At 67.9% G+C, this 40,890-nt stretch carries 38 protein-coding genes and 1 pseudogene; 19 read left to right on the forward strand and 20 right to left on the reverse strand.

Features of this window, described 5'->3' with window-relative positions; translation table 11 throughout:
- Nucleotides 1-119: 119 nt before the first annotated feature.
- From bcp to aceB, 3 genes are all read right to left on the reverse strand, one after another.
- Complete coding sequence (gene bcp / locus M3C25_RS08150; protein ID WP_259800191.1) at nucleotides 120-587, reverse strand: thioredoxin-dependent thiol peroxidase; 468 nt, start codon at nucleotides 585-587, stop codon at nucleotides 120-122.
- Nucleotides 588-661: 74 nt separating this feature from the next.
- A complete protein-coding gene (locus M3C25_RS08155) occupies nucleotides 662-1,840 on the reverse strand; it encodes a glycerate kinase (RefSeq protein WP_420909191.1) in 1,179 nt (392 codons plus the stop codon).
- A 21-nt stretch (nucleotides 1,841-1,861) separates the two neighbouring features.
- Nucleotides 1,862-3,472 (reverse strand): malate synthase A, encoded by a 1,611-nt coding sequence (gene aceB / locus M3C25_RS08160; RefSeq protein WP_259846810.1) that lies wholly within the window; start codon nucleotides 3,470-3,472, stop codon nucleotides 1,862-1,864.
- A gap of 226 nt (nucleotides 3,473-3,698) precedes the next feature.
- Here aceB and M3C25_RS08165 point away from each other — a divergent pair.
- A pseudogene (locus M3C25_RS08165) lies at nucleotides 3,699-3,968 on the forward strand (factor-independent urate hydroxylase); the annotation flags it as partial.
- Between the two features lie 13 nt (nucleotides 3,969-3,981).
- Here M3C25_RS08165 and M3C25_RS08170 read toward each other — a convergent pair.
- Complete coding sequence (locus M3C25_RS08170; RefSeq protein WP_259800194.1) at nucleotides 3,982-4,764, reverse strand: IclR family transcriptional regulator; 783 nt, start codon at nucleotides 4,762-4,764, stop codon at nucleotides 3,982-3,984.
- Between the two features lie 514 nt (nucleotides 4,765-5,278).
- On the opposite strand from M3C25_RS08170, the gene M3C25_RS08175 reads away from it, so the two are divergent.
- Nucleotides 5,279-6,916, forward strand: coding sequence for an FAD/NAD(P)-binding protein (locus tag M3C25_RS08175; protein ID WP_259800195.1), 1,638 nt, complete (start codon nucleotides 5,279-5,281; stop codon nucleotides 6,914-6,916).
- A gap of 105 nt (nucleotides 6,917-7,021) precedes the next feature.
- A complete protein-coding gene (cls, locus tag M3C25_RS08180) occupies nucleotides 7,022-8,509 on the forward strand; it encodes a cardiolipin synthase (protein WP_259800196.1) in 1,488 nt (495 codons plus the stop codon).
- 365 nt (nucleotides 8,510-8,874) lie between these two features.
- Here the strand turns inward: cls and M3C25_RS08185 are convergent, their stop codons facing one another.
- Nucleotides 8,875-9,336, reverse strand: coding sequence for a YtxH domain-containing protein (locus tag M3C25_RS08185; protein ID WP_170273676.1), 462 nt, complete (start codon nucleotides 9,334-9,336; stop codon nucleotides 8,875-8,877).
- A gap of 156 nt (nucleotides 9,337-9,492) precedes the next feature.
- Nucleotides 9,493-10,515, reverse strand: a complete 1,023-nt coding sequence (locus tag M3C25_RS08190) for a YihY/virulence factor BrkB family protein (RefSeq protein ID WP_170273675.1) — start codon at nucleotides 10,513-10,515, stop codon at nucleotides 9,493-9,495.
- A 54-nt stretch (nucleotides 10,516-10,569) separates the two neighbouring features.
- On the opposite strand from M3C25_RS08190, the gene M3C25_RS08195 reads away from it, so the two are divergent.
- Entirely contained in the window at nucleotides 10,570-11,994 is a 1,425-nt protein-coding gene (locus M3C25_RS08195) for an FGGY family carbohydrate kinase (RefSeq protein WP_259845303.1), read from the forward strand.
- A 92-nt stretch (nucleotides 11,995-12,086) separates the two neighbouring features.
- Here M3C25_RS08195 and M3C25_RS08200 read toward each other — a convergent pair whose 3' ends face one another.
- The 4 genes from M3C25_RS08200 to M3C25_RS08215 all read right to left on the reverse strand — a co-directional run bounded on the left by M3C25_RS08200 (nucleotide 12,087) and on the right by M3C25_RS08215 (nucleotide 16,022).
- The gene (locus tag M3C25_RS08200; RefSeq protein ID WP_170273673.1) at nucleotides 12,087-13,037 is read right to left on the reverse strand and encodes an electron transfer flavoprotein subunit alpha/FixB family protein; all 951 of its coding nucleotides are present in this window, start codon (nucleotides 13,035-13,037) and stop codon (nucleotides 12,087-12,089) included.
- A gap of 37 nt (nucleotides 13,038-13,074) precedes the next feature.
- On the reverse strand, nucleotides 13,075-13,869 hold the full coding sequence (locus tag M3C25_RS08205; RefSeq protein ID WP_102163073.1) for an electron transfer flavoprotein subunit beta/FixA family protein: 795 nt from the start codon (nucleotides 13,867-13,869) through the stop codon (nucleotides 13,075-13,077).
- 431 nt (nucleotides 13,870-14,300) lie between these two features.
- Nucleotides 14,301-15,524, reverse strand: a complete 1,224-nt coding sequence (locus M3C25_RS08210; protein ID WP_259845302.1) for an acetyl-CoA C-acetyltransferase — start codon at nucleotides 15,522-15,524, stop codon at nucleotides 14,301-14,303.
- A 72-nt stretch (nucleotides 15,525-15,596) separates the two neighbouring features.
- Nucleotides 15,597-16,022 carry a hypothetical protein gene (locus tag M3C25_RS08215; RefSeq protein ID WP_259800199.1) on the reverse strand — a complete coding sequence of 142 codons (426 nt, stop codon included), beginning with the start codon at nucleotides 16,020-16,022 and terminating at the stop codon, nucleotides 15,597-15,599.
- Nucleotides 16,023-16,191: 169 nt separating this feature from the next.
- Here M3C25_RS08215 and M3C25_RS08220 point away from each other — a divergent pair, with 169 nt between their 5' ends.
- Nucleotides 16,192-17,403 carry a CaiB/BaiF CoA transferase family protein gene (locus tag M3C25_RS08220; protein ID WP_259845301.1) on the forward strand — a complete coding sequence of 404 codons (1,212 nt, stop codon included), beginning with the start codon at nucleotides 16,192-16,194 and terminating at the stop codon, nucleotides 17,401-17,403.
- Nucleotides 17,404-17,660: 257 nt separating this feature from the next.
- On the opposite strand, the gene M3C25_RS08225 is transcribed toward M3C25_RS08220, so the two are convergent.
- The gene (locus M3C25_RS08225; RefSeq protein WP_102163077.1) at nucleotides 17,661-18,653 is read right to left on the reverse strand and encodes a PRC and DUF2382 domain-containing protein; all 993 of its coding nucleotides are present in this window, start codon (nucleotides 18,651-18,653) and stop codon (nucleotides 17,661-17,663) included.
- Nucleotides 18,654-18,884: 231 nt separating this feature from the next.
- On the opposite strand from M3C25_RS08225, the gene M3C25_RS08230 reads away from it, so the two are divergent.
- Complete coding sequence (locus M3C25_RS08230) at nucleotides 18,885-19,739, forward strand: phosphatase PAP2 family protein (protein WP_259855764.1); 855 nt, start codon at nucleotides 18,885-18,887, stop codon at nucleotides 19,737-19,739.
- Nucleotides 19,740-19,803: 64 nt separating this feature from the next.
- Nucleotides 19,804-20,829 carry a DUF5316 domain-containing protein gene (locus M3C25_RS08235; protein ID WP_259855766.1) on the forward strand — a complete coding sequence of 342 codons (1,026 nt, stop codon included), beginning with the start codon at nucleotides 19,804-19,806 and terminating at the stop codon, nucleotides 20,827-20,829.
- Here the strand turns inward: M3C25_RS08235 and M3C25_RS08240 are convergent.
- The 5 genes from M3C25_RS08240 to M3C25_RS08260 all read right to left on the reverse strand — a co-directional run bounded on the left by M3C25_RS08240 (nucleotide 20,789) and on the right by M3C25_RS08260 (nucleotide 26,022).
- Complete coding sequence (locus M3C25_RS08240; RefSeq protein WP_259855768.1) at nucleotides 20,789-21,544, reverse strand: iron ABC transporter ATP-binding protein; 756 nt, start codon at nucleotides 21,542-21,544, stop codon at nucleotides 20,789-20,791. The two genes, M3C25_RS08235 and M3C25_RS08240, sit on opposite strands and share 41 nt — an antisense overlap.
- Nucleotides 21,541-22,791 carry an iron chelate uptake ABC transporter family permease subunit gene (locus M3C25_RS08245; RefSeq protein WP_259855777.1) on the reverse strand — a complete coding sequence of 417 codons (1,251 nt, stop codon included), beginning with the start codon at nucleotides 22,789-22,791 and terminating at the stop codon, nucleotides 21,541-21,543. The genes M3C25_RS08240 and M3C25_RS08245 overlap by 4 nt, the downstream gene beginning before the upstream one ends.
- Complete coding sequence (locus M3C25_RS08250; protein ID WP_259855779.1) at nucleotides 22,784-23,884, reverse strand: ABC transporter permease; 1,101 nt, start codon at nucleotides 23,882-23,884, stop codon at nucleotides 22,784-22,786. Before M3C25_RS08250 ends, M3C25_RS08245 begins: the two co-directional genes overlap by 8 nt.
- A 68-nt stretch (nucleotides 23,885-23,952) precedes the next feature.
- Nucleotides 23,953-24,939: a siderophore ABC transporter substrate-binding protein gene (locus tag M3C25_RS08255; protein ID WP_170273663.1), complete on the reverse strand. Its 987-nt coding sequence runs from the start codon at nucleotides 24,937-24,939 to the stop codon at nucleotides 23,953-23,955.
- A gap of 327 nt (nucleotides 24,940-25,266) precedes the next feature.
- A complete protein-coding gene (locus M3C25_RS08260) occupies nucleotides 25,267-26,022 on the reverse strand; it encodes an SDR family oxidoreductase (RefSeq protein WP_259835308.1) in 756 nt (251 codons plus the stop codon).
- Nucleotides 26,023-26,296: 274 nt separating this feature from the next.
- Here M3C25_RS08260 and M3C25_RS08265 point away from each other — a divergent pair, with 274 nt between their 5' ends.
- The 8 genes from M3C25_RS08265 to M3C25_RS08300 all read left to right on the forward strand — a co-directional run bounded on the left by M3C25_RS08265 (nucleotide 26,297) and on the right by M3C25_RS08300 (nucleotide 34,677).
- Nucleotides 26,297-27,400 carry a TetR family transcriptional regulator gene (locus tag M3C25_RS08265; RefSeq protein WP_259855782.1) on the forward strand — a complete coding sequence of 368 codons (1,104 nt, stop codon included), beginning with the start codon at nucleotides 26,297-26,299 and terminating at the stop codon, nucleotides 27,398-27,400.
- Nucleotides 27,397-28,983 carry an ABC transporter substrate-binding protein gene (locus M3C25_RS08270; protein WP_259855784.1) on the forward strand — a complete coding sequence of 529 codons (1,587 nt, stop codon included), beginning with the start codon at nucleotides 27,397-27,399 and terminating at the stop codon, nucleotides 28,981-28,983. The genes M3C25_RS08265 and M3C25_RS08270 overlap by 4 nt, the downstream gene beginning before the upstream one ends.
- Nucleotides 28,980-29,939 carry an ABC transporter permease gene (locus M3C25_RS08275; RefSeq protein ID WP_204514222.1) on the forward strand — a complete coding sequence of 320 codons (960 nt, stop codon included), beginning with the start codon at nucleotides 28,980-28,982 and terminating at the stop codon, nucleotides 29,937-29,939. The genes M3C25_RS08270 and M3C25_RS08275 overlap by 4 nt, the downstream gene beginning before the upstream one ends.
- The gene (locus M3C25_RS08280) at nucleotides 29,939-30,913 is read left to right on the forward strand and encodes an ABC transporter permease (protein WP_259855786.1); all 975 of its coding nucleotides are present in this window, start codon (nucleotides 29,939-29,941) and stop codon (nucleotides 30,911-30,913) included. Before M3C25_RS08275 ends, M3C25_RS08280 begins: the two co-directional genes overlap by 1 nt.
- The gene (locus M3C25_RS08285; RefSeq protein ID WP_259855788.1) at nucleotides 30,910-32,850 is read left to right on the forward strand and encodes an ABC transporter ATP-binding protein; all 1,941 of its coding nucleotides are present in this window, start codon (nucleotides 30,910-30,912) and stop codon (nucleotides 32,848-32,850) included. The genes M3C25_RS08280 and M3C25_RS08285 overlap by 4 nt, the downstream gene beginning before the upstream one ends.
- Nucleotides 32,834-33,961 carry a serine hydrolase domain-containing protein gene (locus M3C25_RS08290; protein WP_259855790.1) on the forward strand — a complete coding sequence of 376 codons (1,128 nt, stop codon included), beginning with the start codon at nucleotides 32,834-32,836 and terminating at the stop codon, nucleotides 33,959-33,961. Before M3C25_RS08285 ends, M3C25_RS08290 begins: the two co-directional genes overlap by 17 nt.
- Nucleotides 33,962-34,048: 87 nt before the next feature.
- A complete protein-coding gene (gene vapB, locus M3C25_RS08295) occupies nucleotides 34,049-34,267 on the forward strand; it encodes a type II toxin-antitoxin system VapB family antitoxin (RefSeq protein WP_219722646.1) in 219 nt (72 codons plus the stop codon).
- On the forward strand, nucleotides 34,258-34,677 hold the full coding sequence (locus tag M3C25_RS08300; RefSeq protein ID WP_259855791.1) for a PIN domain nuclease: 420 nt from the start codon (nucleotides 34,258-34,260) through the stop codon (nucleotides 34,675-34,677). The genes vapB and M3C25_RS08300 overlap by 10 nt, the downstream gene beginning before the upstream one ends.
- A 105-nt stretch (nucleotides 34,678-34,782) precedes the next feature.
- Here the strand turns inward: M3C25_RS08300 and M3C25_RS08305 are convergent, their stop codons facing one another.
- The 4 genes from M3C25_RS08305 to M3C25_RS08320 all read right to left on the reverse strand — a co-directional run bounded on the left by M3C25_RS08305 (nucleotide 34,783) and on the right by M3C25_RS08320 (nucleotide 37,980).
- A complete protein-coding gene (locus tag M3C25_RS08305; RefSeq protein ID WP_259855792.1) occupies nucleotides 34,783-36,036 on the reverse strand; it encodes an MFS transporter in 1,254 nt (417 codons plus the stop codon).
- A gap of 123 nt (nucleotides 36,037-36,159) precedes the next feature.
- Complete coding sequence (locus tag M3C25_RS08310; protein ID WP_259855793.1) at nucleotides 36,160-36,465, reverse strand: excisionase family DNA-binding protein; 306 nt, start codon at nucleotides 36,463-36,465, stop codon at nucleotides 36,160-36,162.
- A gap of 67 nt (nucleotides 36,466-36,532) precedes the next feature.
- Nucleotides 36,533-37,345 (reverse strand): MerR family transcriptional regulator, encoded by an 813-nt coding sequence (locus M3C25_RS08315; RefSeq protein ID WP_259855794.1) that lies wholly within the window; start codon nucleotides 37,343-37,345, stop codon nucleotides 36,533-36,535.
- Nucleotides 37,346-37,422: 77 nt separating this feature from the next.
- Entirely contained in the window at nucleotides 37,423-37,980 is a 558-nt protein-coding gene (locus M3C25_RS08320; protein WP_259855795.1) for a GNAT family N-acetyltransferase, read from the reverse strand.
- A gap of 46 nt (nucleotides 37,981-38,026) precedes the next feature.
- Here M3C25_RS08320 and M3C25_RS08325 point away from each other — a divergent pair, with 46 nt between their 5' ends.
- The 4 genes from M3C25_RS08325 to M3C25_RS08340 all read left to right on the forward strand — a co-directional run.
- Nucleotides 38,027-38,908: a DUF5926 family protein gene (locus tag M3C25_RS08325; RefSeq protein ID WP_165883813.1), complete on the forward strand. Its 882-nt coding sequence runs from the start codon at nucleotides 38,027-38,029 to the stop codon at nucleotides 38,906-38,908.
- A 35-nt stretch (nucleotides 38,909-38,943) separates the two neighbouring features.
- Nucleotides 38,944-39,699 carry a glycosyltransferase family 2 protein gene (locus tag M3C25_RS08330; RefSeq protein ID WP_259855796.1) on the forward strand — a complete coding sequence of 252 codons (756 nt, stop codon included), beginning with the start codon at nucleotides 38,944-38,946 and terminating at the stop codon, nucleotides 39,697-39,699.
- 31 nt (nucleotides 39,700-39,730) lie between these two features.
- Nucleotides 39,731-40,654, forward strand: a complete 924-nt coding sequence (pheA, locus tag M3C25_RS08335) for a prephenate dehydratase (protein WP_259855798.1) — start codon at nucleotides 39,731-39,733, stop codon at nucleotides 40,652-40,654.
- 1 nt (nucleotide 40,655) lies between these two features.
- The coding region (locus M3C25_RS08340) for an arginine deiminase family protein (RefSeq protein ID WP_259855797.1) at nucleotides 40,656-40,890 on the forward strand (235 nt) is incomplete at its 3' end.

Consider the following 40,890-nt stretch of genomic DNA (forward strand, 5'->3'; position numbering starts at 1 on the left):
AGGCGGCTGCGTCAGTGCATGCTGAAGGCCCGGAATCACGAGGGGTGGATTCCGGGCCTTCGGTCGTGGGTGCCGAGATTCAACTTCAGACGCTGCCCCGGCTCAGGTGGTACGGCGTGTCAGCCCGTCAGCTGCTCGCGGAGGCGACCGACGTGGCCCTCGGCGTCGACGTCGTACTCGGCGTAGGTGAGTTTGCCGTCGGCATCGACGGCGAAGGTCGAACGCAGCGTGCCCTCCACCGTGCGGCCCTGGAGAGTCTTCTCACCGAAGGCGCCGTAGGCTTTGGCGGTGGCGTTCTCCGGGTCCGACAGCAGCGGGAAGGACAGGCTTTCGGCTGCGGCGAAGTCGCGGATGGCGTCCTGGTCATCGGGGGAGATGCCCAGCACCTGGTAACCCGCCGACTGCAGCGAGGCCAGGTTGTCGCGGAAGTCGCAGGCTTCGGTCGTGCAGCCAGGGGTGGCCGCCTTGGGGTAGAAGTACACGATCACGTTCTTGCCGGAGTAGTCGGCGAGCGAGACGCTGCGGCCCTCGGCGTCGCTGAGGGTGAAGTCAGGTGCGGTGTCGCCTGCGGTGAGGTGGCGGGTCATGGTCCATCCTTCCTGAGAACGGGGGGCGCGAAGGTGCGGCCGCCGAATATCCACTAGTTGGAAACTTACTTCTATTATACGGATTCTGTTGAGGTGTGTCCGAGAGCGGCGAGAGCGCAGGCGTGGGCGGCGGTGTCTTCGATGAGCGACTCCGCCTCAGCTAACAGGGTCTCCAGCGACGCGGCTCCGGGTGCGATGGAGAACGCCGCGGCCAATCCTGCCTCGCGGCACTCGGCAGGGGAGAGCTTGACGGTTCCGGCCAGCGCGATGACCGGGACCCCCTGCGGGGTGTGGTCCAGCACGGCGTCGACGACCTTGCCGGCCAGCGACTGCGAATCCAGCGATCCCTCACCAGTGAGCACCAGGTCTGCCGGTGCCAGCGCCTCGGCCAGGCCGACCGCCTCGGCGACCAGCTGCGAACCGGGCACTGTCTCCGCGCCCAGCAGGGTGGTCATCGTGACGGGGATGCCCCCGGCGGCACCGAATCCCTCGCGGGTGCACAGCTGCTCGACAGCATCTTCACTGGAGCCGTCGCCGAGGTGGGTGCTGAGCACCTGGGCGAGCTGAGTGAGTCCGGCGTCCAGCGTTTCGATGTCGTCGCTGGTGGCGCCCTTCTGCGGTCCGAAGACAGCGGCGGCGCCGCGCGGCCCGGTGAGCGGATTGTCGACGTCGACGGCGATCCGCCAGCGGACCTGCGAGGCGCGCGGGTGCAGGCCGGATGTGTCGATCTCAGCGATGTTGGCCAGCCCTTGGCCGCCTGCTTCGACCTCCTGTCCGGTCGCGTTGAGGAATCGTGCGCCGAGGGCGCGCAGCAGGCCGGTGCCGCCATCGGTGCTCGCTGAGCCGCCGATGCACAGCAGGATCTCGTCGACCTCGTCGAGCACGCCGGCGGCGATGAGCCCGACACCATAGGTATCTGCGCGCAGCGGCTGCAGGTCGACGTCGGAGACCTGGGGCAGGCCGTTGGCCTGGGCTGCCTCGATGACGGCCGTGCGGCCGTCGGCTGAACGGCCGAAGTGCGCGGTGGCCGGGCGCCCGATGGCGTCGACGACGCTGACCTCCTCGGGTTCGGTGCCCCATGCGGCCAGCAGCGCCTCCAGCGTTCCCTCACCCCCATCGGCGAAGGGCAGCTCGACCACCTCGGCGCCGGAGAAGACCTGCCGGGCGCCGCGGGCCAGGGCCGCGGCGGCCTCAGCGGCCGAAGCGGAGCCCTTGAAGGAATCCGGAACGCAGACGATGTGCGGGTTGGGCATGGTCATCACTGAATCCTTGGCTCAGGGGAGCAGTTCGTAGGCCGGCAGGGTGAGGAAATCACTGTACTCGTCACTGAAGATGAGCCGCTGGATGAGTTCAGCAGCCGGCGCGAAGTGCGCGGCGAAGGCCTGCTCATCGGCGACCTCGCCGCGCAGCTGGTCGACCACCTCGGCGAGCAGGCGCTCGATCATCGCAGCGTCGATCTGCTGACCGGAATCAGCCGCGCTCACCTTGTTGGCGATCTGCTGCCACACCTGGGAGCGGGAGATCTCGGCAGTGGCGGCGTCCTCCATGAGGTTGTGGATGGCCACGGCACCGTTGCCCGAAAGCCAGATCGCGGTGTAGTAGATCGCCACGTACAGGTTGGCGCGCACACCCGCCTCGGCGACGTCACTGGAGGCGCCGGCGATGTTGAGCAGCTGTGCGGCGGTGACATCGACGTCCTCGCGCGTGCGCTCGAGCTGGTTGGGCTTGTCACCGAGCACCGCGTCGAACTCTTCGCGGCAGACGCTGACGAGATCCGGGTGGGCGACCCAGGAGCCGTCGAAGCCGTCGAAGCCGTCGCGGGCCTCCCGGGCCTTGTACTCCCGCACCTTGGCGATCCCCTGTTCGGTGATCTCGGGATGCGTGAGGTTCGGGATGAACGCCGCCATCCCGCCCATCGCGAAGGCGCTAAGGCGGTGGCAGACTTGGACGAGGCGCTCGCTGTAGGCGCGCATGAACGGCTGGGTCATCGACACCTCGGCGCGGTCGGGCATCACGAAGCCCTCACCGGCGTCGCGGAAGTGCTTGATGATCGAGAACAGATAGTCCCAGCGCCCGGCGTTGAGGCCGGAGGCGTGGTCGCGCAGCTCATAGAGGATCTCGTCCATGTGGAAGGCTGCAGGGATCGTCTCGATGAGCACAGTGGCGCGGACGGTGCCATGCGGCAGTCCGAGGCGATTCTCGCTGAAGGTGAAGACGTCGTCCCACAGGCGCGCTTCGAGATAGCGCTCGAGTTTGGGCAGGTAGTAGAACGGGCCGGTGCTGTTCGCGTGGCCGAGGGCTGCGTTGTGGAAGAAGTGCAGTCCGAAGTCGACAAGCGCTGCGATCGCCGGGCGGCCGTCGATCTCGATGTGCTTCTCGTCCAGGTGCCAGCCGCGCGGTCGCACGACGATCGTCGGCAGCTCGGCGTCCTTGCGCAGGCGGTGCTCCCTGCCGTCCGGGGAGGTGAAGCTCAGGGTGCCGCGGGCGGCATCGAAGAGATTGAGCTGGCCTTCGATGACATTGCGCCACTGCGGGGACAGCGCGTCCTCCACGCAGGCCAGCCACACCGAGGCGCCGGAATTGAGGGCGTCGATGGCCATCGTGGCCGGGACCGGGGGACCGACGATCTCCGCGCGGCGGTCGCGGAGTGCGGCTGGGTGCTCTGCAACGGTCCATGCGCTTTCGCGCACCTCGAGGGTTTCGGGAGGGAACTCCATGGCACCTGCTGCCGAAGCTTCCTGCTGGGCGCGGTGCCGAGCATCCAGGCGCTTCTGCCGGGTGCCGGCGAACCGGCGATGCAGCTCAGCGACGAACTCCAGTGCCTCGTCGGTGAGGATCCGCTGCGCGCCGGGCACCTCGCAGGGCTGTGTGATCTCGATGCTCATGGTCTGCGCTCCTCAGGGTGGGGTTCTCATGGGGCTTCCATGCACACTGATAGAGCAGGTATTCGAGATGCGGAAATAAAAGTCCAATGTACGGATAAATGTGAGCGTCGGGTATGTGGCCGTCTGCGGCTTCGCCTACACGACTTACCGCGGCAGCTGATCGCCGCCGCCTCCCCAACCGAACCCCTTTTCAACCCAATCAATTTTTTCCTGACAGGAGACCACTGTGAGCGCAGTACGCCTCGGCAAGAACCAGTTCGGCAGGGCAGAGAATCGCGTCGTTCGCGTCTACCGCGACACCGACCGCCACGAGATCCGCGATCCCAACGTCACCTCCCAGCTGTGGGGCGACTTCACCACCGCCCACACCGAGGGCAACAACGAACACGTCGTGCCGACCGATATGCAGAAGAACACCATCTTCGCCAAGGCGAAGGAAGAGGGCATCACCTCCCCGGAGGACTTCCTCAAGGTGCTCGCCGACAACTTCACCTCGGAGAGTCAAGGGGTCAACCGGCGCGAAGCTCCTCAGCGATCTGGGCGGCAGCGGCCTGCAGTAGCGGAACCGCCCTGTCAGCGAACTTCTGATCCACCCTGCTCGTCGGCCCGGAGACCGAGATCGCCATCGGCGTCGGCGCCTCGGGTACGGCGACCGCGAAGCAGCGCACCCCGAGCTCCTGCTCCTGCTCATCGACGGCATAACCCTGCTGACGAATCCGCTCCAGCTCGGCTTCGAGCGCCTCGACCGTGCCGATGCTGTGCGACGTCGGCGTCGGCATGCCGGCGGCCGCGACGATGCGGCGGACCTGCTCGGCGGGAAGTTCGGCGAGGATCGCCTTGCCCACTCCGGTGTCGTGGGTGTGCGTCCGGCGCCCGACTTCGGTGAACATCCGCATCTGCTGCTGCGAGGGCACCTGGTCTGCATAGACGACCATGTCGCCATCGAGCACCGCGACATTCGCGCTTTCGCTTAGGTTCTGGACGAGGGTGCGCAGGTAGGGGCGGGCGATAGCGCCCAGCTGCTCGCCGGCCAGGTTCCCGAGGCGGATGAGGCCAGGGCCCAGGGCGTAGCCCCGGTCGGGGAGCTGGCGGACGGCGCCGAGGCCGACGAGCGTCTTGAGCAGGCGGTGGATCGTGGGCATGGGCAGGTCGACGGTCGCTCCCAGTCCGCTGAGCGTGGTGTGGCCACCGGCGTCTGCGATGAGGTTCAGCAGGTCAAAGGCGCGCTCGACGGACTGGACGCCGCTCCTGGCGGGGCGGCTGGGCGATGTTTCGTCTGCGTTGCGCGACATGGTGCGAGGTCCCTCCTGGGGAGAAGTGGGCCGAGGTCCCGGTGAGCTGCACGGCGGGGCGGGCCCAGCGTGCCTGGGAAACAGATTGTGAGATAAGTCTATCGGCTGGCCGATTTTTTGAATAGCAGAAGGCGTTGATCGGCATACGGAAACTCATTGATCGACATACGAAGACCCGAACCCTATGGGAGGACCCCCATGGCTGCACCGAGCCCTGGATACTCGATCACACTGCGAGTGTCCGCACCTTCTTCCTGCGCCTCGGCAAAAAGCTCGAAGCAGTGGCAAAGGCGCCGCTGTGCAACCGCGACGACCATGCCGTTGTGCAGGTGCGACGGACCCCGCATACTTCCGCTGTGGAGCATTGCCCTCGTCGCCGCTCGTTCGTCTCACGCTCATGTCTTTGTCAGCCGACGCCTGTAGCCTGAGGAGTGTAGCAGCTCGTTCACCAGCTGACACTTGAGCGCCCGGTCTGCGCCGGCCGGAGCGCCGCAACGCAGATTGCGAGAGACCCGTGAACTCCACAGCACTGAGAGTCGCGATCGTCGGCGGAGGCCCCAAGGGTCTTTTCGCCCTGGAAAGCCTGTCGGCAGCTGTGCGCGATCACCCGGTTGCCGACCGGCCGCACCTCCACGTCGACATCTACGAACAGGACACCCCAGGTGCCGGGCGCATCTGGCGCACCGACCAGCCCAGCTGCTTCGTCCTCAACGTCACCTCGGCGATCGTCAGCGTCTGGCCAGCCTCCCGCAGCGCCGCCAGCAAGGCCCGCAAGTCCTTCTCCGCCTGGGCTGAGGTCCACGCCCCCGAACACCGCCTCGACCCGTTCCCGCCGCGCGCGGCCGTCGGCGCCTACCTTGCCTGGGCGTTCGAGACCGTCATCGCCGAGCTGCCCGAAACGATGACCGTCACCGTCGTGCCCGCACGGGTGCGCCGCCTGTGCCGTGCCGGTGACGGCTGGCAGGTCCACGCCGGGCCCGAGGTACGGGAACCGTATGACGAGGTGCTGCTGGCCACCGGCCACGCCCGCCGCCACAGCCGGGCGCTGACCACCCGCGAGGTCCACGATGAGACCCGCACGCTCAGCCACGACGACTACTCGACCGTCGCCCGCATCTCACCCGGTCAGCGGGTGCTCACCAGCGGGGCGGCGCTGACGTTCATCGACTTCGCGCTCATGGTCACCGAGAACCGCTGCGGGCACTTCGAGCGCAACGTCGTCACCGGCGACCTCATCTACCGCGCCTGCGGAGCAGAGCCGGTGCTGCTGCCGACCTGCCTGTCCGGCCGCTTCTACAACGCCAAACCGCCGAGCATCTACATCCCCGCCGACGGCGGCCAGCAGCAGGCCGACCTCGACGAGCTCACCGGCCACCACGCCGCCGCACTCGCCGAGGACGCGAGCCCCCGCGATGTCGCTGCCGCGCTGCGCCACCTGGCTGCCGACATCCTCATCGGCCGGGCCGGTGCCTGGCAGGAGCCTGCCAGCGCCGAGGTGGTCGCTGCGGTCGACGAGACCGCCGAGTCCGGCTGGGGTCGGGGTCTGGCGACCTCGGCGAAGGCCGCCTTGGAGCGTTCGGTGCTCATCGCCCGCGGGCTGCAGGCCCCCGATGCCGAGTGCGCTCTCGGCCAGGCCTGGACGGGCCTGCTGCCCCGCATCCGCCAGGTGCTGTCCTTCCGCGCCCACGATCCACAGCAGTGGGAGGAGTTCCTGGCGCTGAGCACGAAGCTCATGCGCTTTGCCGAGGGCCCGCCGCTGGTGAACGCCGAGAAGCTGCTCGCCCTCATCCGCGCCGGGGTCATCGACCTGGAGATGATGAGCCCGGGCCCGGGGGAGAAGGACGCGCACATGTTCGGCCACCCGGACCTGCATGTGCTCGCCGTGCTCGCCCCGCCGGGTGCCGTGCATGCCCGCACCGAGGTCATCGACTCGCTCATCGCCGAGGGGATCGTCGCCAAGCCGGCCGTCCAGCGCGGCATCCAGGTCACCGGTTCCCTCCAGCTTGTCGGCCCCGACGGCCAGCCGGTGCCCGGCCTCTCGGCGATCGGCCGGGCGACAGAGGACTGGACGATCGGCAACGACTCCCTCAACCGGGCCGCCCTGCCCGAACCCGAGGTGTGGGCCGCCCGGATCGCCGGCCATCGGCACTGAGACGACCACCGCCTCGGGAACGGGACCACCGCCTCGGGGCTGGGGCCACCACCTCGGGAGCGGATGCGCCAGCGCGGCCGCAGCGGCGGCCAGTAGGATGGAGCGGTGAACTTCTTCACCTTCATCCCCGTCGAACCTGGATGGCCGTTGTGGGTGATCATCGCGCTCATCACCGTCGACTTCGTCATCCGCGTCGTTGCGTTGGGTGCAGTCCCCTACCGCCGCAAACCGTCGGTGGCCCTCGGCTGGCTGCTGGCGATCTTCCTCATCCCCTATATCGGGCTGCTGGCGTTCTGGATGTTCGGATCCTCGAAGCTGCCGCGCAAGCGCCGGGAGATGCAGACGGAGATCAACCGGCTCATCAAGCATGAGACCGGCGGCCAGTCGATCCTCGGCCGCGACGACCACCTGCCCGAGCCGCTGGCCACGGCCGCGCAGCTGAACTACTCGCTCGGTGCCCTGCCGATGGTCCACGGCAATGAGTTCACCCTCGAAGGCGACAACCACCAGTGCATGCTCGATATGGCCCGCGGGGTCGACCAGGCCCAGAAATACGTGCACTTCGAGTTCTACATCGTCGCTATCGACGATGCCTCCCGGCCGCTGCTTGATGCGCTGCTGCGCGCTCACGCCCGCGGGGTGACGGTGCGCATCCTCATCGACCACGTCGGCTCGCTCGGCTACCCCGGCTACTCCGATCTCGTCAAGGAGCTCGACGCCTCGGGAGTGCCGTGGCGGCGCAGCCTGCCGCTGCGGCCGTGGAAGGGCGAATACCAACGCCCGGACCTGCGCAACCACCGCAAGATCCTCGTCATCGACGGTGAGATCGCCTACACCGGCAGCCAGAACGTCATCCACCGCTCGTACAACAAGCGCACGAACCTGCGCAAGGGCTTCGAGTGGAAGGACCTGTCAGTGCGCTGCACCGGCCCGATCGTCGCCGAGCTCAACGCCGTGTTCGCCTCCGACTGGTACTCCGAGACTGAGGTCATCCTGTTCGAGGAGTTCGACACCGAACTCGACCCAGTCCACGAGGGCGGGGCGATGGCTCAGGTGGTGCCCAGCGGCCCGGGCTTCGACCTGGAGAACAACCTGCGGCTGTTCAACCACCTCATCTACAACGCCAATGAGCAGATCGTCATCTGCTCGCCGTACTTCGTACCCGATGAGTCGCTCATGCACGCGCTCGTCACCGAGGCCCACTCCGGGGTCGACGTGCGCATCTACGTCGGGGCCACCAGCGATCACTGGGTGGCGCAGAAGGCACAGGAGTCCTACTACGCCGACCTGCTCGACGCCGGCGTGCAGATCTTCCAGTACCACGAGCCGACCGTGCTGCACTCGAAGTTCCTGCTCATCGACGACGAGGTCACGATCATCGGTTCGTCGAACATGGACGCCAGGTCCTTTGCGATGAATCTCGAGGTCTCGATGTTCATCGTCGACCGCGACTTCACGCAGGCGATGTACGACCTCGAGGCTGCCGACTACCGAACCAACAGCGTCAAGGTCGACCGGCGGGAGTGGATGGAGCGCTCGTTGGGACAGAAGTACTTGGAAAACGTCTGCCGGCTGACGAGCTCGCTGCTGTAAGGGGCGGGTGCGAGCTGGGGCTGGGGGCAGGGCCGGCTCTAGACGCCAGCTTTCCGGCAGTGTGTGCGTTCAGTGCAATATCGAGACGTCTGATTTTTGCAGTCAGCGACTATCAAACCCCCGATTCATAGTCGTTGAGTGCAATATCGACGAGCGCGGATTTTGCACTGAACGCGCTCGGCGCGTGAGGCCAGCTTCTGCCGGGCCCAGCCGCCCGCCATTGGGCCGGCCCCAGAGAGTAGCCGACTCGGGCAACGACCGGCCCTTGTCGGCAGCCACCCAGCCAGCGCCCACCCCAGGCAACGCAAATGCGCGCCGGCATCTGCCGGCGCGCATTCACTACAGCTGGAGTGTCGAGTCAGGAATTAGCGCTTCGGGTTGCCGCCCTCAGACAGCGGATCCTGCGACGGATCGGCGACAGCGTCGTTGAGAACGACCGGATCCTCGACAGCGCCGGCGTTCTTCGCATCCTTCTCAGCCTGCGACGAAGCCTTGTCGGCTGCTTTCTGGGCATCCTTCTCAGCCTTCTTCTGCTGCACATTCGACTTCACGTCGTCGGCCTTGGCCTGTGCGGCACCCGCAGCCGAGGTGGCGGCGGACTGGACCTTGCCGGCAACCTCAGGAGCCTTGTCCTTGACCATCTCGGCGACCTCGGGGGCCTTCTCCTTGACGGTGTCGGTTGCCTGCTGGACGCCCTCCTGGACGCGTGGGTTCTGCCAGAATTCTTCGACCTGGGTCTTGAGGCGCTCGTAGCTCTGGCGGCCGGCGCGCGAACCGAGAACGAAACCGATGCCAATTCCAACGAGCAGAGTCAGACGCTTCTTCATAATCCCCTCCTGTGGGAGTCGATTCCAGCAAGCCACATTGTCTCCCGCGCGGGCGGGTATGACTGGCTGAGGCTGTTACCCACATCATATACCGGCAGGCCGTGCTGTCACGATGCGATTTCCCAGGTGGGATGAGCTGTCCTCACCTGCGGGCGGTCACGGCAGGGGCCGCGGCGCCTCGGGATCGGCTACCGGCTCGTCATCGGTCTCTCCGCGACTGCGCCACAGGGCATGGGCCTTGCGGCGCATGCGGGCCTGGATCCGGGCATCGGAGACGATCCGGCGGGTGTCACGCGGGGGCACCTGGAGGACGTCATCGGCGCGGATCCCGTCGCGCAGCTGGCGGGCGCGTTCGACCTCGGCGTCGAAGTGCACGCCGAACAGCAGCGCCATATTCGACAGCCACACCCAGAACAGCGCGATGAGCACGCCGGCCAGCGAACCGTAGGTCGACTCGAACCCGCCGAACACGACCGCGTAGAGGTAGATGCCAACGCTCAAGAGCACCCAGGCGACCAGCGCGATGAGCGCACCGAGGGACGACAGTGTGACGTGCGCGCGCTTGACGTTGCTCGTGGCGATGTAGAGCAGCGTGGTGATGAGCAGGATGAAGATCGCCGCGAGCGGGAACCGCACCCAAGCCCACACAGCGACGAACTGCTCACCGAGGCCGAAGGGCAGGATGATGCTCGGCGAGCTCACCAGGCTGAGCACCGCAGCGACGGTGAGCAGGATGACGACGATGGTGACGAGATAGGTCTGCAGGCGCTGCTTCCAGGCCGGCCGGCCCTCGGTCATCGCGTAGATCTCGTTGACGGCATGGCCGAAGGCGTTGACGAACTTCGAGGCCGACCACATCGCCACGAGGATGCCGACGACGAAGAACGGCCCACCGGCCGGTGACTTCGCCAGATCCTGCAGCGGCTCCTCCAGCTGCGTAACGTTCTCACCGGCCCCGGCCTGCTGCGCCCAGTTCAGCACCTTCGACACGGTGTCCGGGCCTTCGCCGAAGACGTTGAGGATCGACAGGATCGCGGTGAGTGCCGGCAGCAGGGCGAGCAGGAAGTAGAACGACAGCGTCGCCGCCGTATCGGTGCGCCGGCTGCGGGCGAACGACATGATCGTCCGCTCCCACACATAGCGCCACGCCGCTGGAGACAGGTTCTTCTTCCGGGTCACACTCCGAGTCTACGGCAGGGCACCCTGACCTGCGCAGCAGCTACAGTGACGACCATGCACGTCCTCTGCCTCGACCTCGGCACCAGCACCCTCAAGGCCGCGCTCATCGACACGACCGGCCGCACGCGCGCCTCCGCGCAGACTGCGATCGACACCCGCCACTGCGGTGAGGACGGGCAGCTGACCGGGGCGATCGAGCAGTCGCCGGCCCAGTGGTGGCAGGCCGTCGCCGAGGCGGTGGGCGCCTTGCGCACGGATGGTCACCTGGATGCAGACGGGAGCCTACCGGCTGCCATTGCGCTCACCGGCCAGATGCAGGGCCTCGTGCCCATCACCTCCAGCCCGGCAGGGGCGGAGGGGCTTCCGGTCATCCTCTACTCCGACACCCGCGCCACCGCTGAACTCGCCGAGCTGCGCGCAGCCGATTCCGACTGGGAAGCCAGGCTGCTGACCACACCGGGCCCGGACTGCCTGCCGGCCAAGATCGCCTGGCTCACCGGCCACCACCCAGAAGCTCACATCGACGCGCTGGCTCTCAGCGCGGCCGGGTTCCTCGGATGGAAGCTCACCGGGCGCCTCACCTGCGACCGGCTGAGCGCCTCGACCACCTCGCTCTACGACGCGGCAGCCGATGCCTGGATGCTGCCGCGCCCAATAACCGAATCCCCCGCAGCGGCCTGGCGCCTGCCCGAGCTCGTCGACCCAGGCACCATCGGCACGCTGACCCCGGCAGCCGCCGGACACCTCGGGTTCGGCCCGGAGGCCGCAGGCATCCCGGTCGTCACCGGTCTCGGCGATGCCGGGGCTGCAACCGACGGGATCATCGGCAGCACACCCGGTGCCGCCTACGCCTACCTCGGCACCTCCGGCTGGATCGCCCACATCGACCCGCAGACCCCGCGCCCGCTTGCAGGCTCCACCTCGGACTTCCACCGGCTCGTCCACCCGGCCGGGACGCTGGCGATCGCCGCGATGGTCAACGCCGGCTCCACCCTGACCTGGGGCAGGCGCGTGCTGCTCGGCATCAGCGCCGGAGACGAGCACGCGCCTGCTGCCCACGCCGCTGCCGAGGCGGCGCTGACCGAGGCGCTCGCAGCCGGCCGGTGGCAGGGTCTCACCTGCGATCCCGCGCTCGCCGGTGAGCGCACCCCGGCACTCGGGACCGCGGTCTCGACCGGGGCGCTGACCGGCATCCAGCCGGCCACCACCGCAGCCGACCTCTACGCCGGCCTGGCCGCCGGCATCGCCGCCAACCTCGGACGGCTCTGCGCTGCCCTCGGCACCGACCCTCACGCTCCGCTGCCAGTCACCGGCGGACTGACCGTTTCACCCGGGATCCGGCAGATCCTCGCAACCGTCCTCGACCGGCCGATCGTGCCGGTCGCCGATGCCGATGCCGGGCTGCGCTCGTGTGCGCGGGTGGCATGGGAGGCGCTTGGCATCGAGCACACGATTACCCCGTTCGGTACCACTGCCTGACTGGCCAAGGGCATGCCAAAGGGCAGGTGCCGCGCGGCACCTGCCCTTTCGCATGTGAGCCTGCAGCCAGCCGAGGCCGGCGGCAGGTCACATCACTTGCGTGCGTTGATCGCGTCGGTGGCCTGCGGCAGCACCGAGAAGAGGTCGCCGACCACGCCGAAGTCGGCGAGTTCGAAGATCGGAGCCTCTTCGTCCTTGTTGATCGCGACGATGTTCTTCGAGGTTTGCATGCCGGCCCGGTGCTGGATCGCACCAGAGATGCCGCAGGCGACGTAGAGCTGCGGCGAGACCGTCTTACCGGTCTGGCCGACCTGCGCCGAGTGCGGGTACCAATCGGCATCGACGGCGGCACGCGAGGCGCCGACGGCAGCGCCGAGAGCATCGGCCAGGGCTTCGACCGGGGCGAAGTCGCCGCCGGTGCCGCGACCACCGGAGACCACCGTGGCGGCCTCGGTCAGCTGCGGACGGCCGGAGGCCGGCTTCTCCTCAGTGGCGGTGATGCGGGCGGTCTTGGCGGCATCGCTCGGGGCGAAGCTGACCGACTCGACAGCAGCCGCGCCCTGGGAAGGCTCAGCGGCAACCGAGTTCGGCTTGATCGCGACGATCGGGGTGCCGCGAGTGACCTTCGACTCGACGGTGTAGCCGCCGGCGAACACCGACTGGGTGGCGACAAAGCCCTCAGCCACGCCGACGGCGTCGGTCAGGATGCCTGAACCGGTCTTGATGGCTGCCAGGCCTGCGATCTCCTTGCCCTCAGCACTGGCCGGGACGAGGACACCAGCCGGCTGACGGGTGGAGATGAGCTCGGCGAGCAGCTCGGCCTTCGGGCCGACGAGGAACTCATCGTATGCCGGGTCCGAGGCGACGAGCACCTTCTCGGCGCCGTATTCGCCGAGCTTGGCGGCAGCGGCCTCGCCCTTGGCGGCATCGCCGATGAACAGTGCAGTCGGCTCACCGAGTGCCTTGGCGGCGGTGAGGAGTTCGAAGGTGGACTTGCGCACGTCGCCGTCCACATGGTCTACGAGAACGAGAACTTCAGACATAAGTGTGTATTCGCTTCCTCTGCGTTCAGATAGTGGATCAGACGAGCTTCTTCGAGGCTAGCCACTCGACGAGCTGGTTGCCGCCCTCGCCTTCGTCGGTGATGACCTCACCGGCGGTGCGCGGCGGACGCTCGGTCAGCGTGACGACTTCAGTGGTGGCACCAGCAGTGCCGACCTCGCCGGCGTCGAGGCCGAGCTCTTCGATGTCGTACTCGTCCAGCGGCTTGCGCTTGGCGGCCATGATGCCCTTGAACGACGGGTAGCGTGGCTCGTTGATCTGGTCGGTCACCGACACGAGAGCCGGCAGCGGCACCTCGACGTACTGCGAGGCGGTGTCGCCGTCGCGGCGGATCTTGGCGACTCCGCCGGAGACCTCCAGGTGCGAGGCCTGGGTGGCAGCCGGGCGGCCGAGCAGCTCGGCGACCATGACCGGCACGACCGACATCGCGCCGTCAGTCGAGGACAGGCCGGTGATGATGAGGTCGACCGGGCCCTCTTCCTCCTCGACGACCTTGACGGCGGCGGCCAGAGTCTTGGCGGTGCCGACAGCGCAGGAGGCTTCCAGGCTGTCGTCGCAGATGTGGACGCCCTTGTTCGCGCCCATCTGGAGGGACTTGCGCACAGCGTCGACGGCGTCGTCGGGTCCGACGGTCAGGGCGATGACCTCCGTGCCCTTCTTGTCACCGTCAGCGATCTTGAGAGCTTCTTCAACAGCGTATTCGTCGAGCTCCGACAGCAGGCCGTCGACCGAGCGGTCGACGGTGTTGTCCGACTCGAAGGTACGGTCACCGGCAGCATCCGGGACGTACTTGACAAAAGTGACAATCCGCATGTGGGTAGTTCATCCTTCCTGAGAACCGAGGATCACCCTCGAAACAGGGCGTCGTTTCTCTAACGTTACCAAGTGGCGTCCGTCTCACTTCACAGCGGTGGGGCCGTTCGCCGGGGCCTGGTCCGACTTCCCTGGCCGGTGACGGGCGCCACTGCTGAGGGTGAGCATATCCGACAGTGGGAAGTCCGGTTCGAACGCGGCGACTTATCGATCGTTCAGTGCCAGTATCTCATGTCACATACGTGGTGCCCAAACCTGCCCCTGCCGGCTCGCCCGGCGGATCGGTCACCTGCTGTGATGGCTGTTCATCTGTGATGGCTGGTCATCGGCCTCGAGCAGCAGTCACCGGCCCCGAGGAGGTGGTCACCGGCTGCGCGGAGCCGGTCACGCCGTCTGCCGGGCCCAGGCGGGCGGCCTGCAGCGCCCCAGGCTCAGCCTCCGACCCGCTGGACGATCATTGCCAGGCCCTGTCCGCCGCCGATGCACATCGTCTCCAGCCCGTAGCGTGCCTGCCGGCGGTCCATCTCCCGCAGCAGGGTCGCCAGGATCCGCGCCCCGGTCGCCCCAACGGGGTGGCCGAGTGAGATCCCGGAGCCGTTGACGTTGAGCCGGTCGAAGTCGCCAGTGCCGAAGCCCCATTCGCGGGTGCAGGCCAGCGCCTGGGCGGCGAAGGCCTCATTCAGCTCGATGAGATCAATATCGGCAAGTGTCAGCCCGGCCCGCTCGAGAGCCTGCGCGGTCGCCGGCACCGGGCCGATGCCCATCGTAGCCGGATCCACCCCGGCCACTGCCCACGACACGATCTTGGCCAGCGGTTTGAGCCCGAGCTGCTCGGCCTTCGAGGCGGTGGTGACAAGACAGGCAGCGGCGCCGTCGTTCTGTCCGGAGGCGTTGCCGGCAGTCACGGTCGCGGCCTCATCGAGCTTCGCGCGGATCGGGGTGAGCTTCGCGAGCTTCTCGACACTGGCGTCCGGGCGGATGTGCTCATCGGTGGTGACCTCGTAGGCTGCGGTCTTGCGGGTCGCCGGCATCTGGATCGGCACGATCTCATCGGCAAACCGTCCGGCCTCGGTCGCCGCGGCTGCCCGCCGGTGGGATTCGACGGCGAACGCGTCCTGCTCCTCACGGCTGATCTCATATATGCGGCGCAGATTCTCCGCCGTTTCGATCATCCCGCCGGGCACCGGGTGGTCCTTGCCGCCTGCGGTCACGCGCCCACGGGCGAGGCTGTCCTTGAGATCGATGCCGGGCCCGCGCACACCCCACCGGATCTCCTCGTTGAAGTACGGCGCGCGGCTCATCGACTCGGCCCCGCCGGCGATGACGACCTCAGCACCACCAGTGGCGATCATGCCCATCGCGTCGATGACGGCCTGCAGGCCGGAACCGCAGCGCCGGTCGAGCTGCCGTCCCGGCACGCTCGTCGGCAGTCCGGCATCGAGCGCGACGACGCGGCCGAGGGCGGGCGCTTCCATATGCGGGAAGCACTGGCCGAACACGACATCGTCGATGACGCTCGGGTCGATGCCGGTGCGCTCGACGAGCGCGACGACGACCTGCCGGCCGAGCTCCTGCGGAGGGGTGGTCTTGAACTGGCCGCCGTAGCCTCCGACGGGGGAGCGCAGCGGTTCGCAGATGGCGATGGGCTCGGACACAGGTTCTCCTTCGACGGTGACATGGCTCATAGTAGTCCCCGCCGCGGACACCGGCCCGAGGCGGTTGATGCCTCAGTCGGTCTCGGCGCTTTCCGGAGTGTCTGGGGGAGTGTAGAACCAGCGCTTGAGCAGGAACAGCACGAGCAGCCCGAGGATGACGGCGAGGATGCCGGTGAGGGCTGCATCGAGCGGATCGAATCCGGCCACGGTCATGCCGGGCAGCCCATAGCCGATGACGATGAGACACACGAGGCCGAAACCCAGACTCTGACTGCCGATGAACGGCAGGGCCGCCAGCCTGTCACCTCGGGACCGGAACACAACCGCCACGACGACCGCCGCCACAGCAGCGCCGGCCAGCCACAGCCACCAGGAGGCAGTAACGTCGTCGCCGCGCAATAGGCGTTTGACCACCTCGGCGCCGGCCCCGCACGCGGCGGCGATGCAGACGCTGAGCAGCACCGTCATGAGCTTCGACGGCTGGACGGCAGAGGGCATGCGGGTCGCTCGCTTCCGATCAGGCAGGCGGGGTGTGCTCGGCAGGCTGACAGCCGCAGCCGTGAACCGCCTGCCGGGCGCCAGCACAGACTTGCTACCGTGGCTGTGAGCAACAGCACGGCGAGGGCCGCACCGGCAGGCACGCCGCAGCGGCAGGAGGGCGAGGGGCATGAGCGCACCGCATGAGGACAACCGCACCATCGACCAGGCGTTCGCACGTACCGGCACAGGTCCGCTGGCCGGCATCGTCGTCGCCGACTTCTCCCGCGTGCTCGCCGGCCCCTATGCCACGATGATGCTCGCCGATCTCGGCGCGACCGTCATCAAGGTCGAAAGCCCCGGCGGGGACGACACGCGTGCCTGGAAGCCTCCGGTCCGCGACGACGAGGCCACCTACTACCTGTCGGCCAATCGCAACAAGTTCGACGTCGTCCTCGACTTCAAGGACCCTGACGACCTTGCGCTCGCCCACGAACTCGCCCGCCGCGCCGATGTGCTCGTCGAGAACTTCAAGCCCGGCGGGCTTGCGAAGTACGGCCTCGACTACGACGCCGTCGTGCGGACCAACCCGGCGGTCATCTACGCCTCGGTCACCGGCTTCGGCCCGCAGAACCCGCAGCCCGGCTACGACCTTCTCGTCCAGGGGCTCTCGGGCTTCATGAGCCTCACCGGCGAAGCCGACGGCAAGCCGTATCGAGCCGGGGTGGCGATCTTTGACGTCATCACCGGCCTGCACACCACCATCGGCATCCTCGCCGCGCTGCGCCATCGCAGCCAGACCGGTGAGGGCCAGAAGGTCGACACAAACCTGCTGTCCTCAGCCCTCTCAGGCCTGGCGAACCAGACGAGCGCCTATGTCGCCGGCGGGGTCGTGCCGCACCGCATGGGCAACGAGCACCCGAGCCTGTACCCGTACCAGCCGATGCCCACCGGCGATGGTGAGCTCATCGTCGCCGTCGGCAACAACCGGCAGTTCGAGATCCTGTGCACCGTCATCGACCGCCGCGAGCTGCTCGACGACCCGCGGTTTGCCCACAACGCTGACCGCAACCACAATCGGCGTGAGCTCGAGCCGCTTCTCATCGAAGCGCTGTCAGCGAAGTCGGCGCAGGAGTGGTTCACGCTGCTCAGTGACGCCGGTCTGCCGTGCGCGCCGATCAACACGATCGAACAGGGCGTCCAGCTCGCCGCCGAGCTCGGTCTCGAGCCCGTCGTCAACGCCGGCTCCGGCGACCGTGTCATCCCGACGGTGAAGAACCCGATCACGCTTTCGGCCACCCCGGTCAGCTACGACCTCGCCCCGCCGGCCCTCGGCGCCGACTCCGAGGCCATCCGCGCCTGGCTGCAGCATCCAGCCGACCGGCAGGCAGACTCTCAGTAACACGCTCACCGGCCCACCGCCTCGGGCACGGACCGTTCCCGAGGCGGGGGGCCGGTGGCCTACTCGCACGCATGGGCGGGGCGGCCGGTTTGGTGTCGCGGACGTGACAGTGTGCGCACATGACAGCGGCACCCTGCCGGGATCCGATGCAGGTGCACCGTCACCTGGAAGGGTGCCGTGTTCTGATCGCTCACCCGATCGCTGACTGCTCAGCCGGCCGGGCGGTCGGGGTGGTGCTGAAGCTCAGCAGGTACAGCTCAGCGCAGCGGGCGTCCGTCCGCGTCGGGACCCGGGCCGTCAACCCCGCGTCCGTCCACGCCGCGTCCATCGACGCCGCGTCCGGCAGCATCGCGGCCTTCAGCGCCGTCAATGTCGATCTGCTCCTTGCGGACCTCACCGCCGACGGTCTCCTTGTCCTCGACGACGCGCTTGCCGACGTTGACCTTCTCCGTTGCCACGGTCTCCTTGTCGACAACCGGGCGCTCCTCGCGCAACGTCACCGTCTCATCGACAGCACCGCGATCGGCGTCGATTCCGCCGCCCTTGCGGGCTTCGGGGGAGTTCGGGTCGATCGACTCGCGCTCGACGACGAGCTCCTCGCGCTGCACCGGAACCTCAACCTGCTGGTTCTCGGTGACGACGTGCTTGCGCAGGCGCACCTTGCCGGTCTCGACCTGCTCCTTGCCGACGTTGAGGCGCTCCTCATGGGCGACGACCTGCTGCTGGTCACCAGCAGCAGCACGGTCGTGGTCGCGCACGCCGTCACGATCGAGATCGTGCTTGCCGTGGCGATCATGGTCGCGGTCGTGTCCGGCTGCACCGGCGACTCCACCGGCAGCGCCGGCCACACCGGCGTCACGGACGCCGTCGCGGTCGGCATCATGCTTGCCGTGGCGGTCGTGGTCGCGCACGCCATCGCGGTCGCGGTCACGGCCGGTGCCGGAATCGAGCTGGTAGTAGCGGAAGATCTCTTCCTCTTCCTCCGGCGTCAGGCTGCCGTCAGCGGCGATGTTCGGTGCGTCCTTGACGAAGGACTTCTCGAACGGGGCGACGAGGTTGTCGCCGTCACGCGTGACGCTCTGGTACGGAACGAAGGTCTCGTTCATGCCGAAGAGACCGGTGTTGACGGTCACGAATGCTGGTTCATTGGTCTGGTCATCGAGGTAGACCTCCCCGATGCTGCCGATTTTGCTTCCGGTCTGATCGTAGAGATCGGATCCGCGAAGTCGGTCGATGTCGATGTTTTCCATGCTGAACTCCTGTGTTGTGACGTTTCACCGTCGAGGAACCCTTCCCCAACGGGTGGTGCCTGTCAGCACTGAAGTGCTGTATCCGGAGTGACATCGGATGAGTTCACGCTAACACCTCACTCACCTCGGCAACAGTCCTTGTTCCTTAGCGCTCCCTCAGACTTTCAACCGGCAGGGCTCCTTGCGGCGGGGCTCCGGCGGTCTGCAGCCGCAATCGGCAAGAATGGAATGGTGACTGACAAGCATGACCGCACCGACCGGCTGCGCTATTCCGACGACCCGCTCATCCGCGAGGCGCCCGAATTCGTGCAGCGCCATGAACGCCTGCTGCCGGGCTGGAAGCTGCTCGGGAAGATCGGCCAGGTCCTCGGCCGCTGGTTCTGCCCCTACACCGCGCTCATCCTCTTCACCAGCATCGGCCTGGGCATCATGCTCGGCTGCGTGGCCATCGCCGAAGAGATCTACGAAAGCCTTGACAACCCGCGCGACGGCATCACGGCCCTCGACCGGCCGATCCTGCACAGGATGCAGGAGCTGCGCACACCGGCACTCAACCGCGCGGTCACCGTCTTCACCAACCTCGGCGACATCGTCGGCATGACCGTCATCGCGCTCATCATCACCGGCATCCTCACGATCGTCTACCGGCGCCGCACACCGCTGCTGCTCATGCTCATCACCGCCCTGGGCTCGGTCGCGTTCACAGTGCTCGGCAAGAACCTCATCGGCCGTCCGCGCCCGGCCCGCGCCGACGCCGTTCCCCCGTATGAGGGCGGGTTCTCCTTTCCCAGCGGCCACTCGCTCAACTCCCTGGCGCTGTACGGCATGATCGCCTACCTGGTGCTCATCCTCATCCGCCAGTGGTGGCTGAAGATCCTCATCGTCCTCGGCTGCCTGGCCTTCGCCGCCTGCATGGGGCTCAGCCGCATCTATCTCGGCCAGCACTGGACGACCGATGTGCTCACCGCCTGGCTCGTCGCGATCGCCTGGATCACCGTCGTCATCACCGGCCACCGCATCTTCCTCGCCGTCGCAGCCGCCCGCAGTCGCCGGCAGCCTGGTGCCGACGGCCGCGCCGCTGGCTGAGATGCCCGTGCTCGCCTCTCACCGCTGCCGAGGCGGTGTCTGGATGGCATGAGACGCTGAGAGTATGACATCTTCCCGCCAGCAGACACCCCCACCTGTTGTGCGCGCCGCCGGTCTCCGGGCGCGATCCCACACGCTGCTCGTTGCCGCTCTGGCAGCCGCCGGGGTGGTCTTCGCTGCTCTGTCGCTCATCGAGGCCATCTTTCGCAGCGGCCTGCCGGAGGCGGCCGCGCTCATCAGCAGCCTCATCTTCGAGCTGCTGCCTCCGCTCATGGCAGCGGGCGCGGTGGCGCTGCTGTCTCGGCGCACCGAGTGGGAGTGGATCGCAGCGGCTGTCATCACCGTCTATGCGGTCATCTGGACGGCCATGCTCGTGTTGGAGAGCCCGCTCTGGTCAGGGGGCTTCACCCTGGCTGGCCTGGGCAACTACTACTATCCGCTCGTCTTCGGTCTGCCCCCGCTGCTCATCGCCATCGCGCTCTGGGTGCTCGGCCTCGCGATCCGGGCGTTCCTCTCCGGCCGGCACACCAACCGCACCGCGGAGCCTGCAGCCGGTGACGATGATGAGCCCGAAGTGACGGCAGGTTCCGACACCAGCAGCATCGAGGCAGCCAGCGCAGACGGCCCCCGTGATGACGACCCGGCTGAGGCTGACAGTGCGGCGTCCGTGCGGCTGCTCGGCACGAGCATGCTCATCGGCGCGCTCGCCTACAGCGTGGTGTGCGCGGGTTCGCTCCTGGCCGCTGACATGACGGAGACGAAGACGGTGATGATGTGCGTGTTCGCCATCGCACTGCCGGGGATCCTCGCGGCCATCCTGCTGTGGACGCTCAAGCCGGCGACCGCCCAGCCGGGTCTGGCGGCGCTGCTGTCGATGCTGGTGTTCGCGGTCCCGGGTGTCGTCGCCGGCAGGCTGTTCGACGCCTCGGTATTCATGCTGCCGTTGAGCCTGGCGGGGTGTGCCCTCGGGCTGGTGACGTGGTGGGTGCTCTCAGCGGTGCTGCGAGTGCCGCATCCGGCGCTGCCGCAGCCACCGCCTCGGGCACGGTTCAGTAGTACACGGCAAGCGGACCGCGCGGGCCGTCGATGACGTCGACGGGGGTGTCGAAGACATCGGAGAGCACTTCGGGGCGCATGATCTCAGCCGGGGTGCCGAAGTAGCAGACCTGCCCGTCTTTGACCGCGCAGATCCGCTTGGCGTAGTGGGCGGCGAAGTTGATGTCGTGCAGCACGATGACGACGGTGCGGCCGAGCTCCTCGGCGGCGCGTTCGAGGTGCTGCATCATCTGCACCGAATGGCGCATGTCGAGGTTGTTCAGCGGCTCGTCGAGGAGCACATAGTCGGTGTCCTGGGCGAGCACCATCGCGACATAGGCGCGCTGCCGCTGCCCGCCGGAGAGCTCATCGAGGTACCGACCCTCCAGCGGCCCAAGCCCCAGGAAGTCGATCGAGCGGGTGATGATCGCATCATCGGCAGCCGTCAGCCGGCCCTGCGAGTAGGGGAACCGGCCGAAGCCCACAAGCTGGCGGACGGTGAGCCGGGTGACGAAGTGGTTCTCCTGCCGCAGGATCGAGACGATCTTCGCCAGATCTTTCGACTTCGTCGTCGCGACGTCGTAGCCAGCGATCTCGATCGCGCCCTCGTCCATGCCCATGAGCCGGCCGATCATCGTCAGCAGCGTCGACTTGCCGGCTCCGTTGGGCCCGACGAGGGCGGTGACGCCGCCGGCGGGGATCTGCAGGTCGACCGGGCCGATCGAGACCTCGGCCGAGTAGCTCTTGCGGACAGCGGAGAGGGTGATCACAGGCGGCCCTTTCGCAGGACGTAGAGCAGGAAGAACGAACCGCCGACGACCTCGATGATGATGCCCACGGCCCCCTCGGCATAGAACAGGTGCTTGAGCGCGAAGTACGCCCCGGCCAGCACCGCCACACCCGTGATCCAGGCGAGCGGGAACACATACCGGTGGTCGTGAGTGTCGGCGAGCTGGTAGGCCAGCATCGCGACGAGGAACCCGAAGAACGTCATCGGCCCGATGAGGGCGGTCGAGATCGCCATGAGCACGGAGACGAGCAGCAGCACGATGATGTTGTAGGCCCGCTGGTTGAGCCCGAGGTTAACGGCCGTGTCATGGCCGAGGGCGAGCACGTTGAGCTTGGGTGCCAGCAGCCAGAGTGCGCCACCGGCGACAGCGACGATGGGGGCGGCGATCCACAGATGGCTGGCCTCGGCGTTGGAGATCGAGCCGATGAGCCGAGCAGTGAGCAGATCGAACTCACCAGGGGTCATGAGCCGCTGCATGAACGTCGACAGCGAGCCGAGCCCAGCACCCAGGATGATGCCGATGAGCAGCATGATCTGCATGTTCGCGTACCGGCCCGAGAGCAGCCAGCCGTAGAGGAACGCGGCGAAGACGACCATGATCCCGACGGTGGTGAGGAACATGCTCGTCGACCCGGCCGCGACGATGCCGGCTGTGCCGAAGAAGAACACCATCGAGGTGTGGATGAGCGTGTACAGCGACTCGAAGCCCATGATCGAGGGCGTGATGATCCGGTTGTGGGTCACCGTCTGGAAGGCCACGGTCGCCATCGCCTGGCAGAAGGCGACGATGATGATGATGGCGATGTTCGTCGAGCGCAGGTTGGCGATGAGCCAGAACCCCTCCGAGCCGACCGGCATCGGATTGTCCCAGGCCAGCAGCGCGAAGCAGGCGGACAGCGCGAAGGCGCCGATCCCGGCCAGGATCGCGAAGTAGCGCACCCGAGCAGCCCGCGTCGGCAAGGCGCCCTGGTGGCGGGTGTCTGGCGCCGGTGCTGGCGTATGAGTGCGTGCGCTGGTGGTCCGGGCTGCAGCACCCGAGGCGGCGGTGGCGGTCTCGTCTGCCGTGCCCGAGGCGGTGCCGGCGGTGGCCTGGGTGCCGGCGGTGGGGGTGGTGCCGGCGGTGGGGGTGGCGCCGCTGACGTCGGGCAGGGTGGACGGGCCGAGCTGGCCGGCTTGGCGGGCCAGCGAGGCCGGGTCGGTGTAGGTCGCTTCGTACAGGTCAGCCATTCCGGCGCCTCCGCAGCAGCAGGGTGATGAAGACCGCTGCACCGACGACAGCGAGGATGAGCGAGACGGGGATCTCGAAGGGGGCGACGATCGTGCGGCCGATGATGTCGCAGACGGTGACGATCGCAATGCCGAGCAGGCACACCCACGGCAGGTTCGAGCGCAGGTCGTCGCCGCGGAACAGGGAGACGATGTTGGGCACGATGAGGCCGATGAACGGCAGGTTGCCGACGACGACGGTGACGATGCCGGTGGCGATCGCGATGAGCCCGGTGCCCAGCAGCAGCACCTGGTTGTAGTTCAGGCCGACGTTCGTGGCGATCTCCTGGCCGAGGCCGGCGACGGTGAACCGGTCGGCGACGATGAATACCGCGATGACGACGATGAGCACGAACCACAGCGGTTCGTACTGGCCGCGCAGCACCGCGGTGAAGGAGCCGGCGAACCAGATGCCGACGGTTTGCAGCAGGTCGTTCTGCAGGGCCAGGAAGGTCGAGACCGCGCCGACGACGGCGCCGAGCATGAGCCCGATGATCGGCACGATGAGGGAGGACTTCAGTGTCACCCGGCGCAGGAAGGCGAAGAAGATGAGGGTGCCGATGAATGCGGTGATGATCGCCACACTCATGGTGACGATGAGCGGAGCGCCGGGGAAGGCGATGAAGGCCAGCAGCAGACCCAGGCCCGCCCATTCGGTGGTGCCGGTCGTCGTCGGCTCGACGAACCGGTTCTGCGTCAGCAGCTGCATGACGAGACCGGACATCGCCATCGCCGCTCCGGCGAGCACCAAGGCGATGGTGCGCGGGACGCGGGTGATGGCGAACATCTCCGAGCCGTCTTCGGCGCCGAAGATGTCGTAGACGCCGATGAACAGCGAGGAAACGACCAGCGCTGCGGTGAGAAGCACGCCGATGAGCAGCGGCCACGAGAACAGGCGCGACGATGCACTTGTGCCGGCCACCGCCTCGGGCGCGGCCGCCGCAGGCGCCCCGGCGGATCCAGGTGCCCCGGCGGACGTGCCGGCGGATCCGAGCACGTCGGCAGCGGCACCGTGAGCTGGTGCGTGTGCCTGGTGGCGTTCGTGGATGCTCATCGTCTCAATCGGTTGGGATCAGGTGGACCGCCGGCGGCGCGGAGCAGGCCCGCACCGCCGGCGCGGTGTCACTGGGAGTTCTCCATTGCGTCGGCGAGGTCGTTGAAGAAGGTGGTGTACGTCTGGATGCCCTCGGCAAGGTAGGTGTCCTTGGGCATGTAGACGATGTTGCCGTTCTTCACGGCGTTGACGTTCTTGAGCGCCTGGGACTCCTCGATGATGCTCTGGGCAGGCTTCGCATCGTCTTCGACTGCGGTGTCGCGGTCCATCACGAGCAGCCAGTCCGGATTCGAGTCGGCGATCGCCTCCACGGAGATATCGTCACCGGTGTGGTCATCCGATGCGCCCTCCGGAGCCTCGATCGAGGGGGTCAGGTCGAGGATGTCGAACACCGGGCCGAGCGTGCGGCCGACCTTCGGCGCGGAGTAGTTTATGTCGCCGCCGGAGGTGATGACGCCCATGACCTTGTCGTCGGAGTTGTAGGCCTCCTTCACCCGCTCGATCGAGGCATCGAAGTCCTCGTTGAGCTGCTTGGCCTCCTCCTGCTTGCCGAACACCTCGCCGAGCACCTCGGTCTGGCGCTTGAGCTCAGCGTCGAGGGGCTGGTCATCGCGCGGGTCGAGGTTGAGGATCGTGGCATCCGGGGCCAGCTTGGCGAGATCCTCCTGGTACTGGGCGAAGCGCTGACCGTTGATGATGAGATCCGGCTGGGCTTCGACGACGGCTTCGAGGTTGGGCTCGCGGTGGTTGCCGAGGTCGATGACATCCTCGTTCTGGGTGTAGGAGACGCTCTCGGGCATGAGGGCCACGGCGCCGGCCTTGAGCTCCACGCCCCAGTCATCAAGAGTCTGGAAGGTGCGGTTGTCGGTGGCGACGACGCTCGTGGGCGGGGTGGCGATCTCGTGCGTGCCGTTGTTGTCTTCGACGGTCACGGTCGCGGAGTTCTCGGGGGTCTCCTCCGCCGAGGTGCCGGTGCCTGAACCGCAGGCGCTGAGGGTGAGTGCGACGGCTGAGAGAGCAGCGACGGCGCTCAGACGGCGATGCTTGATCCGCATCAGGTAGGGCTCCTTTCGAGTGCGCGCTGCCGGTGGACTGCACCGGTGACGCGCTGGGGCGTAACGGTATGGCTCGGACAGACGGGAACCCCCGACTGCTTAGGTGAACCACACTAAGGCTACGCACACTCATTTACGAAACGGAAACGTGTCCAAAGTTCGTTAGGCTAATGTTACCTAACTCCCCCGGCGGTTCGCATGCTTGCAGGGCGCTTTGTGACGCGAAGCACATCCGGCTGATCGCTGGCAGCGCGAACGCCCGGCTGAGGTGGACTCGACCGGGCGTTCGCAGGAAGGGTCAGCAGGCAGCTGGCTGAGGGGTCTGGGTCAGACGCCGCCGCACAGTGTCATGCCGCCGTCGAGGGTCAGGATCTGGCCGGTGATCCAGCCGGCCTCGTCGGAGAGCAGGAAGGCTGCGGCTGCTGCGATGTCCTCAGGAGTGCCGAGCCGCTTGAGCGGATAGGCCGCGGCCACCCCCTCTTCGTCGTGGGCGTAGAGCTTCTCGGCAAACCGGGTCTTGACGACGGCCGGAGCCACGCCGTTGACGCGGATGTCCGGTCCGAGCTCCATCGCCAGCTGGCGGGTGATGTGCACGAGCATCGCCTTGGACGATCCGTAGAAGCCGATGCCCTCGGGCTGGCCGAGGCCTGCGACCGAGGCGACGTTGAGCACCGCACCACCGCGCTCGGCCAGCGAGGCTGCGTAGACCTTCTGCGTCCAAGACAGGGCGGAGATGTCGTTGACCTCGAAGACCTTGCGGGCGGCATCGAGGTCGAGGTCGATCATCGGGCCGTAGACGGGATTGATGCCGGTGTTGTTGACGAGGATGTCGATCGGCCCGAAGGCCTCGGTCGTCTTGGCGATCGCCTCATCTTGGTGCTCGGGGCGATCGGCTTTGCCGGCGACGCAGATCGCCTTGTCCGGCCCGCCGAGCTTCTCGGCTGCCTCGGCGAGTGCCTCCTCACCGCGGGCGGTGATGCACACCCGTGCTCCTTCGGCGACGAGGCGTTCGGCGATGCCGAAGCCGATGCCGCGCGATGCGCCCGTGACGATCGCAGTCTTCCCCGTGAAACGCTGGCTCATGGTGCCTCCCGGCAGATCGCTTGAATACTTGCTGAACGATTGTTTACTAACTTTACCTGCTCGGCGGTGCGCGTCAACAGCCTCTCGGCATCCGGTCATGGAGTGGGCGCGGGGGAGTGGATACAGCGTGATTGCCGGGCAATCAGACGGGCTGCTGCCCGGAGGTGCGCGGTGGGGTCAGTGTGGCTGCCGCGGATGCGCTGTGACCCAGGTTTCAAACCGGTTGGCGACCGGCAACGTAGCGATTCTCGCAACTTCACTGTACGGTAAGGCCATGACTGCCGCGACACTGCCTGCCTCGGCGGCCACCGCATCGGTGGCTGCACGTGTTGCGCGCGCCCTGCGCGACAGTGAGTTCAGCCAGGTCGAGGCGGCCCGGCACATCGGTCTGGACAAGACGAAGCTGTCGAAGTCGCTCTCCGGTGCCCGGCGTTTCCGCATTGAGGAGCTTTCGGCCATTGCTGAGCTCACCGGTGTCTCCCTCGACTGGCTCAGCAGGGGAGTGACCACCAGCGCCGCCGGAGTCGAACCGACCGTCGCCAGCACACCTGGCGCGGACGCGCCCGCCGCACAGCGGGCCAGCGCCCCCGCCGCCTCGGAGACGCGGGCACCCAGCCCAGCCACCGCCTCGGGCCCGGTGGACAGCGCAGTCGAGTCAAGCCGGCCGGGCGGAGCGAAAGCGCAGCGGATGCGCGCCAGGATCGCTGAGGCGGCCTGGCAGCTGTTCTCCGAATGGGGCTACCACCGGGTGCGGATGATCGACATCGCCCGCCAAGCCGGGATCAGCGCAGCCGGCCTGCACTACTACCACTCCTCCAAGAGAGAGGTCTTCGACGCAGCCCTCCAGCACTCCGCCCAGCGGCTGGCCAGCGAGCGCGCCGCCCTCCTGCAGGCCCGCGCCCCGGCCGCCTGCGCACCAGCCGAGCACCGCGCACTGCTGCAGTCACTCATCGAGATGAAGATCCCACGCGGTTTCGCGGCGCGCATCACCGACGCCGACGCGGCCACCCCCTTGGCCGGCGACTGGTCGATCTGGCTGCAGAACTACGCCGAGATCGCCGTGGGCGCCGGCTCCCGCAACCAGGCGGCCGGGCTTGCCGCTGACTGGGACGCGATCCTCACCGCCTGCCTGGCCGCCGGCCAGCGCGACGGTGCCTTCGACCTCACCAGCCCAGCCGAGGCGGCCGGCCAGCTGACGATCTTCCTCGATGGGCTCGTGCTGCGCGCCCTCGCCGGAGCCGTCGACAACCCGCACACGCTCATCGACCGCTACCTCACCGACACCATCCTGACTCCCGGCCTGCTGGAAAGCGACGCGCACACCGCGCCCGCTCCTTCGGCGCGGGCGGCGAGGACGAAAGGAGAGCCCGCATCATGACAGCACCACCCCCACCCGCACCGCCGCGGGGGCTGACCAGGCGGGCGGTTCTCGGCGGCGCCGGCATGGGCATGGGCCTCATGCTCGCCGGCTGCGCCACCGGCACCCAGCCGGCCGTCGGGCCGGCCGCTGAGGTCACAGGGCCGCCGAAGAAGGGCGGGACGATGCGGCTCGGCTTCGTCGGCGGCGGCGCTGCCGACACCCTCGACGGCGCTGTCGCCACCAACCTCGGCGACGTTGCCCGGGCGGTCAACATGTACGACTCGCTGCTTACCCGCGACGACGACTACAACCTCGTGCCGATGCTCGCCACCGAGGTCACCCCCAACGACGATGCGACTGTGTGGACGGTGCGCCTGCGCGAGGGCGTGACCTTCTCCGACGGCCGGCCGCTGACGCCTGCCGATGTGCGCGCCAGCATCGAACGCATCGTCGACCCCGACGATCCGAAGAACGGCGCCGCCTCCCTGGCTGCCGTCGAAGAAGTGCGCGAGATCGACGACCATACCGTCGAGATCCACCTCAGCACCCCCGATGCCGCGCTCGACGACACCCTCAGCCAGTACGCGAACATCATCGTGCCCGCCGACTTCGACCCGCAGAATCCTGTGGGCACCGGGCCATTCATGCTCGAGAGCTTCACACCGGCACAGTCGACGATCCTGCGCGCCAACCCTCACTACTGGGGCGACGAAGGGCCGTACCTCGACGAGGTGCAGCTGCTGAACTTCAACGACACAGATGCACTCATCAATGCGCTGCTGTCCACCCAGGTCGACGCCGTGGCCCAGATCCCGGCGGCATTGGCCGAAGTCATCAGCGCCGATGCGCGCATGCAGGTGCTCAACTCCGAGACCGGCATGTGGCTGCCGTTCACCATGCGCGTCGACGTCGAGCCCTTCGACGACGAACGCGTCCGGCAGGCCTTCCGGCTGGCGATCGACCGCGAGGAGATGGTCGAGCAGGTGCTCTCCGGCTTCGGCCGCGTCGCCAACGACATGTACTCGCCCTACGACCCCGCCTACCCGGAGTTCCCGCAGCGCCAGCAGGACATCGAGGGAGCCAAACGGCTGCTCGCCGAGGCCGGCCATCCCGACGGGCTCGAGGTCGAGCTCGTCACCGCGCCGATCCAGGCCGGCGTCGTCGAAGCCGCACAGGTGTTCGCCGAGCAGGCCAGCGAGGCTGGCATCACCATCAACATCAAGCGGATGGACCTGACCTCGTACTGGGGTGACTATCTCAACTATCCGTTCTCGCAGTCGTTCTGGTACACCCGCAACTTCCTCGGACAGACGAACTCCGGCACCATGCCCGATGCGCCGTTCAACGAAACGCACTGGGACGACGAGGAGTTCAAGGAGGTCATCGCCGCCGCCCGGCGGGAGACCGACACCGCCAAGCGCAGCGCACTCGTCGAGCAGGCCCAGCGGATCCTCTATGACCGCGGCGGCCTCATCATCTGGGGCTTCGCCAACCAGGTCGACGCCTACCAGTCGTACCTCGGCGGCATCGTCGAGAACGCCACCGGCCTGCCGCTCTCCGGCTTCAACCTGCACCGCGTGTGGATCGGAGACGTCGCATGATCGTCAGACTCATCCTCCAACGGCTGGCGATCAGCATCGTCATCCTGCTTGCCGTCTCCCTCATCATCTTCTTCGCCACCGTGCTGCTGCCCGGGGACCCGGCCCGCGCGATCCTCGGCCAGCAGGCCACCCCGGAGCGGATTGCTGCGATCAACGAGCAGATGAATCTCAACGAGCCGCCGCTGACCCGCTACTTCCTGTGGCTGGGAGGGCTGTTCGTCGGCGATCTCGGCACGTCGGTGGCCACCGGCCAGCCGGTCAGTCAGCTGCTGAGCGACCGGGTCGGCTCCTCGGTGCTGCTCATGGTCGCCGCTGCGCTCATCAGCATCCCGGCCGGTGTCATCCTCGGCATCGTCTCCGCACTGCGCCGCGGCAAGGCCGTCGACAACACCGTCACCGGCCTGTCCCTCGTGCTTGCCGCGCTGCCGGAGTTCGTCGTCGGCATCGCGCTCGTCGCGTTCTTCTCCACGACCGTCTTCACCATCCTGCCGGCGGTGACGATGCGGCCGCCAGGCAGCCAGGTGTGGGACTTCCCCAGCCAGCTCATCCTGCCGATTGCGGTGCTCGTCCTCGTCGTCACTCCCTACATCGCGCGCATGATGCGCGCGACGATGCTCGAAGTCCTCGACTCCGGCTACGTCGAGATGGCCCGCCTCAAAGGGGTGCCCGAACGCCGCGTCATCTTCCGGCACGCTCTGCCGCACGCGATCGGCCCGGTTGCACAGGTGATCGCCATCCAGCTGGCCTGGATGGCCGGCGGTGTCGTCGTCGTCGAGTTCCTCTTCCGCTTCCCCGGGCTCGGGCAGGCGCTCATCGACGCCGTCGACTACCGCGATGTGCAGGTCGTGCAGGCGGTGACGATGATCGTCGCCCTCATCTACGTCATCGTCAACCTGCTCGCCGACATCGTCGGCATCCTCACCAACCCCAAGCTGCGCACCGGAGGTGACGCCTGATGACCACCACCCCGCCTCCGCACACCGGCGCGGCCGACCGCGACAGCTCCGCCGTCGAACAGCGCGCCGACCTCGACCCGACGACCACTGCCTCGGCGGCCCCGAGCCTGGCGACCAAGGACGCCCACACCGGCCAGCGCAACACCGTGCTCACCCGGTTCTGGGCGCAGAAGCAGGCGAAGATCGGCGTCATCATCACCGCCGCAGTCGTGCTGCTGGCCTTCCTCGGCCCGCTCTTCGTGCCCTGGGCGACGGGATACACGACGACGGAATTCGTCGCCCGCCCCTTCCAGCCCGACGGGATCGCCGGATCCGACAACCTCGGACGCGATGTCTTCACCCGGTTCATCGGCGGCGGCCAGACGCTCCTCCTCTACGCGCTGCTCGCCACCCTCATCGGCCTGGTGCTCGGCGTGCTCTTCGGGATGACCGCAGCCTACACCGGCGGCTGGCTCGACTCGCTCATCATGCGCAGCAACGATGTGCTGCTGGCGATTCCGCAGCTCGTCTTCGCGCTGCTGGCGATCACCGTGCTCGGGCCTCGGGGCTGGGTGCTCATCACCGTCATCGGCATCACCCACGCCCCGCGCATCGCCCGCGTGGCCCGCTCGGCCACTCTCGGGGTCATCAACGAGGACTACATCCGGGCGGCCGAAATGTACGCGATGCCGCGTCTGCGGCTGCTGACCCGCGAGATCATGCCCAACATCACCGGCCCGATGGCCGTTGAGGCCGGCCTGCGCCTGACATATTCGATCGGTGCGATCGCTTCGCTGTCCTTCCTGGGTCTGGGCATGCAGCCGCCGACCGCCGACTGGGGCCTGATGATCAACGAGAACCGCATCGCACTGTCCATCCAGCCCTGGGGTGTGCTTCTGCCGGTGGCAGCGATCGCACTGCTGACCATCGGCACGAACCTCATCGCCGACTCGATCGCACGGGCCTCGGCGTCATCGAACGTAGGTGAGCAATGACCAGCTTCGACACGACTTCCACCGGCAGCATCGCCACGGTCAGCCCGTCTGCGCGCCGCTCCTCAGCCTGGCATACTCGGGCACAGGAGGGCGGCAACGTCCTGGAGATCGACGATCTGCGCATCACCGCCACCGCCTCGGGAGCCGACGTCATCTCCGATGTCGACCTCGACCTCAAACCCTCGGAGATCCTTGCGCTGGTCGGCGAATCCGGCTCCGGCAAGACGACCGTCGGGCTGGCGGTGCTCGGGCACTTCCGCACCGGGCTCATGCATGCCGGCGGCACGGTGTGGCTCTATCCCTCCGACGCCGATGAACCGGCGGAGATGACCGCCCTGCCCGATGCCACGCTGCGCCAATTGCGCGGGGCCCGCGTTTCCTATATTCCGCAGGACCCGGCGCTCTCCCTCAACCCCGGCATGCGGGTCGGCGAGCAGATCAGCGAGGTCCTCGACATCCACGGCTTCGGGTCCTCCGCCGAGGAGCGCACCGAGCGGGTCCGTCAGGTGCTGCGCGAGGTCGGCCTGCCCGATGACGAGGCCTACCAGCGGCGCTGGCCGCACCAGCTCTCAGGCGGGCAGCAGCAGCGCATCGGGATTGCGATGGCCTTTGCGATGTATCCCGATGTGCTCGTCCTCGACGAACCGACCACCGGCCTCGACGTCGCCACCCAGGCGCAGGTGCTGGACACCATCCGCGAGATGACCGTGCGCAACAAGGTGGCCGGCCTCTACATCACCCACGACCTCGCCGTCGTGGCAGAGATCGCCGACCGAATCGCGGTGATGCTGCGCGGGCGCATCGTCGAACACGGCTCATGCGCCGATGTGCTCGAACGCCCCCAGCACGACTACACGAAGACGCTGCTGGCTGCCGTGCCGGATCTGGCCGGACGCAACCGGATCGGCGACTTCGAACGCGCTGACGTGCCAGAGCACGAGAAGGCCGCCGCCGAAGCCAGAGCCAAGGACGCTGAGAAGAGCCAGAAGACCCACCTGCTCACCACCGATGCCACCCACGCAAGCCCCGCCGCCGAGGCGGCCACCGCCTCGGGCTCGGAAACCGGCACCGCGAGCCCAGAGTCCGGCACCGCCGGTACCGCGAGCCCAGCGACAGGCACCTCGGGTACGGGCGGGGCGACGACGGCAAACCAGGTGGGCGAGCCGCAGCCGACGGCGCCGGCGCTCGATGCGGTGCTGCAGGTGCGCGGATTGGGCCTGAGCTACGGGCCGAAGACGATCCTCAAATCGATCGACCTCGACCTGCAGGCCGGGGAGTGCACCCTCCTGCTGGGTGAATCCGGTTCCGGCAAGACGACGTTGGCGCGCTCGATCGCAGGCCTCAACGACGGCTACACCGGCGATGTCATCTACCGTGGCGAGACGATCGCGCGTTCGACGCGGCAGCGCAGCATCGGCCAGCGCACCGACATCCAGTACATCTTCCAGTCGCCGTTCTCCTCACTCAATCCCCGGCGCACGATCGGCGAATCGCTGGCCGTGCCCCTGGAGATGGCCGGTGGGCTCAGTGCCGCCCAACGCCGCGAGCAGGTCAAGGACGCCCTCGATGCGGTGCGGCTCGGCCGCCAGTTCCACGACCGGCGCCCGGGTGACCTGTCGGGTGGTGAGCGGCAGCGTGCGGCGATCGCCCGCGCCCTGGTGAACATGCCCAGCGTCCTCATCTGCGATGAGATCACCTCTGCCCTCGATGTGTCCGTGCAGGCCAGCATCATCTCGCTGCTGCGCACCCTGCAGGACGAACGCGGTCTGGCGATGCTCTTCGTCACCCACAACATCGCCCTTGCCCGCCACATCGCCTCCCGCGTGGCGGTGCTCAACGGCGGCCGGATCGTCGATGACGGCCCGGTCGATATGGTGCTGGAGAACCCGCAGCACACGTACACACAGGAGTTGCTGACCAATGTCCCCAGCCTCTGAGACCGGCTCCCTCGCCGAGGTCTTCGACCGGCACGTGCGCGCAAGCGGCGGCGGCATGGCGTTCGCCGTGTGCCGCGACGGCGAGCTCATCTGCAGCCTGGCCGGCGGGCACACCTGCCGTGGCGGGGCTGCTGCGCCCGAGGTGTGGACGCCGGAGACGATGGCTGTGCTGTTCTCCGGGACGAAGGGCCTGGCCGCAGCCGTCGTCGGGATGCTCGTCGATGACGGGCTCATCGACGTCGAGGCACCCGTCGCCCGGTACTGGCCGGAGTTCGCGGCTGCCGGCAAGGACGAAGTGCCGGTGTGCCAGCTTTTGAATCACACGGTCGGGCTGCCCTATGTCGACCCGGATCCGGCCGGGCCCGGCGAGCAGTACGACAACCGGCTCATGGCCAGCCGGCTCGCAGCCCAGCAGCCTTTGTGGTCACCAGGCACCAAGGTCGCCTACCATGCGATCACCTATGGCTATCTGCTCTCCGAGCTCGTGTGGCGGGTCACCGGCGCTGATGTCGGCGAGCTCATCGCCGAACGCATCGCCGGCCCGCGCGGCCTCGACATCCACCTCGGGCTGCCTGCGGAGCTGGAGGACCGGGTTGCGCCGATCCACCAGGCGGCCGGCTATCGGGTCTCGACGTTCCTCGATGACGACCCCGAGCGCCGGGCGATCGTCGACCGGATGTACGCCGGGCTGCTGCTTTCCGGGGACAGCCCGTTCAACACCCGCGCCTTCCATGCCGCCCAGCAGGCCGCCGGCGGTGGCATCGCGACAGCGGAGTCGATGGCGCGGTTCTACGCGCTGCTGCTGGCAGACGGCGCAATCCTCTCCCGGCAGACGCGTGAGGTGTTCACCCGCACCTGGTCGGAGGGGATCGATGCGATCAACGACCGGCCGCTGCGCTTCGGCCTTGGGTTCGAACTCGCCGACCCGATCGGCACCTACGGGCCGGTCGAGGCGGCCTTCGGGCACTCCGGGGCCGGCGGGGGACTGCACGGCGCCTGGCCCGAGCATGGGATCGCGTTCTCGTTCCTCACCAATGAGATGCAGTCAGAGGATGTCGACACCCGGGTCAAGGATCTGCTCGCAGCGCTGTACGCGGAGGTGACCGGCTGAGCCGTCGGGGTCTCCGGCTTCCGAGTCTCTGACCGTGCAGCAGCTCGGTGACATCATGATGTCACCAGACGTCAAGGAGGTGCTGTGATGAATGTGCTGATTCGTGGACTCAGCGATGAGGCTGTCGCTCGAATCGACAGGAGTGCTGAAGAGCTGGGCCTTTCGCGCAATGAATACCTCCGGCGCAGGCTTGAGGGCGATGACTCCCGGCCGGCGGTCAAACTCACTGACGAGCACTGGAAGCGGTCGGCCGAGGTTCTTGCCGACCTCGCCGACCCCGACATCATGGCCGACGCATGGCGATGATGAGCTGGCTCATCGACACGTCCGCGTTCGTGCGGCTGCAGCTGGGGCAGGCGTCAGATTCTGGGATCTGGAACGCGCGGATCGAGCGCGGTCTCGTCCGGATATCGACGATCACCCGGCTCGAGGTCGGTTTCTCGGTGCGTGCCGGGGAAGCCGGGCGAATGATCTTCGCAGAGCCTCCGCTGTCGCTGATGCCGATCGAGTACCTGACGCCTGCGATGGAGGATCGTGCCTGGGGGGTGCAGATGCTGCTGGCAGACCGTGGCCAGCATCGTGCGCCGTCCATCCCAGAACTTCTCATCGCCGCAACTGCCGAGAAGCTGGGCCTGACTGTGCTGGCCGTGGACAAGGACTTCGACCTGATCGCAGAGATGACAGGACAGCCAGTGGAGACGTTCACGCTGCGTTGACGGCGATGGACTTGAGCCTGGGGCCCCTCGTCTCCGACGCCAGAAAGCAGCGGCACGCGGCACACGCGTGCGAACAACCTGGCCACCGTGAGCGGCCGTCGCTGCTCACCCCTCGACGTCGATGACCTGACGGGCGCGTGACTGGCGGTAGGTGGTGATCGCGATCGTCGTGACGACCAGCCCGACGACGGTCAGCCCGACACCGGTGAGCGCTGGCGCGCGGAAGCCGAGTCCGGCGTCGATGACGATGCCGCCGGCAAACGCGCCGAGCGCGTTGGCGAAGTTGAATGCCGCATGGTTCATCGCCGCAGTCAACGAGGGCGCGTCGTGGGATTCGCGCATGAGCCTGGCCTGCAGGGCAGTGACGAACAGCGAGCTGAAGATGCCGATGACCGACACGCAGCCGATCGCCAACGCCGGCACGTGGGCGAACAGCCCGAAGGTCAGCAGCACGATGCCCAGGCCGACGAGCCCGATGACAGCCGAGCGCTCGATCGACCGATCGACAAGCGGGCCTGCGACGAAGGTGCCGACGGTCATGCCGACCCCGAAGCACACGAGCACCCATGGGATCACCGAGGCGGGCAGCCCGGTGAGCTCGGTCAGGGTCGGGGCGATGTAGGTGTAGAGGGCGAACATGCCGCCGAAACCCACCGAGCCGGCGATGAGGGTGAGGATCACCTGTGGGCGCTTCATGGTGCGCAGCTCACCGCGGATCGACGGTGCGGCAGCCGGCGCGGTCTGTGGGACGAGGAAGAACACGGCCACCAGGGTCAGCAGGCCGATGAACGCGACGAGCGCATAGGCGACCCGCCACCCGAACTCCGTGCCGAGTGCGGCAGCGGCGGGCACACCGATGATGTTCGCGATCGTCAGACCCAGCATCACCCGGGCCATTGCAGTGCCCTTGCGGTGCGCGGGTGCCAGGGTGGCGGCGACGACGGCGCCGACGCCGAGGAACGCACCGTGCGGGAGGCCGGTGATGAACCGGGAGACGAGCATGAGGTGCATCGTCGGGGCCAGGGTCGATCCGACGCTGCCGATGACGAAGACGACCATGAGGCTCAGCAGCAGGCAGCGGCGGTCCAACTTGGCCGCCAACGCAGTGATGACCGGTGCGCCGACGACGACGCCGAGCGCATACAGCGACACCGCATGCCCAGCTGTGGTGATCGAGGAGTCAAGGCCCTCGGCGATCTGCGGCAGCAGGCCCATGGTGGCGAACTCGGCGGTGCCGATGCCGAAAGCGCCGATGGCAAGTGCGAAGACGGCGAGCTTGGCGACGCGCGGGTTCGTCGGTGCCGCAGCCGAGGCGGTGGCTGAGGTGGCGCCGTGCGGGCGGCGCTCAGCTGCGGGCATGCGGTCTCCTGTCAGAGTGGGCGAGCGAGGCGCTGGTGCAAACAGTCGGTGTCCAGTGGCTATTCCAACCGGACCTGAGTCGCGACTGACATCACAGTCGGGGCCGAGGCGGCTTGGTCGAGCTCACCGTGTTTCGATCACCCGGTCGGCAGGCATGGATGCGGTGAAGTCCTCGGCAAGCTCAGCCATCGCTTCGCGCTGTCGGAGGCGGAATCCGGTCTGGTAGCGCTTCACCTCCGATGCTGGAATGCGGGGATGCACCGAGCTGGTGTCTGCACGGAGTTCGCCCCGGTCGATGAGCCGCACGACCGTCATGCGGCTGACACCGAGCACGTCGGCTGCTTGAGTCGCGGAGAGCGTCGCCTCGGCAGGGAAGACAACGGCGTCGCGCCGCTGCGAGGATCGGTCACGTTTCGTTGTTCCAGCCATATCCTCATTCTCCGTCAGAAGTGCTCGAAACGCCCAGGCTTCTGTGCCTCAGAACCCGTTGACCGGTTCAGGCTGATACGGGCAGAGAAAGCTCGAGCACCGGCGGATCGAGGTCGTAGCGCACCTGCTGACGCACGGCCTGCTCGGTCACCTGCAGGCCGCGAGCAGCGATCGCATCGAACAGGGCCAGCGCTGCCGGGTGCATCGTGTCTTCCGGCAGGTCGATCGGTTCGCTCAGATCCCATTCGGCGACCAGCTCTGTGCGCTCCGGCAGCTGGCCGACCTCCGTGCGATCACCACCCCAGCCGGCAGGCAGCGGCTGCTCGACCGCCCAGCACAGCAGCACTTCCAGTGAGGCGCGCGGGCCCTCGCGCATCCCTGTCCACATCGCCCCAGTCGGTGTGTGCACGGCAGCAGTGAGCTCTCGGTAGAGCTCTTCGAACCCAGTCGAAGCGACGTCGTCATCGAGGGCTTCGGCCTCGGCTTCGGAGGCCACCCGGATGATCCGTCCGGCATAGGGCAGCGGCGGGCAGCGCCTCTCGCTCACCGGCACCGGGCGGGCGAAACAGTCGAGCATCGTATGCGAGGCGGCGATCGCAGCATCCTGCACGGCCCGCTCGGCCACCAGCTGCTGTTCATACGCACGCAGCACCGCGACCGGGTCGCCGCTGTCCACCGCCGCCCGGACCTGGGCCAGCGGAACCCCGGCCCGCCGCAGCTGGCAGATGACAGCCCCGTCACGCACCTGTTCCTCAGCGTAGAGTCGATACCCGGTAACCGGGTCGGTTTCGGCCGGAACAAGCAGCCCGGTCTCGTCATAGTGCCGCAGCGCCTTGACGCTGAGGCTTGTCGCCTGTGCGAACTCACCGATCTTCATCATGGGTCCAGTCTCCGGTCTCCCCTCACAGGAGGGTCAACCGCGGCTGTCATCCCTGGTCACTCGGGCCAACGAGCCTCCTACTTCACTTCCTTCAGGCACCAGCACCGGTCGCCGACCTCACCGAACACGTCTGTCTCGATCCCGCCGAGGTCGATCGGCAGCTCCGAGCCTGGGGTGAGTACGCGGAACCCGGCCCGGTGTGCGAACGTGGCCCGCGCCTCGGAAGCGGAGGCCACGAGCAGGCAGCGGGTCGGCAGCCCGGCAGCCGAGAGCACCTGCGGGGCCATGCCCGCCAGCACCGTGGCCAGCCCCTGCGAGCGGAACTCCTCGGCGGTGGCCAGCGCCCGGATGAGCAGCGCCTGGCCGTTGTCGAAGCTCACCGCGGTGACGGCGAGCACGGCGGCGATCTGCCCATCGGCGGACCGGGCGATGAGCCCGGAGTCCTGCGGAAGGAACGCGAAGTCCGCGCCCGAGGCGCCGGTCGCCTCGGCAGCCCGCAGCACCTCGGCAGCGGGGCCGTGGTCATCGGCAGTGAGCAGGTCGAAGCTGTAGCCGGCGTCGACGAGCCGCTGGGCGTAGCGCAGATGGCGCTGGGCGACGGCGGAATCGTGGAGCCCGGAGTGGAGGAGAGCCATGAGACCCACGATATCGGCACCGGGTGCGGGCGATACACTGACCGGCATGGGAAAGAAGTCCAAGAAGTCCAAGGAAGAGCTCATCGCCAAGCGCCTGGCCAAACAGCAGGCCGCCGGCTTCGTCAAGCGCCCCTTCGAGGGCCTGCCATTCGAAGCCGACCTCGTGTGCCTGCGCGAACTCGTGCCCGCCGCGACCGCGACCGCGAAGCTGAACGAGGAGCACGGCGGCGGCGAGATCGTCATCGCCTCGCTGCTGCCGGCGGCCTGGCAGGCACTGCACCGCCAGGACGGCGTCATCATGGCCGGCATGCAGGTCCCGGTCGCCTCCCCGGATCCCTCCCGCGACATCGCCGCAGCGATCCTCAAGGTCAAGGACGCCGAGCCCGGCACCTACGCCGAAGCCAACGCCAACCCCGGTTCCGGCCCGCGACTGCAGGACATCCTCGACACCTCTGCTCCCTTCACCGTCAGCGTGCAGGAGACCTTCGACTACTGGCTCGCCGATGACCCCGAGCACCGCGATGAGGACCTCGCCGGTGCGCTCGAACAGGCCAACGAGTCGATCAGCCCGACGGAGAAGCTCGTCTCCGCCGACTCCGCATACTGGACCGAGATGGGCGGGCACATCTACCTGCGCTGGGCGCAGAAGCAGGACGAGGACACCGTCATGAACGGCCTGGCCCGCCTGCACGCCCGCGGCGAGAACACCGTCTCCGGGCTCGGCCGCTACCTCGGCTGCTTCCGCGCCCACGGCATCGTCATCCCCGTCTGGGAGCTGCCCGACGGCACCCAGCCCGACGCGGTCGAAGAGCCGCTGGGCGAGTTCGCCAAGAAGCTTGATGCCGCGATGAACGAGTCCGGCAGTCTCGACTACGACGAACGCCGCGCCAAGGCCGGCGTCGTCTCCCGCCAGCTCACCATCCGCTGACCCACCGCCCGCTGCACCTCAGGAGGCAGGATCCGATGTCTGCACCCACAGCTGTTGCCGCGATCATCCCGGCCAAGGATGAAGCCGAGCGGATCGCCGCGACCGTGGCCGCCACCCGGCAGATCCCCGGTGTCGACCTCGTCATCGTCGTCGACGACGGCTCCTCCGACGACACCGCGAACCTGGCCCGCCAGGCCGGGGCGCAGGTGCTCGTGCACCGGAAGAACCGCGGCAAGGCCGCAGCGATGATGACCGGCGCATTCGCCGTGCGCAACCGCGAGATCACCGACGCGCCCACCGGCCAGCAGCCAGAGCACCGGGCGCTGCTGTTCATCGACGCCGACTTAGAGGACTCCGCCGTCGCCACCGCACCTCTGACCGCACCGGTGCTCGCCGGCGAGGCCGATATGACGATTGCGATCCTGCCGCCGCAGAAGCGCTCCGGCGGCGGATTCGGGTTCGTCGTCGGCCTGGCGAAGAAGGGCATCGCCGAGCTCACCGGCTTCGAGGCCACCCAGCCGTTATCGGGCATGCGGTGTCTGAGCCGTGAGGCCTTCGAAGCCGCCCTGCCGTTCGCCGCCGGCTGGGGAGTCGAGACCGCCATGACCATCGACGTCCTCGACGCCGGGCTGCGCGTGACAGAGGTTGAATGCGACCTCCACCACCGGGTGACCGGCAAGGACCTCAAGGCCCAGCTGCACCGGGCCGCCCAGTACCGCGACGTGCTCCGAGCACTCACGGTGCGCCGGGCCCGCCGAGCCCGTCACCGCCTCGGGCGCGGCACCCGCTGACCCGCCCCGAAAGGAGACCACAACTGTGACCCTGTCCTTCGGCTACCTCGGACCCGAGGCGACCTTCACCGAGGCCGCACTCATCCAGCTGCTCACCGCCCACGACCGGATGGACGCTGTCCGCACGCCCATGCGCAGCGCCGACGCCGCCCTGGCCGCCGTGGCCGCAGGCGAGCTGACCGGCGCGGTCGTGCCGATCGAGAACTCACTCGAAGGCGGCGTGCCGGCAACCCTCGACGCGCTCACCCAGCACGATGAGCTGCAGATCGTGGCCGAAACCGTCGTGCGCGTGCGCTTCGTCCTCGCCGCCAAACCCGGCACCGAGCTTGCCGATGTCACCGCGTTCTCCACCCACCCGCACGCCGAGGCGCAGACCCGGGCCTGGCTGTCTGAGAACCTGGCGGCCGCCCACTACATCCCCGCCGCCTCAACCGCGGCCGCCGCCCGCGACCTCGCAGAGTCGGACGTCGACTACCAGGTCGCGATCTGCCCGGCCCTGGCCGCCGAACGCTACGGTCTCACGGTGCTCGCCGACGACATCGGCGACCGCAAGGACGCCGACACCCGGTTCGTGCTCGTCTCCACCAAACGCGAACTGCCCGAACCCACCGGGGCGGATAAGACGACGCTCGTCGCCGCGCTCGCCTCGGACCGGGCCGGTGCGCTGCTGGAGCTGCTCGAGCAGTTCTCCACCCGCGGGGTCAACCTCTCACGCATTGAATCCCGGCCCACCGGCGACGGGCTGGGCCTCTACCAGTTCTCCATCGACGCGCAGGGGCATGTGGCCGAACCGCGGATGGCCGAGGCGCTGGCCGGCGTGCACCGGATCGCCCGCCGCCTGCAGTTCCTCGGCTCCTACCCCTCGGCTGATGGGGAGAAGGTCGTCGTCGACCCGGATATGACCGCCCAGGCCTTCACCGCCGCCCACGAGTGGCTTGCGGCGATCCGGGGCTGAGATGACGCTGGGGGTCGGCTCCGAGACCGGGCGGCTGCGGGAGGTCATCGTGCACCGGCCCGGCATCGAGCTGGAGCGGCTGACCCCGAGCAATATGGGCGAACTGCTCTTCGACGACGTGCCCTTCGCCGAAGTAGCCCGCAGCGAACACGACGGCTTCATCACAGCCCTGCGCGAGGCCGGAGTCACCGTCCACCTCTTCAGCGACCTGCTCGCCGAAAGCCTCACAGTGCCCG

Source organism: Brevibacterium luteolum (assembly GCF_025147615.1).
Lineage (GTDB): Bacteria > Actinomycetota > Actinomycetes > Actinomycetales > Brevibacteriaceae > Brevibacterium > Brevibacterium luteolum.

Bases quoted from the DNA above. Each gene is read 5' to 3' on its own strand.
- bcp (WP_259800191.1), bottom strand. From the start codon at position 587: ATGACCCGCCACCTCACCGCAGGCGACACCGCACCTGACTTCACCCTC.
- M3C25_RS08155 (WP_420909191.1), bottom strand. From the start codon at position 1,840: ATGCCCAACCCGCACATCGTCTGCGTTCCGGATTCCTTCAAGGGCTCC.
- aceB (WP_259846810.1), bottom strand. From the start codon at position 3,472: ATGAGCATCGAGATCACACAGCCCTGCGAGGTGCCCGGCGCGCAGCGG.
- M3C25_RS08170 (WP_259800194.1), bottom strand. From the start codon at position 4,764: ATGTCGCGCAACGCAGACGAAACATCGCCCAGCCGCCCCGCCAGGAGC.
- M3C25_RS08185 (WP_170273676.1), bottom strand. From the start codon at position 9,336: ATGAAGAAGCGTCTGACTCTGCTCGTTGGAATTGGCATCGGTTTCGTT.
- M3C25_RS08195 (WP_259845303.1), top strand. From the start codon at position 10,570: ATGCACGTCCTCTGCCTCGACCTCGGCACCAGCACCCTCAAGGCCGCG.
- M3C25_RS08200 (WP_170273673.1), bottom strand. From the start codon at position 13,037: ATGTCTGAAGTTCTCGTTCTCGTAGACCATGTGGACGGCGACGTGCGC.
- M3C25_RS08205 (WP_102163073.1), bottom strand. From the start codon at position 13,869: ATGCGGATTGTCACTTTTGTCAAGTACGTCCCGGATGCTGCCGGTGAC.
- M3C25_RS08215 (WP_259800199.1), bottom strand. From the start codon at position 16,022: ATGCCCTCTGCCGTCCAGCCGTCGAAGCTCATGACGGTGCTGCTCAGC.
- M3C25_RS08220 (WP_259845301.1), top strand. From the start codon at position 16,192: ATGAGCGCACCGCATGAGGACAACCGCACCATCGACCAGGCGTTCGCA.
- M3C25_RS08225 (WP_102163077.1), bottom strand. From the start codon at position 18,653: ATGGAAAACATCGACATCGACCGACTTCGCGGATCCGATCTCTACGAT.
- M3C25_RS08235 (WP_259855766.1), top strand. From the start codon at position 19,804: ATGACATCTTCCCGCCAGCAGACACCCCCACCTGTTGTGCGCGCCGCC.
- M3C25_RS08245 (WP_259855777.1), bottom strand. From the start codon at position 22,791: ATGGCTGACCTGTACGAAGCGACCTACACCGACCCGGCCTCGCTGGCC.
- M3C25_RS08250 (WP_259855779.1), bottom strand. From the start codon at position 23,884: ATGAGCATCCACGAACGCCACCAGGCACACGCACCAGCTCACGGTGCC.
- M3C25_RS08255 (WP_170273663.1), bottom strand. From the start codon at position 24,939: ATGCGGATCAAGCATCGCCGTCTGAGCGCCGTCGCTGCTCTCTCAGCC.
- M3C25_RS08260 (WP_259835308.1), bottom strand. From the start codon at position 26,022: ATGAGCCAGCGTTTCACGGGGAAGACTGCGATCGTCACGGGCGCATCG.
- M3C25_RS08265 (WP_259855782.1), top strand. From the start codon at position 26,297: ATGACTGCCGCGACACTGCCTGCCTCGGCGGCCACCGCATCGGTGGCT.
- M3C25_RS08270 (WP_259855784.1), top strand. From the start codon at position 27,397: ATGACAGCACCACCCCCACCCGCACCGCCGCGGGGGCTGACCAGGCGG.
- M3C25_RS08275 (WP_204514222.1), top strand. From the start codon at position 28,980: ATGATCGTCAGACTCATCCTCCAACGGCTGGCGATCAGCATCGTCATC.
- M3C25_RS08280 (WP_259855786.1), top strand. From the start codon at position 29,939: ATGACCACCACCCCGCCTCCGCACACCGGCGCGGCCGACCGCGACAGC.
- M3C25_RS08285 (WP_259855788.1), top strand. From the start codon at position 30,910: ATGACCAGCTTCGACACGACTTCCACCGGCAGCATCGCCACGGTCAGC.
- M3C25_RS08290 (WP_259855790.1), top strand. From the start codon at position 32,834: ATGTCCCCAGCCTCTGAGACCGGCTCCCTCGCCGAGGTCTTCGACCGG.
- vapB (WP_219722646.1), top strand. From the start codon at position 34,049: ATGAATGTGCTGATTCGTGGACTCAGCGATGAGGCTGTCGCTCGAATC.
- M3C25_RS08300 (WP_259855791.1), top strand. From the start codon at position 34,258: ATGGCGATGATGAGCTGGCTCATCGACACGTCCGCGTTCGTGCGGCTG.
- M3C25_RS08305 (WP_259855792.1), bottom strand. From the start codon at position 36,036: ATGCCCGCAGCTGAGCGCCGCCCGCACGGCGCCACCTCAGCCACCGCC.
- M3C25_RS08310 (WP_259855793.1), bottom strand. From the start codon at position 36,465: ATGGCTGGAACAACGAAACGTGACCGATCCTCGCAGCGGCGCGACGCC.
- M3C25_RS08315 (WP_259855794.1), bottom strand. From the start codon at position 37,345: ATGATGAAGATCGGTGAGTTCGCACAGGCGACAAGCCTCAGCGTCAAG.
- M3C25_RS08320 (WP_259855795.1), bottom strand. From the start codon at position 37,980: ATGGCTCTCCTCCACTCCGGGCTCCACGATTCCGCCGTCGCCCAGCGC.
- M3C25_RS08325 (WP_165883813.1), top strand. From the start codon at position 38,027: ATGGGAAAGAAGTCCAAGAAGTCCAAGGAAGAGCTCATCGCCAAGCGC.
- M3C25_RS08330 (WP_259855796.1), top strand. From the start codon at position 38,944: ATGTCTGCACCCACAGCTGTTGCCGCGATCATCCCGGCCAAGGATGAA.